This is a genomic window from Hahella sp. NS-SX17, assembly GCF_057367735.1.
Genome location: NZ_CM170632.1, coordinates 1,891,466 through 1,949,136, shown reverse-complemented (window position 1 = coordinate 1,949,136; position 57,671 = coordinate 1,891,466). Strand labels below are relative to the sequence as shown.

At 54.1% G+C, this 57,671-nt stretch carries 47 protein-coding genes (1 of these 47 cut by a window edge); 24 read left to right on the top strand and 23 right to left on the bottom strand.

The features are described 5' to 3' along the window. Positions 1 to 345: 345 nt before the first annotated feature. Positions 346 to 1,908, bottom strand: a complete 1,563-nt coding sequence (locus AC2IBB_RS08830) for a vWA domain-containing protein (protein ID WP_486332514.1) — start codon at positions 1,906 to 1,908, stop codon at positions 346 to 348. Between the two features lie 710 nt (positions 1,909 to 2,618). Here AC2IBB_RS08830 and AC2IBB_RS08825 point away from each other — a divergent pair. After that, a complete protein-coding gene (locus AC2IBB_RS08825; RefSeq protein ID WP_486332513.1) occupies positions 2,619 to 5,483 on the top strand; it encodes a di-heme oxidoreductase family protein in 2,865 nt (954 codons plus the stop codon). A 92-nt stretch (positions 5,484 to 5,575) separates the two neighbouring features. On the opposite strand, the gene AC2IBB_RS08820 is transcribed toward AC2IBB_RS08825, so the two are convergent. From AC2IBB_RS08820 to AC2IBB_RS08810, 3 genes are all read right to left on the bottom strand, one after another. Continuing rightward, positions 5,576 to 6,640, bottom strand: a complete 1,065-nt coding sequence (locus AC2IBB_RS08820; RefSeq protein WP_486332512.1) for a hypothetical protein — start codon at positions 6,638 to 6,640, stop codon at positions 5,576 to 5,578. A 22-nt stretch (positions 6,641 to 6,662) separates the two neighbouring features. Further along, positions 6,663 to 7,637 (bottom strand): alpha/beta hydrolase fold domain-containing protein, encoded by a 975-nt coding sequence (locus AC2IBB_RS08815; protein ID WP_486332511.1) that lies wholly within the window; start codon positions 7,635 to 7,637, stop codon positions 6,663 to 6,665. Positions 7,638 to 7,889: 252 nt separating this feature from the next. Beyond that, entirely contained in the window at positions 7,890 to 8,399 is a 510-nt protein-coding gene (locus AC2IBB_RS08810) for a LysR substrate-binding domain-containing protein (RefSeq protein WP_486332510.1), read from the bottom strand. On the opposite strand from AC2IBB_RS08810, the gene AC2IBB_RS08805 reads away from it, so the two are divergent. The 5 genes from AC2IBB_RS08805 to AC2IBB_RS08785 all read left to right on the top strand — a co-directional run bounded on the left by AC2IBB_RS08805 (position 8,353) and on the right by AC2IBB_RS08785 (position 11,767). Next, on the top strand, positions 8,353 to 9,624 hold the full coding sequence (locus AC2IBB_RS08805; protein ID WP_486333936.1) for an amidase: 1,272 nt from the start codon (positions 8,353 to 8,355) through the stop codon (positions 9,622 to 9,624). The genes AC2IBB_RS08810 and AC2IBB_RS08805 overlap by 47 nt on opposite strands. A gap of 95 nt (positions 9,625 to 9,719) precedes the next feature. Continuing rightward, the gene (locus AC2IBB_RS08800; protein ID WP_486332509.1) at positions 9,720 to 10,079 is read left to right on the top strand and encodes a peptidoglycan-binding domain-containing protein; all 360 of its coding nucleotides are present in this window, start codon (positions 9,720 to 9,722) and stop codon (positions 10,077 to 10,079) included. Further along, on the top strand, positions 9,980 to 10,510 hold the full coding sequence (locus tag AC2IBB_RS08795; RefSeq protein WP_486333935.1) for a glycoside hydrolase family 19 protein: 531 nt from the start codon (positions 9,980 to 9,982) through the stop codon (positions 10,508 to 10,510). Before AC2IBB_RS08800 ends, AC2IBB_RS08795 begins: the two co-directional genes overlap by 100 nt. A gap of 9 nt (positions 10,511 to 10,519) precedes the next feature. Beyond that, positions 10,520 to 11,059 carry an XAC2610-related protein gene (locus AC2IBB_RS08790; RefSeq protein WP_486332508.1) on the top strand — a complete coding sequence of 180 codons (540 nt, stop codon included), beginning with the start codon at positions 10,520 to 10,522 and terminating at the stop codon, positions 11,057 to 11,059. Positions 11,060 to 11,230: 171 nt separating this feature from the next. Then, a complete protein-coding gene (locus AC2IBB_RS08785) occupies positions 11,231 to 11,767 on the top strand; it encodes an XAC2610-related protein (protein WP_486332507.1) in 537 nt (178 codons plus the stop codon). 9 nt (positions 11,768 to 11,776) lie between these two features. Here the strand turns inward: AC2IBB_RS08785 and AC2IBB_RS08780 are convergent, their stop codons facing one another. Together AC2IBB_RS08780 and AC2IBB_RS08775 are read right to left on the bottom strand one after the other, a co-directional pair. Then, positions 11,777 to 14,296 (bottom strand): DNA polymerase II, encoded by a 2,520-nt coding sequence (locus AC2IBB_RS08780; RefSeq protein WP_486332506.1) that lies wholly within the window; start codon positions 14,294 to 14,296, stop codon positions 11,777 to 11,779. 5 nt (positions 14,297 to 14,301) lie between these two features. Beyond that, on the bottom strand, positions 14,302 to 14,991 hold the full coding sequence (locus AC2IBB_RS08775; protein WP_486332505.1) for a class I SAM-dependent methyltransferase: 690 nt from the start codon (positions 14,989 to 14,991) through the stop codon (positions 14,302 to 14,304). Positions 14,992 to 15,260: 269 nt separating this feature from the next. Between AC2IBB_RS08775 and AC2IBB_RS08770 the strand changes: the two genes are divergently transcribed. Next, positions 15,261 to 15,971, top strand: a complete 711-nt coding sequence (locus tag AC2IBB_RS08770) for a cyclase family protein (RefSeq protein WP_486332504.1) — start codon at positions 15,261 to 15,263, stop codon at positions 15,969 to 15,971. Positions 15,972 to 15,983: 12 nt separating this feature from the next. On the opposite strand, the gene AC2IBB_RS08765 is transcribed toward AC2IBB_RS08770, so the two are convergent. After that, positions 15,984 to 16,523 carry a DUF2058 domain-containing protein gene (locus AC2IBB_RS08765; protein ID WP_486332503.1) on the bottom strand — a complete coding sequence of 180 codons (540 nt, stop codon included), beginning with the start codon at positions 16,521 to 16,523 and terminating at the stop codon, positions 15,984 to 15,986. 68 nt (positions 16,524 to 16,591) lie between these two features. Next, positions 16,592 to 17,575: a phosphatase domain-containing protein gene (locus tag AC2IBB_RS08760; protein ID WP_486332502.1), complete on the bottom strand. Its 984-nt coding sequence runs from the start codon at positions 17,573 to 17,575 to the stop codon at positions 16,592 to 16,594. A 176-nt stretch (positions 17,576 to 17,751) separates the two neighbouring features. On the opposite strand from AC2IBB_RS08760, the gene AC2IBB_RS08755 reads away from it, so the two are divergent. Both AC2IBB_RS08755 and AC2IBB_RS08750 read left to right on the top strand, forming a co-directional pair. Next, positions 17,752 to 19,815, top strand: coding sequence for a VIT and vWA domain-containing protein (locus AC2IBB_RS08755; protein WP_486332501.1), 2,064 nt, complete (start codon positions 17,752 to 17,754; stop codon positions 19,813 to 19,815). A gap of 155 nt (positions 19,816 to 19,970) precedes the next feature. Beyond that, a complete protein-coding gene (locus AC2IBB_RS08750; protein ID WP_486332500.1) occupies positions 19,971 to 20,657 on the top strand; it encodes a metal-dependent hydrolase in 687 nt (228 codons plus the stop codon). Between the two features lie 7 nt (positions 20,658 to 20,664). Here AC2IBB_RS08750 and AC2IBB_RS08745 read toward each other — a convergent pair whose 3' ends face one another. From AC2IBB_RS08745 to AC2IBB_RS08735, 3 genes are all read right to left on the bottom strand, one after another. Further along, on the bottom strand, positions 20,665 to 21,513 hold the full coding sequence (locus AC2IBB_RS08745) for a hypothetical protein (protein WP_486332499.1): 849 nt from the start codon (positions 21,511 to 21,513) through the stop codon (positions 20,665 to 20,667). A gap of 118 nt (positions 21,514 to 21,631) precedes the next feature. Then, positions 21,632 to 22,474, bottom strand: coding sequence for a metallophosphoesterase (locus AC2IBB_RS08740; RefSeq protein WP_486332498.1), 843 nt, complete (start codon positions 22,472 to 22,474; stop codon positions 21,632 to 21,634). Between the two features lie 31 nt (positions 22,475 to 22,505). After that, complete coding sequence (locus tag AC2IBB_RS08735; protein ID WP_486332497.1) at positions 22,506 to 22,943, bottom strand: DUF1801 domain-containing protein; 438 nt, start codon at positions 22,941 to 22,943, stop codon at positions 22,506 to 22,508. A gap of 206 nt (positions 22,944 to 23,149) precedes the next feature. Between AC2IBB_RS08735 and AC2IBB_RS08730 the strand changes: the two genes are divergently transcribed. Further along, positions 23,150 to 24,271: a DUF4124 domain-containing protein gene (locus AC2IBB_RS08730; RefSeq protein WP_486332496.1), complete on the top strand. Its 1,122-nt coding sequence runs from the start codon at positions 23,150 to 23,152 to the stop codon at positions 24,269 to 24,271. 14 nt (positions 24,272 to 24,285) lie between these two features. Here the strand turns inward: AC2IBB_RS08730 and AC2IBB_RS08725 are convergent, their stop codons facing one another. Further along, positions 24,286 to 25,329 carry a hypothetical protein gene (locus AC2IBB_RS08725; protein WP_486332495.1) on the bottom strand — a complete coding sequence of 348 codons (1,044 nt, stop codon included), beginning with the start codon at positions 25,327 to 25,329 and terminating at the stop codon, positions 24,286 to 24,288. A 190-nt stretch (positions 25,330 to 25,519) separates the two neighbouring features. Continuing rightward, positions 25,520 to 26,335: an SGNH/GDSL hydrolase family protein gene (locus AC2IBB_RS08720; RefSeq protein ID WP_486332494.1), complete on the bottom strand. Its 816-nt coding sequence runs from the start codon at positions 26,333 to 26,335 to the stop codon at positions 25,520 to 25,522. A gap of 225 nt (positions 26,336 to 26,560) precedes the next feature. Between AC2IBB_RS08720 and AC2IBB_RS08715 the strand changes: the two genes are divergently transcribed. The 3 genes from AC2IBB_RS08715 to AC2IBB_RS08705 all read left to right on the top strand — a co-directional run bounded on the left by AC2IBB_RS08715 (position 26,561) and on the right by AC2IBB_RS08705 (position 29,871). Continuing rightward, on the top strand, positions 26,561 to 27,043 hold the full coding sequence (locus AC2IBB_RS08715; protein ID WP_486332493.1) for a helix-turn-helix domain-containing protein: 483 nt from the start codon (positions 26,561 to 26,563) through the stop codon (positions 27,041 to 27,043). Between the two features lie 124 nt (positions 27,044 to 27,167). After that, positions 27,168 to 28,406: a right-handed parallel beta-helix repeat-containing protein gene (locus AC2IBB_RS08710; RefSeq protein ID WP_486332492.1), complete on the top strand. Its 1,239-nt coding sequence runs from the start codon at positions 27,168 to 27,170 to the stop codon at positions 28,404 to 28,406. Positions 28,407 to 28,590: 184 nt separating this feature from the next. Continuing rightward, positions 28,591 to 29,871: a right-handed parallel beta-helix repeat-containing protein gene (locus AC2IBB_RS08705; protein WP_486332491.1), complete on the top strand. Its 1,281-nt coding sequence runs from the start codon at positions 28,591 to 28,593 to the stop codon at positions 29,869 to 29,871. A 98-nt stretch (positions 29,872 to 29,969) separates the two neighbouring features. On the opposite strand, the gene AC2IBB_RS08700 is transcribed toward AC2IBB_RS08705, so the two are convergent. The 7 genes from AC2IBB_RS08700 to tkt form a co-directional block, all read right to left on the bottom strand. Then, positions 29,970 to 30,428 (bottom strand): response regulator, encoded by a 459-nt coding sequence (locus AC2IBB_RS08700; RefSeq protein WP_486332490.1) that lies wholly within the window; start codon positions 30,426 to 30,428, stop codon positions 29,970 to 29,972. A gap of 268 nt (positions 30,429 to 30,696) precedes the next feature. After that, a complete protein-coding gene (locus tag AC2IBB_RS08695; RefSeq protein ID WP_486332489.1) occupies positions 30,697 to 31,356 on the bottom strand; it encodes a YiaD family glycine zipper/OmpA-like lipoprotein in 660 nt (219 codons plus the stop codon). Beyond that, complete coding sequence (locus AC2IBB_RS08690) at positions 31,353 to 32,393, bottom strand: alpha/beta hydrolase (RefSeq protein ID WP_486332488.1); 1,041 nt, start codon at positions 32,391 to 32,393, stop codon at positions 31,353 to 31,355. The genes AC2IBB_RS08695 and AC2IBB_RS08690 overlap by 4 nt, the downstream gene beginning before the upstream one ends. A 255-nt stretch (positions 32,394 to 32,648) precedes the next feature. Further along, entirely contained in the window at positions 32,649 to 33,713 is a 1,065-nt protein-coding gene (fba, locus tag AC2IBB_RS08685) for a class II fructose-bisphosphate aldolase (RefSeq protein ID WP_486332487.1), read from the bottom strand. A 121-nt stretch (positions 33,714 to 33,834) separates the two neighbouring features. Then, complete coding sequence (locus AC2IBB_RS08680) at positions 33,835 to 35,001, bottom strand: phosphoglycerate kinase (protein WP_486332486.1); 1,167 nt, start codon at positions 34,999 to 35,001, stop codon at positions 33,835 to 33,837. Between the two features lie 103 nt (positions 35,002 to 35,104). Next, positions 35,105 to 36,118 (bottom strand): type I glyceraldehyde-3-phosphate dehydrogenase, encoded by a 1,014-nt coding sequence (gene gap / locus AC2IBB_RS08675; RefSeq protein ID WP_486332485.1) that lies wholly within the window; start codon positions 36,116 to 36,118, stop codon positions 35,105 to 35,107. A gap of 33 nt (positions 36,119 to 36,151) precedes the next feature. After that, entirely contained in the window at positions 36,152 to 38,161 is a 2,010-nt protein-coding gene (tkt, locus tag AC2IBB_RS08670) for a transketolase (RefSeq protein ID WP_486332484.1), read from the bottom strand. Positions 38,162 to 38,455: 294 nt separating this feature from the next. Here tkt and AC2IBB_RS08665 point away from each other — a divergent pair, with 294 nt between their 5' ends. The 9 genes from AC2IBB_RS08665 (at position 38,456) to AC2IBB_RS08625 (ending at position 52,943) form a co-directional block, all read left to right on the top strand. Then, on the top strand, positions 38,456 to 39,535 hold the full coding sequence (locus AC2IBB_RS08665) for an ArsR/SmtB family transcription factor (RefSeq protein ID WP_486332483.1): 1,080 nt from the start codon (positions 38,456 to 38,458) through the stop codon (positions 39,533 to 39,535). A gap of 17 nt (positions 39,536 to 39,552) precedes the next feature. Next, positions 39,553 to 40,713, top strand: coding sequence for a methionine adenosyltransferase (metK, locus tag AC2IBB_RS08660; protein WP_486332482.1), 1,161 nt, complete (start codon positions 39,553 to 39,555; stop codon positions 40,711 to 40,713). Between the two features lie 106 nt (positions 40,714 to 40,819). Continuing rightward, entirely contained in the window at positions 40,820 to 42,211 is a 1,392-nt protein-coding gene (ahcY, locus tag AC2IBB_RS08655; RefSeq protein WP_486332481.1) for an adenosylhomocysteinase, read from the top strand. 77 nt (positions 42,212 to 42,288) lie between these two features. Beyond that, positions 42,289 to 43,152, top strand: coding sequence for a methylenetetrahydrofolate reductase [NAD(P)H] (gene metF, locus AC2IBB_RS08650; protein ID WP_486332480.1), 864 nt, complete (start codon positions 42,289 to 42,291; stop codon positions 43,150 to 43,152). Positions 43,153 to 43,411: 259 nt separating this feature from the next. Next, positions 43,412 to 46,198 carry a bifunctional diguanylate cyclase/phosphodiesterase gene (locus tag AC2IBB_RS08645; RefSeq protein ID WP_486332479.1) on the top strand — a complete coding sequence of 929 codons (2,787 nt, stop codon included), beginning with the start codon at positions 43,412 to 43,414 and terminating at the stop codon, positions 46,196 to 46,198. Positions 46,199 to 46,301: 103 nt separating this feature from the next. Next, positions 46,302 to 47,654 carry an adenosylmethionine--8-amino-7-oxononanoate transaminase gene (locus AC2IBB_RS08640; RefSeq protein WP_486332478.1) on the top strand — a complete coding sequence of 451 codons (1,353 nt, stop codon included), beginning with the start codon at positions 46,302 to 46,304 and terminating at the stop codon, positions 47,652 to 47,654. 2 nt (positions 47,655 to 47,656) lie between these two features. Continuing rightward, positions 47,657 to 48,400 carry a 16S rRNA (uracil(1498)-N(3))-methyltransferase gene (locus AC2IBB_RS08635; RefSeq protein ID WP_486332477.1) on the top strand — a complete coding sequence of 248 codons (744 nt, stop codon included), beginning with the start codon at positions 47,657 to 47,659 and terminating at the stop codon, positions 48,398 to 48,400. 359 nt (positions 48,401 to 48,759) lie between these two features. Beyond that, complete coding sequence (locus AC2IBB_RS08630) at positions 48,760 to 49,980, top strand: DUF445 domain-containing protein (RefSeq protein ID WP_486332476.1); 1,221 nt, start codon at positions 48,760 to 48,762, stop codon at positions 49,978 to 49,980. A 548-nt stretch (positions 49,981 to 50,528) separates the two neighbouring features. Then, positions 50,529 to 52,943 (top strand): DUF748 domain-containing protein, encoded by a 2,415-nt coding sequence (locus AC2IBB_RS08625; protein WP_486332475.1) that lies wholly within the window; start codon positions 50,529 to 50,531, stop codon positions 52,941 to 52,943. A 19-nt stretch (positions 52,944 to 52,962) separates the two neighbouring features. Here AC2IBB_RS08625 and AC2IBB_RS08620 read toward each other — a convergent pair whose 3' ends face one another. Together AC2IBB_RS08620 and AC2IBB_RS08615 are read right to left on the bottom strand one after the other, a co-directional pair. Then, positions 52,963 to 54,330: a YihY/virulence factor BrkB family protein gene (locus AC2IBB_RS08620; protein ID WP_486332474.1), complete on the bottom strand. Its 1,368-nt coding sequence runs from the start codon at positions 54,328 to 54,330 to the stop codon at positions 52,963 to 52,965. Positions 54,331 to 54,524: 194 nt separating this feature from the next. Beyond that, a complete protein-coding gene (locus AC2IBB_RS08615; protein ID WP_486332473.1) occupies positions 54,525 to 54,944 on the bottom strand; it encodes a secondary thiamine-phosphate synthase enzyme YjbQ in 420 nt (139 codons plus the stop codon). 669 nt (positions 54,945 to 55,613) lie between these two features. Here AC2IBB_RS08615 and AC2IBB_RS08610 point away from each other — a divergent pair. Continuing rightward, positions 55,614 to 55,964: a histone-like nucleoid-structuring protein, MvaT/MvaU family gene (locus AC2IBB_RS08610; RefSeq protein ID WP_486332472.1), complete on the top strand. Its 351-nt coding sequence runs from the start codon at positions 55,614 to 55,616 to the stop codon at positions 55,962 to 55,964. A gap of 179 nt (positions 55,965 to 56,143) precedes the next feature. On the opposite strand, the gene AC2IBB_RS08605 is transcribed toward AC2IBB_RS08610, so the two are convergent. Further along, complete coding sequence (locus tag AC2IBB_RS08605) at positions 56,144 to 57,106, bottom strand: D-2-hydroxyacid dehydrogenase (RefSeq protein ID WP_486332471.1); 963 nt, start codon at positions 57,104 to 57,106, stop codon at positions 56,144 to 56,146. A gap of 113 nt (positions 57,107 to 57,219) precedes the next feature. Here AC2IBB_RS08605 and AC2IBB_RS08600 point away from each other — a divergent pair, with 113 nt between their 5' ends. Continuing rightward, positions 57,220 to 57,671: the beginning of a sensor domain-containing diguanylate cyclase gene (locus tag AC2IBB_RS08600; protein ID WP_486332470.1), read on the top strand. The gene runs 1,492 nt beyond the window's last position; the window shows 452 of its 1,944 coding nt (coding positions 1-452); it begins with the start codon at positions 57,220 to 57,222; its stop codon lies off the right edge, out of view.

Sequence of the window (57,671 nt, the reverse complement as noted above, 5' to 3'; positions counted from 1 at the left end):
TCTACCAACTGAGCTACGGTCAGAGACCGCCGGGACTCGAACCCGGGACCAAATGGTTAATGTAGTCATACAGGCATTCGCCATTTAAACCTGAAAACTCTTACTTATATCTCCATAAAGCGCTCTTCCATTACGCTCGCGCGATGGGGAGACGCACTCAGAATCCTTTCCCTTCGACGACAACAGTTTGGTATGACGCGCGCTCTGCCAACTGAGCTATAGCCGCGCCCGGCCACCGGGACTCGAACCCGGGTATGGAGTCATACAAGCATTCGCCGATATCAAAAATTAAGCCTTCGAATCAGGCCGCCCGCAGACGGCCTTTTTCTCCACCAAGATCCCTGGCTACAGTTCGATTTCCTTGATGGTGCGCACCCAGGTCTGTGGGTTATCGCTCAAAAAGGACTTCATCACTGTGAACACCTGATCGGAGAATCCTCCCACGTTCAGGATGTCATCACGCTCCATCGCCTGGGTGTACGTATTGGGCACAACATCGATACACACCATTTTTGCTTTGGGGTTACGCTGCTTCAGCTTCAGCCACTCCTGCATTACCGCCGTCCCTGAGTTGTACCCCGCATAACGGCTGTTCGTATCAATCCATGACTCGTTATCGCTAACGAAGATCACCGTATCCACTTCCGCTTTGCGCCGGTTCAGCTCCACCAGAGGCGCGGAGCAGTTCGTTCCGCCGCCGCCCAGTTGCGCCAGCTTGGTCGCGTTGGTCATCACCGAATCCCGAGGATTCAAACGCACTTGATGCACTGAGGTCGCGAACGGGAGAATCTCCGCATCCTTGTTTTTCGCCAGGATAGCCGCAGCCACCAGAGCGGCGACATCAATACACCGCACCTTACTGGAAGCGCCGGGACGATAACCTGATACCGACTGAGTCATAGACCCGCTGGTATCCGGCAGCACGACAACCCGACCTTCCAGCGTCGGCACATTCTGCAGCGCGATTTCCATCGCATCCTGCAAAGCCTCCGTCACCATTTTAGGCACACCTTCGCCCGCCATGGTGTAAGCGGCCATCAACTGGTACGGGAACGCTTTGGCCTTGCGAATGGCGTTCTCATCACGCAGACGATCAGCGATCACACGGTCCATGCCTTTTTCATTGAACACACCCTGCCGCGCAAAGGTATTCAAGTTCATCCGCGTCATCTGCCATCCCGCATTGCGGGCGATGCCAGCCCAATGCGCTTGCGTCAGGTTCAGCGCCGTCAGCAACCGAAACTCCACTTTCGGCAGCGGCTGGGACTGATCCGCCTTAAAGGCCTCATAATCCCGCACAACCTGCGGCAGCTTCTCCGCATCGTATTCTCTATCGATCAGATAACCGTACAGAGCCTGCCGCATCAGGTTTTCCGGCTTTGGCCGCACCATCTTGATGACATCCTTCATCGAAGGCGACGCGCCGACAGAATCCATGAACAAAGAAGACTCGCCCCGAGCGTTGATCCACTCTTTCACCAGCCGCTTGGGCATGGTTCCCAGGGATTTACGCCCAACAACGCCGGAACGCATGATCTGCACAAAGTTTCTCACCATACGGCCGTTATCAATGACCCGCTTGAACACGGCGGGAACCATATCCGGCGCCCGCACTGTCAGAATGGCGGTCAACAACGCCGGCATATCTTTCATGAAGCCTCGCTCCCGAGCGAACACCGCCAATTTTGCGATAAACTCAGGCTCTACTTGAGCGGCGAACTGCATGACTTTTTCCAACTGATCTTCAGCGGAAGCATAGAATGTGCTGGTGAAACATCCGGTCACCGCGTACTGCGCCAGCGCATGCTCTGCGGAGTATTTATAAGCCAGGCCGCCGGCCTGATTAGTGGTGTCCGCTGCAGGCGCCATATTTCCGCGCTGGGTGTTGAATAGTGTTTTACTCGCCATTTCTTTACTCCCGCCGACAATACATTCGGCTTTACTGAATTTCACTGCTATCTAATCTGGTAATCAGACTCTGTCTCAGTGTTCCAAGACATTGTTTGTTTACTTGCCAGATGTATTGCAGCCCACATGCCAACTTTCCAAAATAATCCGGAAATATTTTTTAACTTATTGATATTAAATAATTTAATTTTTATTTCTTGATTTATTATGGAGCAATGAGGGGGGCTCAAAAAACGGGTTTTATATCTATAAAAATAAAAAATTATCCAAATAAATAACCGCGATTATCCTAATCCACTTTTAATTAGTCTCGTGTCTCGTGTCTCGTGTCTCGTGTCTCGTGTCTCGTGTCTCGTGTCTCGTGTCTCGTGTCTCGTGTCTCGTAATAACGACTATACTTAACGTCACAATGAAAACGCTTTCACAAAATTCATAAAAATCAGATCGCTTGAACAGAGAGTTAATAACGGATTAACAAGGAGGCAAGATGGAGATAACTATTTGAAAATAAATATCAAAAAAGAAAAACACCGCCAGTTCCGTCAACGCTTCCATTTGGCATGAAGGGAAATGCTAGTCCGGATTACCGATTCATCTCACCGCCTGAGCGTTGTATAAGCCTGAACTGGCCAATACCAAACAGGGATAGCTTTAGATGTACGCGCTTTCCTTAAGACAAAAATGGTAACGCTTTCATAAAGAGACCGCCTATGAAAACTAAAGACTCCATCATGGACAAGCTGCTGACGACTCTACTGCTGCTTTCAGGAACCGCCTACGCCGCTGATCCCGGCGACCCTCGCGAGTTCACGCAAACACTACAGATGAATGGCGGCTCAGCCATGCTGCGCTTCCACTCCCCCCAAGCTCTCAATCTGCGCTCCCCCACGGAACGGGTATATATCAACTACCGCATCAATGGCTCGCAAATACAGGTTGAAGAGTTGACGGAAACCGCTGCGCAGACCGATTTTGAGGCTCAGATTTCCGGATTAAACGACGGCGACCGCATTGAGTATTACTACACCCAGGTGCTGGACGCCCAGTTCGCAGAGCTGCCGGTAGATAGCGGCTGGTTCAAATACAAAGTCGGCGAAGGTTTCTCAAAACCCGCCTATCCTCTTACCTTTACCTTCGGCGGCCGTTTTCGCGACCGACATGAAGGCGAAGGCCGCTTTGATCACTATGTCGCCGGCTACACCAGCGGCACCAGTTACATCGCCACCTTCAAAGACTGGGGCGACCGCCTGGAAATGACTGTCGTGACCGACGATCCTACCGATAACGGCGATATTCGTTGGAGCGACCACATCGGCGCGCCCGACCCGCTGAATAAGCAGGATGTCTGCTATCGCGCGGAATTCGATAAAGGCGGCGACATGGAGCAGGTCAACGCCAACACCTGGCGCTATGTCATTAATGACGTCACAGAGGGCCAGCTGATTGATCTGGAGTGGACGTTCAAGCGCGCCAGCACGGATCAACAATACTACAACGATATTTTCCGCATCCGCATTGGCGAGGGACATCTGTCTCAGGAGCGTCAGCACCCCTATTTCTCACCCGGCGGCGACACCACACCCAATATTATTCAGGATAAGCAGTTCCTGTTCGCACAGCACCTGGTCAATATCGGCGGTCAGGAAATGAAAGACTTCCTGGCGGGGAAAACCTTATTCGACACCGACTTCGCTGAGAGTAACCCGGATATCGCCCTGCATGCGCCCCAAACAAAATACGATTGTATCGGCGATCAGCCTTCCCCCAAGCAATTCATCGACTTTCCCCAGCGTGCGCGCACGCCGGTTACGCTGGCGAATCAGCTTGGGCCCCAATTCAACAACAGCTCCTGTTTCGCCTGCCATACCAATGACGGCCGTGGAACCCCGCCAGAGCCCGGCCAGCCGATGCAGTCCATGCTATTAGCGCTCAGCATTGAAGGAACCGACGCTCACGGCGGACCCGTTCCGCATCCTACTTACGGCGGGCAGCTACAGGATAAAAGCGTGAATGGCGGCGCAGTCGAAGGCCAGGCGACCGTGACGTACCAAAACATTGTCCGCAACCATATTGGCGGCGGCGCTTATACCCTGCACAAGCCAGTTTACGACTGGACGCTGGACTCCCCTATCAATAGCGGCGACATTCTGTTTTCACCGCGTATTGCGCCGCAACTGACTGGCATGGGCCTGATCGACGCCATCTCCGACGCCACGATTTTAGGCTTCGCCGATCCCGATGACGCCAATGGCGACGGCATTTCCGGCAAAGCCAACTATGTGTGGGACAGGCAGTCGCAAAGCATGCGCCTGGGCAAATATGGCTGGAAGGCCGGGCAACCCAGCGTCTTACAACAGACCGCCAAGGCGGCTCATGAAGACATGGGCGTCACCAACCCTATCTTCGGAAACGGCGCCGAGTTTTCCATGGAGGATTTGCACAAGATCGAGTCCTACGTACGCCATCTCGCCGTGCCGCCCAACCTGGAGTTTTTCGCCGATGAGGCGTCACAAGCCAGCAAGCTAAGGGGCAAAGAGCTGTTCAAGGAAGCCAATTGCGGCGGCTGCCATATTCCCACTATGACTACCTCGCCGGACTTTGAAGTGGCTTCTCTCCGCAATCAGGTTATCCAACCCTTCTCCGATTTCCTGTTGCACGATATGGGACCAGAACTCGCGGACAAGCGCCCCGAATACGCAGCAACCGGTTACGAGTGGAGAACGCCGCCGCTATGGGCCATCGGGCACTTCGCGGAAGTTAACGGCAATGCCCGTTATCTTCACGATGGCCGCGCCACCTCTATCGAAGAGGCGATTATGTGGCACGGAGGCGAAGCCGCCGCCTCACGGGACGCCTTCTCAGCCATGTCGCCCTCCGAGCGCGAAGACCTGATCGCATATACCCGATTCCCGTTTGTTGACCCTGTCGCAGATAGCGAACCTGCCGTGAAAACGCCATCGGCATCAATCGTTTCGCCGACGCAAGGCAGCCAAGTGGAGCGCGACTTCGATCTGACTTTCACCCTGCGCAACTGGGAAATGAACGTTGATGGCCGTCATTTGCATTGGTTCGTAGATGGCGTCGACCAAGGCGAGCGCTATGACGCGTCTGCAATCGCCATCTCCGGGCTGTCCGATGGCGAGCACACCATCGCCGTGAAACTGGCGAACGCCGACCATCAGTTTGTGGGCGGAGCGCAGGTCAACGTGAAAGTGGGCGGCGACGCGCCCGGACCAGATCCGCAGCCGCAAGGCATTACAAAGAATGCGGATGGCAGCGTCACCTATTCCATTACGCTAACCAGCAGGATGGAGCGCGTGCAGCTGTTTGTGGAGAAAAACGGCGGCCCCGGTTATTTCTGGGCGCCCTTGCTGAAAGCGGATGGCGGCTTACAAAACGGCGCACAGGAGACCGCCAACAGCGATGGCTCGTACCGATACAGCATCACTCACCCGGCATCGCATTATGCGCAAATACAAACGTTGCGCCATCGCTTCTACGCCTACAGTCCGGCGACGGGACAGCAGTTTCAGCCAGGCCCCGGCGACGCGCTGGGCGAAGTGTTCAACTACTGAAGCCGAGCTTAAACGCGCAGCATAAAACTGTCGCAAACAATTAAGGGGCGCTTGCGCCCCTTGGTCCGTTTTATGTTTTCTTATAATAGCCCTCAAGCCAATAAGGCGAGGATCTCCGTGACAGCCTCGTCAATTCCCGTCAAAGCTGGAGGCTTCATGGGCGGCGCGGCGCAGATCTGATTCAACTCATCGACGATCGCGCCACTGAACAGGCGCCTCTCATCAATTTCCTGACATGGGACATGCTGCTGCAGCCACTCAATCTGTGAAGGCTCTTCCGGCCAGTCCCTTCTGGGCAGGTACAACACGGGCGTTTGGTTCACCGCCGCCTCCGCCAGTGTACCGTAACCGGGTTTGGTGACTACCGCATCGCAACTGGCGAGCAAATCGATATGCGCTACAGGGAAGTCTTTGTAACAAATAAAGTCATTCCGGCCAGAAACCGGTTCTCCCGTCAACCAAACCAACCCAGGAGTCGATGGCCAATTAAGATAGGGAACCGTATAAGGCATGCCGCCCATAGACACCAAAACAAATCTTTTGGCCTCCGGGCGCTGAAACGCCGCGCGCAAATCGACACGACGCCCTTCCCGAGAGATAGGGCCAATTGACGTTACCCGCGTCATACCCGTCATAGGCATCCCCGGAATCACCCTCAAAAACGCCACCGCCTGATTGTAGGATTCGCATAGCCACTCATAGATCTCGCGGCTCTTCGGTTTATCCCCGCAGTATGACAGAAAGATATCCGCCCAGTTCAAAGAACAAAAATGCAGTGAGGGCATCTGCAATCTGCTCGCAGCGGCGGACAAACGATAACTGATATTGGTCAGCACCAAGTCCGGTCGCTGCTCACTCAAGTGCGCCGTTTCCGCAGTCAGTATCCTCGCCCGATTTTCATACTCTCTCAGGTAAGCCTCATAGGTCGCCTGGGTGTTCACTTTTAACGCATTGAACATGGGGATACCCAGGTCCGTTTGTCGTGACACATGGCGAAACGGACACTGCAGCCAGGTTTGCAGAATCGACAGCGGCGCTTCGCTTTGAATGACCAGCTCGATATCCGAACGCGCACTCATCAGCCGATTCAGCACAGGCGCTACTTGCGCCAGATGCCCGAAGCCATGAAAGGAAATCGCGCAGTAAACGGTTTTCATCGCGCCGATGCTCCGCCCGTTATCACTTCAGCGCCCAATAGCCAACCGGTTTCAGGTGCTTGGTGAAGAACGCCTTGGTTAATTCCACCACTTTCACATCATTGAAGCGTCCATGTTGCCCGCCTTTCACCGTATAAAAGGACACAGGCACTTCCGCCTCTTTCAACGCGGTCTCCAACAGCTGGCTTTGATGATGAGGGACAATGGGGTCTGCGTCGCCATGCACAATCAGGAAAGGCGCGTCGCCCTCGTTAACGTATGTGATCGGGTTGGCCCGCTCGACTTTATCCTTGTTGTCCTGGATCGCGCCGCCGATTAAACGGGATTCGGGTGAGCCGGCTTTGTCGTGGGACTGGCTGGCGGGAAGGCGGTTCTCATCCATCTGCAGGAAATCCGTGGGGCCAAAGTAGTCCACCACCGCCTGCACCTTGCTGGAAACATTCAGGTTTTCGCCTACATCAAAGTCTTCCACATCCCCCGTCGTTCCCAGTAAAGCGGCGAGATGACCGCCTGCAGAAGCTCCCCACGCGCCAATGCGCTCGGGATCAATGTCATATTGTTTGGCGTTGGCGCGCAACCAGCGCACCGCCGCCTTGACGTCTTCCAATTGCGCGGGAAACTTCGCCACATTGCTAAGGCGATAGTTAACGCTGGCGACGGCATAGCCTTCATCCACGTAGTCGATGGGAACGCCCTGGGTTTTATCGCCATTCATCCAACCTCCGCCATGAATCCAGATAATCAGCGGGATATTTTTACCGGCGGAAGGAAGGTGCAGGTCCAACTTCTGTTGCGCATGGCCGTTACTCACATACGCAATGTCTCGGTGCGAAATAACGCCCTGTTCCGCAGGAGGGATAAATCCGGAGTCAGGGGTCGGCGCCGACTTTTCCTGCGCGGGCTTTTGCGCAGGCGAGGACGTCACATCAGGAGAATTCTCAGTCGCCGCCGAAACACTTACCATAAATAAGGAAGCAATGAATGCTTGAAGCCGCATCTGACTCTCTCCTTTCGATGCACTGACCACGCGTCGGTTATTAAGCAAAACCTTTTCCGTGCGCGCTAATAGCATAGGCCCGCTCAGAAAAAGCGCCAGAAAATCCGGCAACCCCAAATGGCGCTGAACATAACATGCAGGAGAACGCAGTGACAACCGAGCCTGTTTGTCGCTGAACGTGAAGCCATCTTCTTCCGGCACTTAGGTAGAGGCGGTAATGGAAAACTTCCTTTTATACTGTCTTCGTACGCCTCATCCCAGACTACTCGTTGCAATGTATAGCTCATGAGCGGCTTCGCCAAGAGCGCGAGAGAACAAGCTGAATACGGAGGAGCGAGGCTCTGAGCGTTCAATCACGCCAATACGCCGATAAAAAACATCACCCTTTAATTCAACAACACGCACTTGGCTGACATCCAATCCCGGCGACATCGGCAACAAGGCGACGCCCAATCCTTCCTCCACCATTTTGACGATCCCCGTGAGTTCATCCATCTCTGCGCAATCACTCACATACAGACGATGCCGACGCAGAAAGCGCTCTACCAGACGACCGCCGGATGCGCCGCGGTCATAGCGGATAAAACGATGCGCCGCCAGGTGCGCGCGCCAGTCGCTTTCCTGCGCGTCATGAGGCGCAATCAACGCGTAACGCTCATTCGCCAGGGGCGACCAGTTCAACTCACGAGGCAATGCAAAAGGCGGCTCCACTAATATTGCAGCGTCGATTTCGCCGCTATCGACCAGCGCCAATAGCTGCAACGATGAGCCGGGGATAATTCGCTATGAGCCGGACATCCGCGCCTTTGCTGCGTTTGATCCGCTCAAGGTTTTACAGCAGGCTCAAGCAGTGGACTCCCGCCCCAAGAAAGGAAAGCTGAGCGGATTGCCCATCGGCGTAAAAGACATCTTCGACACGGTCGACTTTGCCACGGAATATTTCTCTCCTGTCTATCGAGAGCACCGCCCCTCACGAGACTGCTCCGTGGTGGCGCGACTTCGGCGAGAAGGCGCTATCGTCATGGGTAAAACGGAAACCACTGAGTTCGCCTTCATGCATACCGGACCAACCCGTAACCCACATGCGCTGGATCACACGCCAGGGAGCTCCAGCGCCGGCTCCGCCGCGGGACTGGCGGCGGGGTTCTTCCCTGTGGCGTTGGGCTCGCAAACGGCGGGTTCATTGCTCAAACCCGCGTCCTATTGCGGCCTGTTCGCGCTCAAGCCGACACGCGGAATTGTCTCTCTGGAAGGCGTCAAACCCCTGGCGCCCAGCTTCGACACCGTCGGCTGGTATGGACGCAGCATGGATGATTTGCAGTTACTCGCGGAGGTGCTGCTGGAGCCTTATTTATCGCTGCAGACGCCTCCCATCAACCGGCCTCTCCGACTGGCCTGCGTCATTGACGAGTTTTGGTCTACAGTGGAAACGCCGGTCAAGGAGGCATTGCTCACTAGCCTGTTAACGCTACGCTCCCAAGGGCATCACATTGAGAACACTTGCACGCCATTTAGTCTGATACAGTTGGCTGAAAGCCATAAGGTTGTGAACGACAGGGAGGGCAGCCGCGCGCTGGCTTACGAATACGCCAGCCGCCGCAACCAGCTCAGCGCCTCCACGCTGGAAATGATCGAGAACGGCATAAGCCTGACATTTGCAGAAGAACTCGCAGCTAAAACCACGATCACCGCCGCCGCGAACGCCTATCCTCAATTCATGGCCGACTACGACGCCATCATTACTCTCAGCACGCCCCACTACGCCCCGGAAGGCCTTCTCAACACTGGCGCATCCGATCTGATCAAAGTCTGGAACGCCCTGGGCGTCCCCCAACTCAACATCCCCCTCACCCTCCCCGGACGCCTGCCGGTGGGACTGCAAATCGTCGGGATACAAGGCGGTGATGGATGGTTGTTGGAGGTAGGCAGAGTGATCGCTGGGGCGCTGGGGGTGAGCACTTCAATGGAGACCTTAAAGCCTTACTGACAATGTAGATTAGACCTTATACCCGAGTGACCCGTTCTAGCTATTCCTTTTAGAATTCGATTTCTATTTGCTTACACATACAAGGAAGTTATTCAATGTGCATAAAGAGCAGTGTGGGCCTGCGCGGGACCAATTCAAAAACAGACGTAAAAGTCATTCAAGCAGCATTAAATCTTTATACATCTGACTCTTTTCTCTTAGAGTCGAAATTAACTATAGATGGACAGATAGGCCAAAAAACCATACAGGCCATAACGTTATTTCAAAAATCCTCGGTCCAAATATCCAAACCTGACGGAAAAGTCGATCCAAAGGGAAAAACACTTAAAACTCTAAAACAGGGCGTCACGAAAGGATTAAGCGAAGACGCTTTGACGGCAATCATGGGCACGGGAAATCATCGACAATTAACAAGTATTTTCCCTTACTCCAAAATAACCTTTCCCGATACCTGATAAATTCACCGCTTCGCACTGCGCACTTTCTCGCCCAAGTCGGCCATGAAAGTCTGTCTTTTAGATACACAGAAGAACTGGCCAGTGGAGCCAATTACGAGGGCAATCTAGCGCTCGGAAATACACAATCCGGCGATGGTGTTCGATTCAAAGGACGAGGATTAATTCAGCTAACTGGTCGCAGTAATTACTCTGAGTATGCAGAGTATTCCAGAATAGACCTCATGAAAAAGGGGAATGAGGTATTAGTGGCATTAACTCCCGCCTACGCATTGGATGTAAGCCTGTGGTTTTGGAATAAGCGACGCTTAAACATCAAAGCTGATAAAGATGATCTCCGTGGAGTTACTTATCGTGTAAACGGTGGTTACACTGGTTTACAGGACAGGCGAGACTATCTTGATCGCGCCAAATTCTTTCTCATGCCTTAGAGTCAACTTATGCGCCAAGTGTACATACTATTATCCATCTTTCTAGCCGCCTGCTCGCAGGCTCAAAGTCAGCCGCAGAAGAAGGCCTCGCCAGTGATTTGCGCATTTGAGTCTGAGCAGATAGATACCTGTCACTTTGAAGACGGCGGCGATGAAATATCCGCAACGCTGACCACCCATCTCAGTGATGACGACGAGCTTCATATCTCTGCGATCAACATCTCCCGTGGCAAGCGCCGGCAAACTCTGACCGTGTCGCCGGATGCATTACTATTGCCAGGAGACAGAGGGTATATATCGTTCGAAGATATTAACTTTGATAACAATGCAGATATCGCCGTCACTACCAGCTTAGGGGCCGCCAATCTTTATCTGGATTACTGGGTCTACTCGGAGGAGCAGAAGCGTTATGTGAAGGTTGGAAACTACCCTGTATTCAAACTCCATCCCGATACGCAAACGCTCGCCACAGAAGTCCGCCTCAACGCCACGCAATACGATAGAAAAGCTTACCAATGGCGCGGATTAGAACTTGTGGTAGTTGAATAGTTGATTAAACGCCAAACGCCTTAGCCCTTACAGACGAATTGCCGTTGCGGCGTCTCGCGCTTAGCATAAATGCGCCCGGGAAACGGGGAGTCATGAATATGAGTACGACTCCTCTATGTGAAATCAGACGTTCATGGCGTCTGAATCTTGTCTCGACGAGAAGGACTTTTTATGCGATGCACTGCGCTTCTTCTATTTCCCATCATTGCTTCATGCGGCGTGTCGCCGCTCCAATCCATGTCGAAAAGCGGCGACAAGTGCCTGTTCGGCGTTGGACGCGCCCCGACCTGTGAGTTCGCGACCGACTCCCTGCACGTAAAGGCCGCACCAGTTCTTTCGCCTGTGGCGGATGATCAGGTTATGCTGCAAGCGGTGATCACCTCCGTCAACGATAAGGAGCAACGTCTGGATATCGCGCCGGACCCGGTTTTCTTCGCTGGCGATGTCGGTCATATCGCCTTTGACGATATTAATTTCGACGGATACCCCGATCTGGCCATCACCACATCCGCAGGGGGAAAGAATGTTTTTCTGGATTATTGGCTGTATTCACAAAGCGATAAGCAGTTTTTGAGGCTGGGCGCCTTGCCGGAGTTATCTCTTGATCCCGCAACGCAAACCCTCAGCGCGCAAGTCAGGGTCAGCGACACTGAGTACGAACAAAAACGATTGAAGTGGCGCGGAACCGACCTGATCCCTATTGACTGATATGACGGATCAAAAAAGGCCAATCTGACCGCCGGCGATGTCCTGAAAGGAGGCATTCATGAATCGCAGGATACCGTCGGCGATCGGCTCAATCTGCCTCTCCACATACAGATCATAATCCAACGCAGAGCGTCGGTATTCCAATGGCTCCGGTCCATTCACCGTAATCACATACTCAATCCAGCCGCCGCGCTGATATCGGGGCGCCAGGCCCTGCTCTTCCCGTATATGATCAGCCATACGCGCCGCTTGCACATGTGGAGGCACGTTACGCTGATATTCATCAAGCCGACGACGCAGACGCTTTCGATAATAGAGTTGGGCGTCCCGCTCACCCGCGCGGATATCGCGGACCAGGTCACGTACGTAGTCTTCGTAGGGCTCATTATGAAAAACACGGCGATAGAGTTCTTTCTGAAAAGTTCGCGCCAAAGGTGTCCAGTCGGTACGCACGGTTTCCAACCCTTTGAACACCATCTCAGGCTCACTCTCTCCTCTGGCCGCCAACCCAGCGTATCGCTTCTTGCTGCCTTTCTCAGAGCCGCGAATAGTCGGCATGACAAAGCGTAAAAAGTGCGTCTCAAACTGTATTTCGAGAAAACTCTCTATACCGTACTCCTGCGCCAGATGCTCCCGCCACCACTGATTCAAGGTCGCCGCCAAGTGCTTACCGACGCGATCTATTTCCTCGGCGGCGCTGCGCTTGTGCTCTTTCAACCAGACGAATACCGAGTCGGTATCGCCATAGATCACCTGATGGCCCTGCTGTTCAATAAGCTCCTTGGTGCGGTACAGAATCCGGTGTCCGCGTAATGTGATGGAGCTGGGCAAACGATGATCGAAGAAGCGGCATCCCGGCGTGCCCAGCACGCCATAGAATGAGTTCATCAGAATTTTTATCGCCTGCGACATCGCCGCATTTTTGTGGCGTTTCGCCTCATCCCGCGCCGCCCACAGCTCACCGATTATATCCGGCAGGATATTATGTTCTTTGGAAAATACCGCGCCGTTAAAGCCAGGAACCAGTTGCTTGCGGTCTGCTTTTACCGTTTCCTGCTGATCCCACAGATCCTCACGCAGCACATCCTGCCCGCGTTCAATTTCAATGCCCTTGATACGCGCCAGCGGATCAATTTTGAAAGTGCGGATGATACTGGGATACAGGCTTTTAAAATCCAGCACCAACACGTTGCGGTAAAGCCCCGGGATAGAATCCATCACATAACCGCCGGGACTGCCCACGCCTACCGGGTTCTGCGGCAACATCGGCGCCACGTACCCTGCCCGATGTAAACGCGGCAAATAGCGGTTATCAAAAGAGGCGACCGAGCCGCCAAAACGGTCCAACGCCAACCCGGTCAATTGCGCCCGCTCTACGGCGAATTCGATCAGCAGGGCGTGTTGAAACACCTCCCACACCAATTGGCAATCTTCCAGGTTGTATGCGGCCAGCTTGGGCTTATCGTGAAGAAACAAATGCGTGATCTCATCGCCCCGGTTATCCGGATCATGAATCAGCTTGCCTCTCCCTAATAAATGCTGGGCGACATACTCCAGAGAAAAGCTTTCAAAGTTGTAGGTGGCGGATTTGAGCGTATCAATGCCATCCAGCACCACACGGCCGGGAATGCATAAAGTGAAATGCTGGTCGTCGTTGCGCGACTGGCGCCAGTCCATGGGCGTCCCGCCTCGTCCCGGATGAAAGGACAGGTTCAGGTCATCGGCTTTCTTTTGCAAGAAACGCAGATCGAAATTGATGACATTCCAGCCAATCAGAATGTCTGGATCAAAATCGTCAAACCAAGCGATAAAGTGCTGAAACATCTGCGTTTCATTTGCGCAGTATATGAGATAATCCGGACCATCCGCCGCCAGCTCTCCCACCATAAACACGCGCCGCTGCACGGCGCCTGCGCCGACATCCGCGCCATAAGAAGTCGCCACCAAACCGATGGAGTATAACTGCGCCCCATCCATGGACGTCTCAATATCCAGTGACAATACCTTGAAATAAGGCGCATAGGGCGCCGGCTTGATACGTGGATTGTGGAACTCCAGTACCCCGTCCTTTTCCACCGCCTCGCCATGAACCGCCAACGAGCCGGTCACAAAGCGCTCCATCAGGAAACGGTCTGTAGGATGAATATCCGCCTCCATTGGCGAGAGGCCCGCCTGCGTCAGCAAGTCACGCACGCGATAAAGATTGCGCTGCTCGCGCAGATACAGCCCATGCACCGGCTGGCCGCCAAAATCCTTCAGCTCAAGCTCTTTTTCATACCAGGGAGGGCGCTCGCTGCTGCTGTCGCCGAGCAAGTTGGTCAGAATGCGGCGCGCCACGGGCATCGCCGAACTCTCAAGAAAGCACACCGCATATTGGTCACTGACGATCAGTCGCACCGGACCGCGATCCGTCAGTATCCAGAATTGCAATGCCAATGATTTAGTGAGTCCGCCTCGCGCCTTGTCCTGCTCAGGGACGAGATCATCCCATTGTCGGGTCAGCAGAAACCCTCTCAGCGGCGCGGACATCGATATTATTCAGCCTCAGTTTTGCGATCGCGACAGGCGAACAACGCCACACAACCGACTATTTCCATTTCGACGCGATTAAAATACCGTCGTAAAACGTCATGAAGCGCCGTTGCGCAATCCTCTACGTTGCAGAAAACGCCAGCTTTGTTAAGGCTGCTCATACAGAGTCGGGTGAACATATCTTTCTCTACCCCAACACTCAGCACCGTGGAACCGAACAGGACGCCGCCGTCATTCAACAATTGACTCAAATGCCCGAACGCCTCGCCTTTGCGTTCGAAGTGCCCGGGCACACAGTGCATGACATAGTTCACTGCGATGGAATCAAAACCCGGCGCGTCAATCTCGATAGGTTGCAAAATATTGCGGCGATAGCATTGTGGGTGATAACGGGTGAGTCGGCGTGAGGTTTTCTGGAGACAGCTTTCACTCAGATCCATCAACGCCAGCCTTGGTTCCTTAGAAGGGAAAGTCGAATGATCCAGCAAGTAACCCGAGCCAACGCCGACTTCCAGATGATTGGCGCTGAGATGATCGCGATAATGGCGCAATACCCGCTCAGTTGGACAGCCCCAGGCGTACTTATCGATGAAACCAAACAGCGCCAAGTCATAGACCGCCAATGTCAGCGGGTTAAAGTAGCGTTGCGACAGCTTTACTCTGCTGTCTACAGGTCGGGAAACTGTTTCCATCTATAACATCTCCTGGAGGCCGACCGTCGTTTCATCCCTTTCCCTGCGCGGGCATCCACAAAACCCGGGCGCGCCCGGCAAGACAAAACAACATGTCTGAATTGAGTTTTAGGGCATCCTAACACCGAAACTCTGTTTTCGCCGCTACTATTTGTTTTATATAAGACTGATTGATTTATAACTAACAGCTTGATTTATAAATGACAGGCTGATTTATGACTGACAGATTGACTTATAACTAGCGGATCAAATATTTGACGAGAATCTCTATGCCCCTTCGAACGCTGCAGTTTTCCAATATCATCGATTTAAGCCACCCCATTGACGTCAATATCCCCCTGTGGCCGGGAGACCCTAAGGTTCATTTCACCGACGAGGCCAGCATCGCAAAAGACGGTTACTTCCTGCGCAGTTTCCAGATCGGCGAGCACAGCGGCACTCACATGAATGCCCCCGCCAGTTTTTTTGAGAATGGGATGACTATCGACGAATACTCCCCTCAGCAACTAACGCCGGAGGCGGTGGTGATTGATGTCAGCGCCCAGGCGCAGGAGCAACCGGACTACGCCGTCACCATGCAGGATTTACATCACTGGGAGCAATACCATGGCGTCATACCCGCCGGATGCGTAGTTCTGTTCTATACCGGCTACCAGCATTACTGGAAAACGCCAGAGCGCTTGTTCAATATGGACGCGCAGGGCGTCATGCGCTTTCCCGGTCTGGCGGCGGAGACAGCCAAGTATTTGCTGGAAGAAAGACAGGTCGGCGGATTCGGGATAGACACCCACGGCGTCGATCCCGGGGCCAGTGTGGAGCACCAGGTCAATCGCCTGACGCTGGCGCAATCCGGCATTGTGCTGGAGTGTCTGAACAACCTGGACCGCCTGCCGCCCAAAGGCGTCACATTGGTGATCGGCCTGCTGCGACTACGGGGCGGCTCAGGATCGCCTGTTTCTGTTCTGGCGCTCATACCCTGAGCGCCGGGGGTGTTACCACATCAGATCGTCGGGAATCTGATAAGCGGCGTAAGGATCATCTTCGTCGGGCTCAGCGTTTTTGTTATCGTTGAGCACCACAACAAACTCTGGAGCGCGCTCGCGGATTTTCTCCGCCACTTTCCTGCTGATCACTTCGTAAGCGTCCCCCATTCTGGCGATGGCGAAACGACCGGAAGCCAAACCATCCTGCAGCTCTTGCGTGACGTAGATTTTCTTGACCTTGCCCTCGTCGGCAAACTGATAGCCCACCTCGCCTTTTTTGCGGTTGATGCGATTCATCTCGATCAACTGCTTAACCTGCGCCTTCAGCGCCTTGCGGTCGGCCTCTTCCTGGCGCTGACGGTTCATCTCGCGATCCCGTTGCGCTTTTTCCTCTCGCGCCTGCTGCGCGCGCAGTTTGGTCTCGTCCTCGACCTGATGACCTTTCGGCGCCTGTTTCGCCTGCTTGCGCTTTTCCTGCTTTATCTGTTTCGCTTTTTTCTGATCAACCAGCCCCGCCTTGAGGAGCTGCTCTTGAAGAGACTTAGCCATTATTTGCGTTCCAAACCATTAGTTAACTGAAATGGATTTTAACAAATCCCACGCCAAGGTTTCAGCGCTCATTTTGCGCCCGCCTGTACGTCTTCTAAATTGGCGATCGCCGCCGCCAGATCCTGCTGTCCCTCGTATACCAGGCGTTCAGGATCAGGAGATACTTTGCGTATATACACTGCGCCGATCCTATCAGCAAAACGCGCTTGAATATCCCGATAAATCTCCGGATCACGTTCGCCGTCATCGCCAAGCAATACGAATTTCACCCACGGAAAGCGCTGAAGCAGACTTTCAATATGAGCGGTTTTATAGGCCGCCTGATCCAGCCAGGGCTCGCTGTCGGACTCATTCGACACTTTCTTGGCGACCACCACGCCGCGAGGAAAACCGTTATGCTCCAAAAACAATGAAATATTACCGTACAACTGCCGTGGCGAAGCGGACAAATAGAAGACCGGCGACGCCTCCAGCTGCGCATTGTCGGCGATAATACTGCCGATAAATCCAGAGACGCCTGGAACCGCTTCACGCTGAAGCGGATTCTTCAAAAAGGTGTTCTTCAGCAATGACGTCTTCGCCGTCACCTCACTGATCATGAGGGTGTCGTCCAAGTCGGAGATCACGCCCCAACGATTTTCAGAAGGAGCCATGTAGATCCCGCCTTCAACAGCTTCGGCGTTTTCCGTTTGCGCAGTCACCGTCAGCCAGCCCGATTGTTTTGCATCCGTCAGTTCGCCATCCAGCCGAAAGTAACCTTCCTCGTCCGTCTTCACTCGCCAATGCTGCACGTCAAGCTGAACGTGCACTTCCACATTTTCCTGCTCTGCATTAAAAAGTTGCGCCAGATTGCGGCGTAGATTGGTCGCGCCTCCGTCATCGGAAGATGCGCCCGCCGTATCTTCGTCCAGCTCAATGACGCGCCCCTCCAGAGTGAACTTACCTGCAGAGCCGTAGCCAGCGTAGAGGATCACCGCCAGCGAATCCTCTTCCTCCGCGCTGGCGAAGCCACAAAAACATAGCCATCCCAAAAAAACGACAGTCCAACGCATAAAAAGCTCCAAAGCCTCACATATCACACCGGAGGTATTGTCAAACAATACTCCCTGCAAAAAAGTTCAATACGTTTAACGCCTGAGTGAGCATGCCACCAGGCAGCCGCCAAAATCTAACAACTCATCATTTTTATCTTCGGCGGCGTTCTTCCCAATAGCAAAGGTGATTGCATATGTTAAATGGAAAGGCCGGACTAGCTTCTCTCTCCGCCTGCGTCTTAATGTTATCCCTAACCAATCCTCACGCAGCGCAAGCGGCGGGATTACTCAAACCCCAAGGCGGCAGTTTACCAGACCTGGATTTACGCTCCCAAGACGTCAATGTCACCATCGAAGGCGAATACGCCATCACCACCGTCGATCAGGTTTTCTATAATCCCAACGCCCAGCCTCTGGAAGCTATCTACTCATTTCCAGTACCGGAAAAGGCCGCGGTCTCCCAGTTCACTTATTGGATCAACGGCGCGCCGGTTCATGGCGAAGTCGTCGCCAAAAAACAGGCCCGGGAAATCTATGAGCAGGAAAAGTCAGAAGGCCGCAACGCAGGTCTGACCGAACAAGACGCCTATAAAACATTCGACATCTCCCTAAGCCAGGTCTTACCGCAACAGGAAACCAAAATACGCTTGGTGTATTTGCAGCCAGTGCATATGGACACCGGAATCGGCCGCTACGTTTATCCACTGGAAGAAGGCGGCGTGGATGAGGAAAAACTGGCTTTCTGGACCGCCAACGAGACAGTGAAAGAACGCTTCAGCTTCAAACTTGATTTACGCAGCGGCTACCCCGTGGAAGCCTTGCGTTTACCCGAGCATCCACAAGCGCAGATCGCGCGAATGGACGAGCAGCGCTGGACAGTTTCCCTGCAATCAGACGCTCAAAGCCAGGCAGCCGCTCAGGAAGGCGTCGCCAATGCGCCCGCTTCCGCTCCCAGCGCTTACAGGCTGGATAAGGACATCGTGGTCTACTGGCGGCAACAGCAAAACCTGCCAGGCTCCGTCGACTTGATCACCTATAAAGAACCCGGCAAAGACAAAGGGACCTTCATGCTCACCGTGACGCCCGGAGACGATCTGCCGGCCATCACCGAAGGGCGCGACTGGACGCTGGTGCTGGACCGCTCCGGCTCCATGTCAGGCAAGTTCTCTACCTTGCTGGAAGGACTGCGTAAAGGGTTCGCCAAGTTCAACAGCAATGATCGCGTTCGCGTCATCATGTTCAATGACAACGCGACTGACATCACCAACGGATGGGTGCAGGCGACACAGGGGAATCTGCAGCAGGTAGTCAGCGCCGTTGAGAATGCAGGTCCCAACGGCGGCACCAACCTCATGTCAGCCATTCAAGGCGCGCTCACCGGACTTGATGCGGACCGCACCAACGCCATCTGGCTGGTCACCGATGGCGAAGCCAATGTCGGCGAAACCAAACAAAAGGCGTTTATTGAATTATTGGAGAAAAAGGATATTCGTCTGTTCACGTTCATTATGGGCAATTCCGCCAACCGTCCTCTGCTGGAAGCGATCACCAAACATAGTAACGGCTTCGCCATCAGCGTCAGCAATAGCGACGACATTATCGGTCAGCTCATGCTGGCCGCCAGTAAAGTCGACCACGCCGCCCTGCATGGCGCCAACTTGAAGATTTCCGGCATCAAAACCGCAGATGTCTTCCCCAAACAAATCGGCAGCGTTTACCGCGGCCAGCAATTGGTGATGTTCGGTCATTACTACGGTTCCGGGCAGGCGAAAGTGGAGCTGACAGGCAAAGTCTCTGGATCGCCTATCCGCTATCAGACCCAGTTTGAAGTCAAAGACGGAACCCTGCACCCTGAACTGGAGCGTCTCTGGGCCTTCGCGCAGATCGAAGATCTGATGGATCAGCAGCAGGATTATGGCGAGGATGCAGACCGTAAACAGGCAGTCACGGATTTAGCCGTCGAGTACGGACTGGTGACCGACTACACCTCGATGCTGGTGCTGGATGAGGGACGCTTTGAACATTACGGGGTGGAACGCCGCATCGGAGATCGCATCCAACGCGAAGAGTCCGCCCGCGAAGTACGAGCGCAGCAGCCCGCACAATCTCATCAGGTGGACTCGCAACAGCCGATGTACACCAAGAGCCGTCCATCATTTGGCGGAGGCGGCGGTGGCGGGGCCATCGACGGATTCATGCTGGCGCTGCTGGGCGCACTGGCCATCGCCGGACGTTGCTTCCGACCTCGTAAGCGCTAACTTCGGGAAACAGCAAAGAGACGGAGCCTTCCGTCTCTTTTTCTTTTTAAGACAATGACATAAATGTCTACTGCCCAGCTTGATCGGCTCAACGGCGCTGGTATAGCATGGCCGGCCAATCGCGCCATATCCCATATAAGGAAAACCGACGCTAAATGGCTAATTTTAATACACATCTGCTCGGCGGAGCCGCCGCATCCGGCGTACTGACCTCTACCCTGCTGTTGACCGGTTTATTCACCCCCGGGCAAGGCATGGCGCTGTGGGTAGCGGGAACCCTGGCGGGCCTGGCGCCAGACCTGGACGCCGACACCACCGCCATATTAAAAGGGTTGTTCAGCGCTCTGGGCGTGATGGCTTCCTTTGTCGTACTGTTTACGTTCCCCGACCTGCCTCTGTTGCCGCTATGGGGCGCTATGCTTGTGGCGTTTATCACCGTTCGTATCGGCGTGCTGCAAGTATTCGCTCACCTCACTGAGCATCGCGGCTCTTTCCACTCACTGTTGGCCGCCGCCAGCTTTGGGCTGGGCTCCGCGTTTTTATGCTGGCGCTTCATCGATCAAGGCGTCGACTTCGCCTGGGCGCTGGGCGCCATGGTGTTCGCCGGCTATATCGTCCATCTTATTCTTGACGAGTGTTACGCGGTTAATCTGGCGGATATGGAGTTCAAGCGCTCATTTGGAACCGCGTTGAAGCCAGTGAGCATCGATAACTGGTGGGCCAGCGGACTCTTCCTCGCCATCGCCATCTATTGCGCCATACAACTGCCCCCGCCGCACAAGCTGCACCTTGAAGTGGTCAGGCTAGCCACCCTGGATCATATCTGGCTGTCACGCACTTGAAGCCCGTTTAAAATTTATGCCAGTACGAGTCTGCAATAGCTTTTACCTTATCGCTTAAATAGGGATTATCGACATAGAAGGTCTGCCGCTGTTCGGGATGGATAACGGCGATCATCTCTTTGATAGCCGGATGGGAGTTAAAATTCTTCATAAAAGCGCCGTTCTCATAGGCTCGCCGCAGCCCCAGAGTAAGGATGCGATAACGCTCGACATCGTCTTTACCCAAATAAAGGAAATAATCGAACTTGTACGCGACCATCAAGCGCGGCTCGATCATCAATCCTTCCCCCGCGTGCTCACCGAGTTCAATAACCGCCTCGTGAACGCCGCGATTAAAGCCGTCAAAACGCCCCCGTTTTAACATCAACCAGAGACTGGCGTAAGTGGACTCAGTCACCGTAAAGCCTGCGGAGCGCAATATGTCCGTATCCGGCCAGTTCACACCCGAGCCTATCGTCAGCGTCTGTAGATCCGCCAGTGAGCTGACTTGGGAGAACTTTTCCGCATGATCTTCACGGATCATGAACACCCGATGCCCCAACAGTCCTCTCGTCAGGGGCACATCGACCTGTAAGAAGCGCTCTTCCCGAGTGCGGCTATATCCGGTGAAGAACACATTGAGAATGTCCGAGCGCCGGTGCAGTAGATTTAAGATGCGTTCCTGAGTGGCGTCCCCCATAGACACCACTTCCAGGGTATGCTCGCCCGGCGCATAGTTAAGCGCCAACTGCATGACACTGATTTCGTAGCTGAAAATTTCAGCGTCGCCATGCAGCAAGCCCAGCTTGAAATCCGCCGCCTCTGATCGGCTGCATAGGGTGACAAATATAAAAAGCAAAAAGATACGAATCGCCATAACGCGGGTTGTCCCAGCATGGGGGCGGATATCTGCAACCTAATCACAAACGGCTTTATAAATAGTAGACCAGTTCGGACTTGATATAGCTTCAGTTCAAACTGCTCTATGCGGAGCCCTATTGCGACACGGATTTTAACGTGACCAGGGAAATTTCTGGAGGAACCCGAAAACGCACAGGAAGAATACTGGTCCCGACTCCCGGGGTTACAAACATCTGGCGACCGTCCTCATCTATATGCCCAATGGCGAAGCGCTCGCCGTATTGAGAAGGCACAATGGGACGCCCTATAAATGGCAGGTTGACCTGACCGCCATGGGTGTGCCCAGCGAAAGTCAGGGATACGCGACGGGGAATGTCATAAAACACATCAGGATTGTGTGTAAACGCCAGTACAGGCGCCTCCGCGGGAACCTCGGCAAGCGCTTTGCCGACATCATGCGCGCCTTCCCAGTAATCGCTGATTCCAGCTAACCAGAACTGGCAATCCCCCTGAGTCAGCTCTTTGGAAGCGTCTTCTAAAAACTCGATACGGGTTCCCGTAAAAGCGTCGAGAATCAATTGCGGACCATGCCACCAGTCATGGTTGCCCATAACGGCGTATACGCCCAAGTCAGCTTGCAGCCGATCCAGTTCAGCGGCGATATCATGCGGCTCCGCAAACTCGCCGCCAATCACGCCCTGGATAACGAAATCTCCCGCCAGCAGCACCAGGTCCGGCCTCAACGCATTGGTTTCGTCAACCAGCTCCCTTAACCGGGATAAGCCATTGTGCGGCGATCCCACATGCAGGTCGGCCATCACCGCAACCTGCAAGTCATCACAGGATTGCGGCCAGGGATGAATGACGATGCTAACTTCATTCTCAACCAAAGACGCGGGTTCGATCCAAAACGCCCAGACGCCGAGCACGATGCTCAACACACCCAGGCTTATCATAATACGACGCAATATTTTCACTGATTGGGGCCCCCGACCGCCTCTTGTTTATTCAACTTTCCACACTGGATTTTTTGCGCAAGTGGTAGGTCAGTGTCATAGCGATACAATGACGCAACTCTTCTACAGAAATATCATCCGCCGCATCAAACAGAATGCTGCGGTTTCCCTCAAAACGAAACTCATCCCCGTAGATGCGTCGGAATGTTTCCACCAGGTTGGTCTGACAGTGAAAGTACATCGCATATCCAGAGGACGGGGACTTTAAGCAATCGATTCGGAGAGTACTGCCGCTTTTCGTCTTTGCGGTCAGATAGCTGGGCTGTCCCCATTTCAATGTTTCCTGCAGCTCGCCCACGCCTTCAGTGCTTCTCGCCACGTCAAAAATCAGATCACGCAGGAACAGTAACTTTGCTCTCACTGCATCCGGGTAGGCAGCGAATGTCGCCTGTACGCGCGCATCGGCGAATTCAACATGGGCGTCGTTCATTTGGCTTCCTTCAATCAGAACCGGCGAGTGTAGAAAATTCGCCACGTTTAAGTTGGAATCAGCGTCTCAGCGCAGGGTGCGTGAAACGCCCTGACAACACATCGTTAACAATTTATTGCAACACAGCCTTTAAAGCGCGCTGCGCAGGCGGTTTATAATCAGCCTTTTGGCTCTCCAGCGCACTTTACGAGGACGTAATTTTTACGATGAAAAGATGGTTACTGCAATTATTGGTGGTTGTCGCGCTGGTTCCCGCAGTCTGGTTTATCTCTACGCCGGATCAACGCAGAACCTATCTGAACGCCCTGAATCTGCCGCAAGATCCCTCATGGCTGCACGAAGCTAATTTACTTGCCCTGCTGGGTAAAACACCGCAGCAACCGCCCGAGGCAGAATCTTTGACGGACAGGACACCCATGCCTGACGCGCCAGCATCATCGCCTACTTCATCAAAAGACGCCGCTCCCAATGTCATGAACGCTTTGCGGCAAATGGCGCACAGCGCTCTGCCTCAAACCATGTGCGGAAAAACCGCCACTCGCGACATCCGGGACGTGGAAACCCCACAGATTTACAAATGGACTGACGCCAATGGACGCGTCCATTTCTCTGATAGCGCCCAGAACAAAAGCGCGCGATTCGTGGGCGAAAGCTACGCCTCACAGAAGAAGTATTTCGATTTCAAGCTGACCAGCAAAGGCATGCCCCGCAACGGCTTAGTGGAAGACAAAATCAGGGCCGCCGCCCAACAGGTTTATACACAACTGGAAGCGTATCTCGCGCCTGAACGCCGCAGACAGATCATTCTTAACCTGGAGCTTTACGGCAATCGCGCAGAGTATGAAGCCCTGCGCAAAAAAGTATTTCCTGGTTTCAACGCCGCCGCGTTCTTCTCCCATGGGGCCAACACCATCTATATGGTTAACGAAGACCATCTGGAAACTACCGTCGCCATCGCCAAGCATGAAGTGGTTCACGCTGTTCTGGCGGGTCTGGTCGGCCCCATGCCTACATGGCTCAACGAAGGCATGGCGGAGTACCTGGAACATGGCGGGCTGCCCTACAAGACGCTTCCCATTGATTTGAGCGAAAACGCCATTAACCAGTTGCTCGCTACAAAGCATCAGGACTTTTATAACGCCAGTGCAGAAAGCAACTATATGGCGTCACATAAATTGGTGGCGTATCTGAACAGCTCCGGCGAAGGTCGTCGCGTGATTGCTGATATTTTTAATGGCCTCGCCGATGCGCCCTGCAGCCAGGTCGATAGTCTCGGAGCCGTCACCAGAGCAATGGGCGATGTGGGACATCTGGCCAAATTGCTCTGATCTCAGGCTCGTCGCTATTGTGCGCCGCCCCCGCCAAGCGACCATTGCCAAAACCGCTCCCTGGCGTTACCGGGGCGGCTATTAGTCATAAATAAGCCTACAGTCCGGTATCGCGACTCCACCTCAATATCCCCATGCAGACAGGCGGCGGAGCGAGGCGGATTGACCAATGCTGAGGTCGCCTGCATCCAAACAGGATTCTCCGCTCCGCCAGCCCTCTGACTGAAACGAAGCATGTTATAGGGCGTCGGGAAAGGAAGCGTCAGCCTGCCCGGCTCTTCGTCCAGCCTGTAGTCTCTGGACAGTGGAGCATCCGTGTCGATGCGAATGACGCTTTCATTGCTGCTGTAGGGGTCAGAACTCCAGATGTAACCGATGGGGACCTCCGAGTCCGCTGGAATGACTATATGCAGCTCGTCATCCAGCCAGCATGAATAGGTCACCGCCAAGTGTTCAATATCTTCGTAGCGCTTGCCATCCAACTCCAGGTTCAAGCGCAGCACCTCCGTTCCCGCGGGCTTTTGTAAAACAGCATGCCTGATCACCTCACCATCAGGCATGCGCCATACTTCATTGCCCACTAATTCAATAACGCCTTCAGCCGCCTTTGGCGAAGCGGTCAGACTACGCCTGGCATCCCATTTTCCCTGGATAAAAATACCGGATGTGCCCTCCGCCAACCACACGGGGACCGCGATCACAATCACTATACGAAATAACAGCAGAGCGATATGCGCTATCGAAACTCGGTATATGGCGGAAAGCCCCCAGACAAACATAGCCAGAATAGCCGGAGACAGGACCAGCACGCATAAATAGAAAACGCCCAGTCCTTCCATGCCGGAGACGCTACGAGGTATCAGAATGGAAGCGCCAACGGCGGATGCGACGCCAATGGCCAGAATCAGATGTACGGCGATGGAGCTGAACCAGTCCAACGGATAATCCGACCTGCGACGGAGCCCGTTACGACAGGCGAGAAACAATATGACGGCTAAAGCCAAAACAAGAAGGATTTTCAGGCAGGGCAGGATATATAAATGAAAGATCGCCGTCACGGTATGTCTCCAGGAAGGAAAAGGTATCTGAAAGCCTAACTTTGATAGCTACTCAGAGCCATATTCGGGAGATAAGTATCACTTACCGAGACGACCAGACTAATCGATATCCACCTCTTCCCGGGTGACTGGCGACGATGCATTTAAGGCTGCAAGACACTCCCGCAGCCTTAACTATAGACCGCCAGGATCAGCGCCGAGACACCTCATGCTCTTGAATTGCCCGCATAATTCTGCGCGCAGCTTTCATGACGGTGTCTTCGTTGGGATGAATGCCGTCGCCGCGATGCTCGAATGTACGCCAGGGGTTCACCAATAAAGCACCCTCAAGCTCATCATGAATTCTATGCGCGAACAGGCGCCCGAAATAGCTGAAATCATCATTACTCATCGCCCAAGTCAATCCTGACAGGCTTGCGAACAAAGACAGATCCAAGTCATCAGCGTTGGGGTACAGGGGATACACTGGAGTTAACCCAAGATCCAGCACCTGCCGGCCAATAGCGATCAGGCGATCCACCGCTGCATTCATTTGGGCGCCGCCGCACAAAACTGTTTGAGATTGATCAATACCGAATGAGTCGGAGTGCAGGCAATCATTGCTGATGCTGATGATCACGTAATCGGCGTTGTATCCGGTCAAGCCTGTCTGATCGTACTGCGCCACCCGCAATAACGCCTTTTGCAACTGAGTTGAGTAGCTATCCCACCGGGCGGAACCACAGACCGGGTTACAACTGATGCGACTAAAGGTCGTAGCGCCTGCTTGCGCCTCGCTTTTGACATTTATTCCAAACCGCGTCAACGCCGTCCCCAGGTCGACATAATCTCCTGAACCAACTGATATCCCCGACAATGGTCCCTGCAGGTCGGAGTTAAGAGGCGTATCGCCACTGGCGTAGGAAGCGCCTATCAGCAACACGGGCTTATCGATCGCTGCGACGGAAGTGGTCAGAAAAATTCCTGTGGCGAGCAGTAGTCTCACAATCAGTTGTAATGCGTTCACTATTCTTAATCTCCATGTGGTTTAACCAGTATCTACCCCTCTAGCCATCCGGGACACCTGCCGCCTGAACAAACTTGGCGACAGTTCGCTATCAGGATGTAACGCATTTATAACAACTCCAGGCGCATTGAAAAATGCTCGATTGTTACGTGGCGGAACGTTACAAAGCATATATGCTGAATAATGTTTGTTTTCAGAACATTTCAAAAGCCAAGCGGTCGTAACATGAATGCGGAATTTTTCCACCAACCCCGCCAATTTCGAAAAAGCGACTTTGCCCTGCGCCTGAAAGAGCTGCGCAGTCATTTCGGCTATACCCAGCAAAAGGTAGTGGACGGCGTCAATGAGCTTCTGCCCTTAATACAGCACCGCCCCCACCCGCTTTGCCGCAGCCGATACGCCAAGTGGGAATTGAACAATCGCACGGAGATGCCGGACTATCCGGAGCTGCTCGCCTTGTGTCACTACTTCGAGCAGGAACCTTACTACCTGCTCACTGGCGTTAACGGGCCTCGCAAGTCCCGTAATAGTCAACATGCGCTGGACACCCTTTATAGCCGCTGGGAAGAGGACATTCACTTCAAGTACGTGGTGAAGATGTTGCTGGAGCGCACTCCCGAAGCCACTCGAAAGTTGGCGGAATTAATCGACGTGCTGACGTTAGGCGACCGCAGCCTGATCAATAATCACAAAAACAGGGCGAACTGATATCCCGCAGAGCGAAGCAACTTTTTCCTAACTTTCATCCTTAGGGTAAACCCCATATTGCCCCTCTGCTGCGGAGCCTGCACACTGCTTACTACCCTAAGCATTAGAAACAAAAGGATATTTTATGAAGTCCGCACTAGGAGCCCTGTTTGGGTGCGCGCTCTCTGGAGCCTGTTTCGCCACCAATTTGAACATCGTCGACTACGGCGCTACGCCGGATGACTATAACGATGACGACGCCATCGCCATCAACGCCGCCATTAACGCCGCTCGTGATGGCGACGTCGTCATCATTCCTGAAGGGACGTTCCATATTCGCGAAACGATCAACCTGAAAAGTAACGTCAGCCTGAAAGGAGAAGGCTACGCCAAGTCAGGCATTGCAGCGTTATTTGAGGGGGATGATCCAGAAGATATCGTCCTTAAAGGTAAGAACGTCACTAAAGTAACCATTTCCGGCCTGCGGCTTAAAACCAACTTGAGCGGCGGCGTTAAAGCGTTGGTCTATATCAAGAACTCTTCCGACGTCACTATCGATGACGCCAGCTTTCACCGATTTAAACGTCATGGCGTTTACTTCAGCAACACCGTGAATGGAAAAGTGCTGAACTCCAAGTTTCAGGAAGCCACCGAAATTAATACTGGCGGTTATGGCTATGGCGTGGTTTACACCGATGGATGTGAAGGCGGCAGAGTAGAAAACAGCGACTTTAATGGCCCTGATATCCGTCATGGCGTCGTCGTGCAAGGCGGAGACGCCAACGGTCCCAGCCACGGCGTCGTGATCAGAGACAACCGCTTTGTGCATACCGCTCAAGACGCCATCGACCTGCATGGTTACGGCGAGTACGGCAACTATGTCATGTACAACACCATCCAGGGCGACCCGGACAGTGACACTATTGGACGCGGAATTGGCGTCGGCGAAGACGTTCACGGTCCCTCAGGAAGCGGCAACGTCATCAAATACAACGTTATCCGCGATACCCGTTACGGCATTCATGTACTGACCGGTTCCCCCAACGTCACCATCCGATACAACGAAATTTACGACTGCAAGCGCTACGGTATTTACATCCAGAATGGTCCCGATGCGGATATTCGCGACAATAAAGTCGAGGGCTGTGAAAAATGGGGCATTTACGTAGAAAAAGGCGACAACACCGTCATTCGTAAAGCGGAGACAGGCAACCAGATCCATAACAACGGACTGGGCGGCTCAAGCTTTGGGGGCGTGCGCGTTGATGCAGACAATTCAGGTCTGGATATTCAGGACAACGATTTCTGCAATAACGAAAGCAAAGGCGGCGTAAACCTTTCATTCGCAGGCCAGGGCACGGTTAAAAACAACCTTTGCCAATAACTTCGTTGGGTCCTTGAAATTGCGGGACTACAGCCTGCCGCCCCACCAAGGTCAGGCAGGCTGAACTCGCGTCAACTTGGACCGACATATGCTTGGCGTCAAACCCCAGGCTTCCAAATTGCGCTTCCGCTCTGCGGAGTCAGACGCACTAACCACCCTAAACATCAGAAACAAAGGATATTTTATGAAATCAGCACTAGGAGCCCTGTTTGGGTGCGCGCTCTCCAGCGCCTGTTTCGCCACCAATTTGAACATCGTCGACTACGGCGCCACACCAGACGATCACAGCGACGATGACTCCATCGCCATCAACGCCGCCATTAACGCCGCTCGTGATGGCGATACGGTCATCATCCCTGAAGGAACCTTTCACACCCGCGAGGAAATCATACTGAAGAGTCGTGTTAACTTGAAAGGCGCGGGGTACGCCAAATCGACGATTACTGCGGTATACACCAGTAAGGACAATGACGACGAACATAAAACCTTAATTAAAGGCAGGTACCTGTTTTCGGTCACCATATCCGGGCTGAGACTGAAAACCGTCCATCCAGAGGGAGTCAATAAGCTGATTTCCATCATAGATTCTGAAAACGTCAGCGTTAATGAAAGCAGTTTTCACCGATTTGAAGAGCATGCCGTTTATTTTTATAACACCGTCAACGGCAGAGTCGCCAACTCCCGGTTTCAGGATGCAACGAATACGATCGATGGAGGACATGGCTATGGCGTGGTCTATACAAGCGGGTGTAATCGAGGCAGAGTGGATAACAGCTACTTCTATGGCCCCGATATTCGTCACGGCGTAGTGATTCAAGGGGACAAAAAAATAAACCGCCCCAGCCACGGTATCACTGTAAACAACAATTACTTCAAAGACACAAAACAAGACGCCATTGATCTACATGGGTCAGGCGAGTACGACAACCTTGTCATAAATAATACAATCGTGGGCGACCCCAACGACAAGACGTTAGGTCGAGGAATTGGCGTTGGCGAATTCAGACACGGACCCTCTGGCAGCGGAAATATCATTCAAGACAACACTATCCGTAACACTCTTTACGGCATACATGTCCAGAAAGGTTCGCCTAACGTTAAGATTAAAGGGAATAAAATCTACGATTGCGATCGCATGGGTATATACATTGAGGAAGGACAAAATGTGGATATAGAGGCCAATAAAATCGAAGGGTGTAGATGGTGGGGCATTTATGTGGAGAATGGCGACAATACCACCATTTCTTCAGGAAGCAAGGCTACAAACGAAGTGCACGGCAACGGCTGGGGCTCCAGTGGAACCTGGGGTGAACCGAAAGTCTACGGCAACGGCGGCGTACGTGTAGAGAGTCAAAATACAGGGATGAATGTGCGAAATAATAACTTTTGCGACAACGAGAGCAATGGCGGCCCCAACTTCCAGTTTGAAGGGCAAGGTACAGTCCTGAATAATCAATGTCAGTGAGGCGAACTAATTCCTCTCACATGTGATTAATGCATCGCCAGGGCAGCTACAAACTGCCCTGGCCGCTTCTCTCTTCTTCAGTCCTGCCACAAACATCGCTAATACTCCGTCTTGGGAAACTCATTTTTCGATAACCAGTAATAGAAGATCGAGTAAATGGTGTCATAAAAGTCCTGTATTCCATATTCCATTCTTTTGCTGATCAAGCTGGATGCGCCCGATTTATAACACTCAATCGCTGTACGTTCATGGGTGGATTCCGTCAGAACGACAATGGGCGTAAAACGATTATGATCCGATTTACGGATCGCCTGCATGACTTCATAGCCGCTGGCGATTGGCAACCCCAGATCCACCAGAATCAGGTCGAAATGAGCATTCTGGACCTTGAACATCGCCTTGGCGCCATTGTCCACAAATTCGCATTGGCATCTCACTTCCCTACGCTCTAAAACCCGACGCATCAAATCCACCGTGTCCTGATCGTCTTCAATGACCAGAACCCTGCGGTTATGAGAAGTGCTGCTTTCCAGTACACGATAATCTCCGTAAGACACTCGCTTTTGCTCCTTCAGTACGTCCTGCTTTCTCCCGGCGAGAAATCAAGCGCCGAAAATAAGGAGTTGGGGCCAGGAGGGCCGCATCATAGCGAGCGGAGATGAGATTACGCACAAACGAAATTGATCAAAGCCCGCCAGACGAGCCACCATCCTGGCGATAAATCATATTAAGCATAGTTTAAATCAGAGTCTCTACACCGAGCCGACGCCAGAAATAAAAAAGCCAGCCTGTTCAGGCTGGCTTTTTCAACGAATGCGCGGTTTATCAGCCTTGCATTGGCACCAATTTCAGCTCAACGCGACGGTTGGCTGCACGGCCTTCGGTGGTGCTGTTGGTTGCGACAGGATAACGCGGACCATAACCGATTGTCTGAACGCGCGAACTCAGCACGCCTTGTGAAATCAGATAACGGCCAACGCTGCTGGCGCGCTGCTCGCTCAAACGCTGGTTCAGGTCCAGGCTACCAGTAGAGTCGGTGTGGCCACTGACCTGAATGATAGTTTTGTCGAACTCTTTCAACACCAGACCAACTGAATCCAGAGTGTCGTAAAAGTTGGCTTTGACATCCGAACGTCCCGTATCGAAGGTAATGTTGCCGGGCATAACCAGAGTGATTTCGTCGCCGTTACGCACGACGCGCACGCCAGTGCCTTCCAGACGGTGACGCAGCTCAGACTCTTGCTTGTCCATGTAATAGCCGATGCCCCCGCCTACAGCGCCACCCGCAGCTGCGCCGATCAGAGCGCCCTTGCCGCGATCTTTCTTGCTGGAAGTGGCCGCGCCGATCGCTGCGCCAGCAACCGCGCCGATGACAGCGCCAGTAGTTGCGTTAGCGGTTTTCTTCTCCCCGGTGTAGGGATCGTAGGTTTGGCATCCAGCGGCCAGGGAACCCGCTACTACAAGAGCACAAAGCTTAAATTTCATTCTCTATCTCCAGATTTATCAGAGTTGGCGGTAATTTTAGTTTCATTTTTCTTAACAGAAGCTGAACGCTGATCAGCGATAGCCCTGTCAAAAGCTTCACTGATCCAGCCAAAGACCCTTGTGCGGATCTCTGGCGATTCGTTTACCAGTTGATGACGTCCCGTATCCAAATATCGCACTTCCGCATTCGGCAACAGACGTTGTAGTTGCGGAATATTATGGCGCCAGTCCACGGTAGTGTCTTCCTTGCCTTGCACAATGGTGACAGGTTGCTCCAGCGGGTCTGTGCTTTCAATACGTTTTACCCACCGGCGCAACGCGCCAACCCAATCGATAGACACCGCTCGCGACTGTAAAGGGTCCTTATCCTTAAGAAACTTAATGAACTCGGGGTCGTTGGAATTGGCCATAAATACCCGACGCCAGGTACGAATAAAAGGTCCAAACAAGGTATGCAGCATCACCACGGAGCGCCACCCTTGCGGGCGCACCAGCGGCGCCAGAAACGCCCAGTGCAGAAACGGACTGCTTGCAGGAGTGAAGCGGTTGCTAAACAAATACTCTATCAGTACCGCCCCCCCTGTGCTCTGTCCAACGGACATCCATGGTCTCGGCATGTTGCCGTCGCACAACATCAGGCAGGCTTCCAGTATGGATTGATACTGGGCGAAGTTCTTGATCGACACAGTCTCCCCACTGGACAATCCGTGCCCCGGCAAATCATAAGCGACGACCGCATAGCCATCGCGTAACAAGTGCTCGATCAAATGGCCGAACAGGCCTACGTGATCAAAATAGCCATGAAATACGAATACCGTACCTCGCGGCCTGGGTGGCGTATACATATGACAGGCCAGACGGTAACCAATGGCCTCAAAGTACCCCAGACGATGCGCTACGCCGGTAATGCGGGTTTCTTTATCGATGCGGTAGTAACTGCAGTAGTGTTTTTCTATCTCAGTGATATGAGGCGCGTCTTTAAACGAAATCGGACGCAGTTGCTTACGCAGGAGTTCTCTGTCCCAGAATGGCGTCATGAAAAAATCAAACCTTAATTTCAGGTCGGGCCGGCCCGCCCCAGATTCCTTTTGGCGAGGCATTCATTGCCGCCGCTATCTTCGCGCCGGCTATCAAACCGACGTCTGTTCAGCATAGACCAAATCCCGGGCTCGCGGTCCGGGCTAATTTACCATGATCCGCCTCGAATCAAGATTAACAATAAAAAAGGGAACACCCTCCGCATTATCTGCGGCGGGACATTCCCTTCCTTAAGGTCTTATACGGTCAGCGGATCAGTTGATCTTCTGATCGAGTTCGCCACGAACATAACGCTGGAACATGGCTTCCAACGACATCGTCTTGATTTTGCTGGCCTGACCGGCGGCATTGAACGCTTCATAACGCGCCACGCAGATTTCCTTCATAGCCTTGGTGGCTACAGCCAGATATTTGCGCGGATCGAATTCAGACTTGTTCTGCCCCATGAAACGGCGGATTGCGCCAGTGCTGGCCAGACGCAAGTCGGTATCAATATTGACCTTACGCACGCCGTGCTTGATGCCTTCCTGAATTTCTTCCACCGGCACGCCATAGGTTTCCGCAATCTCACCACCGAATTCGTTAATGATCGCCAGCCAGTCCTGAGGAACGGAGGAGGAGCCGTGCATAACCAAATGTGTGGTGGGGATGCGCTCATGAATCGCTTTGATGCGATCAATCGCCAGGATGTCGCCTGTAGGCGGACGGCTGAATTTGTAGGCGCCGTGGCTGGTGCCGATAGCAATAGCCAATGCATCAACCTGGGTCTTCTTAACGAAGTCAGCCGCTTCATCCGGATCAGTCAGCATCTGATCGTGGCTGAGAACGCCCTCAGCGCCAATGCCGTCTTCTTCGCCCGCCGTGCCGGTCTCCAAAGAGCCCAGACAGCCCAACTCGCCTTCTACGGAAACGCCGCATGCATGGGCCATTTCCACAGTGCGACGGGTGACGTCGACGTTGTATTCATAGGTAGTCGGGGTCTTGCCGTCTTCCCCGAGGGAGCCGTCCATCATGACGGAGGAAAAGCCCAGCTGAATGGAACGCTGGCATACTGCCGGCGAAGTGCCGTGATCCTGGTGCATCACTACCGGAATATGAGGGAACTCCTCAATCGCCGCCAGAATCAAGTGACGCAGGAACGGCGCTCCTGCGTATTTGCGGGCGCCCGCAGACGCCTGCACGATCACAGGGCTGTCGGTTTGGTCCGCAGCTTCCATAATGGCCCGCATCTGCTCCAGGTTATTGACGTTAAATGCAGGAACGCCGTAACCGTGTTCAGCCGCATGGTCCAGAAGCTGGCGCATGGTAATCAGTGCCATTTCTCATCCCCTATAGTGTTCAATTTTTAGTTAATTAATCTCTCGCATCGACCATCGCGACGGATACTTGGTCCGTCGCGTTTTCTGAGCCGACAATCTGACTACAGTCTGTCCCCAAAACTTACTCGGCGGCCCGCTTTTGCAGCATGGCCACAGCCGGCAGGGTCTTGCCTTCCACAAATTCGAGGAACGCGCCGCCGCCGGTGGAAATGTACGAAATCTTATCAGATACGCCATATTTATCGATCGCCGCCAGGGTGTCCCCGCCGCCGGCGATGGAAAACGCATCCGATTCAGCAATGGCTTTGGCCAGGGTTTTGGTGCCTTCGCCGAACTGATCGAATTCAAACACGCCGACCGGACCATTCCACAGAATCGTCTTAGCTGACTTAAGCAGCTCCGCCAGGGCGGCCGCAGACTGAGGTCCGATATCCAGAATCATATCATCGTCCGCCACCTCGGCAATCGGCTTAACGGATGCTTCAGCGCTCTCGCTGAACGCTTTCGCCGTTACAACGTCCGTAGGCAACGGAATTTGCACCTTGGCCGCAATGCTGCGAGCAGTATCAAGCAGATCCATTTCGCACAGAGATTTGCCGACTTTGTGATCGGCCGCCGCCAGGAAGGTGTTGGCGATGCCGCCGCCAACGATCAATTGATCGCAGACTTCCGACAAAGAGTTCAACACGTCCAGCTTAGTCGATACTTTGGAGCCCGCCACGATAGCGACCATGGGTCTTTGTGGTTTATCCAAAGCCTGACCCAGCGCTTCCAGCTCCGCCGCCAGTAAAGGCCCGGCGCAGGCCACGGGCGCGAATTGAGCGACGCCATGGGTGGAAGCCTGCGCACGGTGCGCGGTGCCGAAAGCGTCCATAACAAAAATATCGCACAACGCCGCATACTTCTTGGACAGCTCTTCGTTGTCCTTGCCTTCGCCGACGTTGAAGCGCACGTTCTCAAACAGAACCAGACCGCCCTCTTCCACCTCAAAATCGCCGTCCAGATAATCACGCAATACGGGCGTTTCGCGTCCTAACAGGCTGGAAAGATGAGCGCCCACGGGCTGCATGGAGTTTTCTTCGGAGAACTGTCCTTCTTCCGGACGCCCCAGATGAGACATCACCATCACTTTGGCGCCCTGCTGCATCGCCAGTTTGATAGTGGGAAGCGCCGCCTGGATACGCGCGTCGGACGTCACTTTGCCGTTTTTGACGGGCACGTTCAGGTCTTCACGGATTAACACTCGCTTGCCGCGCAAATCCAGATCCGTCATTTTAATCACAGACATAACAGTTCCTCATTTCAACAAAACAGTGGTTATCGTTTAAAACCCTTCCCTATGGCGTCGGCAGGATAATCCCGGCGAGCGCCGCGGCGGCCGGGATCTGGCGCTAAAGACTCAGCCAATGCGCTGACGTATCCAGCATGCGATTGGCGAAGCCCCATTCGTTATCGAACCAGGCCATTATTTTTATCAGTCGTCCGCCGCTGACTTTGGTTTGATTGGCGTCCACCACCCCGCTGCGAGGATCGTGGTTGAAATCACAGGAAGCCAGCGGCTCTTCGGAAAAGCCAAGGATTCCAGCGAAAGCGTTCTGTGAGGCGGCCTTGAGCAAGCCGTTGACTTCCTCCATATCCGTCTCACGGGATACGCACACCGTGAGGTCCATCATGGATACGTTGATAATAGGCACCCGCACCGCGTTCGCTTCAAATTTACCGACCATGGACGGCAACAGCCTTTCTATGCCTTTCGCCAGACCGGTGTTCACCGGAATGATGGACGCCATCGCGCTGCGCGTGCGGCGCAGATCATGATGGTGGTAGGCGTCAATAACCGGCTGGTCGTTCATGGCGGAATGGATAGTGGTGATCACCCCGCGCTCCACGCCAAGATTGTCGTCCAGCACCTTGATGATGGGGACGATGCAATTGGTCGTGCAGGAAGCGTTGGAAACGATGCGATGACTTTGCCGCAGGCCGTCGTGATTGATGCCGTATACCACGGTGTAATCCACGTCGGCTTCGGCCGGTTGAGAAAACAGCACGCGACTGGAGCCGCTGCGCAGATGTTTTTCTGCGGTCATGCGGTCGGAAAAGGCCCCGGTGCATTCCAGCACCAGATCCACTCCGATATCCGCCCAGGGAGCCCTGGCCGGATCTTCTTCACGCAGGATGCGGATTCTGTCGCCATTGACCATCAGTTGCCCGTCCCGTAAAGACACCTCCCCACGGAAACGACCGTGGGTGGTGTCATAACGCGTCAGGTAAGCGATGGTTTCCGCGTCCGCCAGTTCATTGACGGCGACAATTTCCATGGATTGGCGATAGCCGGATTCGTACAACGCGCGCAACACGCTTTGCCCGATCCGGCCATACCCATTAATGGCAATACGATGGGTCATACCGCTAAGGCGTTCTTCTGTCAGTAAGTGGATTTATGCATCCAGCGAGTCTAACAGATCTTGCGCCTGGGCCACCACGTTATCCACGGTGAAGCCGAACTCTTCGAACAGCAGGTTGGCAGGCGCGGACTCGCCGAAAGTGCTCATGCCCACAATGCGTCCGTCCAGGCCAACGTACTTGTACCAGAAGTCCTGGTGCGCCGCTTCGATCGCGATGCGAGCGCTTACTTCCAACGGCAGCACTTGCTGGCGGTAATGGAAGTCCTGCTTGTCGAAAACGTCGGTAGACGGCATGGACACAACGCGTACTTTGTGACCCTGCGCAGTCAGCGCTTCAGCAGAAGCGACGGCGAGACCAACTTCAGAACCGGTTGCGATCAGTATCAGGTCAGGCTGGCCCGCGCAATCCTTCAGGATGTAGCCGCCCTTCTCGATATTCGCTACCTGCTCAGCGTCACGGGGCTGATGCGGTAAGTTTTGACGCGAGAAAATCAACGCGCTTGGACCGTCTTCACGCATGATCGCGCTTTTCCAGGCGACAGCGGATTCAACCGTGTCACAAGGACGCCACGTGCTCATATTTGGGGTAGTGCGAAGGTTGGCCAGCTGCTCGATCGGCTGGTGAGTTGGACCGTCTTCGCCCAGACCGATAGAGTCGTGGGTGTAAACCAGGATAGAGCGTTGCTTCATCAGCGCAGCCATACGCACCGCGTTGCGCGCATATTCCATGAACACCAGGAAAGTGGCGCCGTAAGGAATGAAGCCGCCGTGCAACGCCACGCCGTTCATGATCGCGGACATGCCGAATTCACGCACGCCGTAGTAAATGTAGTTACCATCCGCGTCTTCTTTGCTGACGCCTTTGCTGCCTTTCCAGATAGTCAGGTTGGAGCCCGCCAGGTCAGCGGAGCCGCCCAACAGTTCCGGCGCCAGCGGAGCGTATGCGTTGATGCTGTTCTGAGACGCCTTACGGCTGGCGATGGTCTCGCCTTTGGCCTGACACTCTGCGATGTAGGCGTCCGCTTTGGCGGCGAAATCTTCCGGCAGTTTGCCGGCGCTACGACGCAGCAACTCGCCAGCCAATTCAGGATGCGCCTGCTGGTATGCAGCGAATTTCTCGGACCAGGCTTGTTGCATAGCCGCGCCTTTCTCTTTCGCGCTCCAGGCGGCGTAAATATCTTCGGGAACCACGAAAGGCTCGTGGGTCCAGCCCAGCGCCTGACGCGCGCCGGCGATTTCGTCATCGCCCAGAGGCGCGCCGTGACACTCTTCTTTGCCCTGCTTGTTGGGCGCGCCGTAGCCAATGATAGTTTTGCAGCAGATCAGCGTCGGCTGTGAGGTATTGCCGCGCGCTTGCTCAATCGCCTGCTTGATGGCGTCGGCATTGTGTCCATCGACGCCCGGAATCACTTGCCAGCCGTAGGCTTCGAAGCGCTTGGGCGTGTCATCGGTAAACCAGCCTTCCACTTCGCCATCGATAGAGATGCCATTGTCGTCATAGAAGCAGATCAGTTTGCCCAGCCCCAAAGTGCCCGCCAAAGAACACACCTCGTGGGAAATGCCTTCCATCAGACAGCCATCGCCGAGGAACGTATAGGTGTAATGGTCGATGACGTCATGGCCGTCGCGGTTGAACTGGCCCGCCAGCGCTTTCTCAGCCAGCGCCATGCCCACGGCGTTGGCGATGCCCTGCCCCAAAGGACCCGTGGTGGTTTCGACGCCCGGCGCGTAGCCGTATTCAGGGTGACCTGGCGTTCTGGAGTGCAGCTGACGGAAATTTTTCAAGTCTTCGATGCCCAGATCGTATCCGGACAGGTGCAGAAGGGAGTACAGCAGCATGGACCCGTGACCGTTGGACAGAACAAAGCGGTCGCGGTTAATCCAGGAGGGATCGGTCGGGTTGTGGTTCAGGTAATCGCGCCACAGCACTTCCGCAATGTCCGCCATACCCATCGGGGCTCCGGGATGTCCTGACTTGGCTTTTTGCACAGCATCCATACTCAACGCGCGAATCGCGTTGGCGAGTTCTTTACGAGATGGCATTCAGCTCACTCCCTCTCAGATCGAGTTTTGGTTTGTGATTAGGGGGGTCAAAAACGAGTGCGTATTTTCATACATTAAAGAGGTAGGAGCAAATTTCATCGCCCCAATCCCCCAGTTTACCGCCCGTTCATCCCTCAAGCCCGTCTCCAAGGCGGCGACGCCGCCTTGTCCTACTGCCATTCACTGCAAAAAACAGCCCATTTTTTGCGCCAGAGAAACTATATCAAAATTTTTTGATATAGTTCTTGTACGCATTTTTTGATGTTGCTAAACTTTTGGCCTATGAATGATTCCATGCTCCCACACAGCGACAGCGCAGGTACCGAAGCCGCTGCAGACTACGCAGAACTGGCTGGCGTTTATAAGGCCTGCGGCGATGCGTTGCGTCTGGAAATATTGCGTGTCCTGGAACGGAACGCCTACGGGGTGCTGGAATTGTGTTCGATATTCGACGTCAAACAATCCGCCATGAGCCATCACCTGAAAGTGCTGGCCAAGGCCAGGATGGTGGAAGCCCAGCGGGAAGGTAACAGTATTTTCTACCGACGTCCTATTCTGGCCGGCGACGACAGCGCCGAGCTGGCGCGGCTGCAGTTGTTCAGTAATCTGGACCTGTTGCCGCTGACTGCGGACGCCCGTGACCGTATTGGCAATGTAGGAGAGCAACGCGCACAGCAAAGTCAGGCGTTTTTTTCCCGGTACGCTGAGCATTTCCAGGCGCACCAGGAGTTGATTGCGGAATATCCGTTATACGCCACGCCGGTGCGGGATATGTTGCAGCAGCAGTTGGCCGGCGAGAAGGTCAACACGCTTCTGGAAATCGGCCCCGGCGAAGGCGCCTTTCTGGAAGACCTGTCGACGATGGCGAATTCCGTCATCGCCTTGGATAACTCCGAGGAAATGTTGCAAAAAGCACGCGATTTTGCGGACGCCAGACAATTGTCGAACGTGCGCTTTATCGTAGGAGATACGCGTAGCGCCCTCGAACAGGGCGTCAGCGTTGATGTGATTGTGATGAACATGGTGTTGCACCATGTGGCGTCGCCAGCGGACATGATTCGCGATTGCGCGGCCTTGTTGCGCCCCGGCGGCATGTTGATTTTGAGCGACTTGAGCCGCCACGATCAGTCCTGGGCCAGAGAGTCCTGCGGCGATTTGTGGCTGGGCTTCGACAGCACTGAAATCTCCCGTTGGGGAGCGCAGTCGGGCCTGGCGGAAGGCGAAAGCATTTATATAGGCGTGCGCAATGGGTTTCAGATCCAGGTGCGCCAATTTTTATTGCCCAAAAACGGGAGCCAAACGCTGACTGGCGCAACCGCATGTCAGTCCGAAGGTTCCGCAACATCAACCCACCCCAGTCATTGTAATCTTTAACCATAAGGACGCATGCGATGAGCGAATATTCCATTTTTACTTCCGAGTCAGTATCTGAGGGCCATCCGGACAAGATGGCGGATCAGATTTCTGACGCTATCCTTGACGCCATCATTAAAGATGATCCAAACGCGCGAGTGGCGGTTGAAACTTTAGTGAAGACGGGCATGGCGGTTATCGCCGGCGAAGTGCGCACCAACACTTACGTGGACCTGGAAGACATCGTCCGCAGCGTCATTCTGGATATCGGTTACAACAGCTCAGACGTTGGCTTTGACGGCGCGTCCTGCGCGGTACTGAACGCCATCGGCAAGCAGTCTGGCGACATCGCCATGGGCGTGGACGAAGCCAGCGAAAAAGATTTGGGCGCCGGGGACCAAGGGTTGATGTTCGGTTACGCGACCAATGAAACTGACGTGCTGATGCCCGCTCCGATTTATTACTCCCACCGTCTGGTGGAAAGACAGGCTTACCTGCGCAAGAACAGCATCCTGCCCTGGTTGCGTCCAGACGCCAAGAGCCAGGTGACGCTGCGTTACGAAAACGGTAAGCCGGTAGCGGTTGAAGCAGTAGTGCTGTCCACTCAGCACACGCCAGACGTGAAGCAGTCCGACATCCGCGAAGCAGTGTTGGAGGAAATCATCAAGCACGTACTGCCTGAAGAGTGGCTGCACAGCGACACCCAATACCACATCAACCCAACCGGCCAGTTCATCATCGGCGGCCCAGTGGGCGACTGCGGCCTGACCGGTCGCAAGATCATCGTCGACACTTACGGCGGCATGGCTCGTCATGGCGGCGGCGCATTCTCCGGTAAAGATCCGTCCAAGGTGGACCGTTCCGCAGCCTACGCAGGCCGCTACGTCGCCAAAAACATTGTCGCTTCCGGTCTGGCGGCCAAGTGTGAAATTCAGGTCTCCTACGCAATCGGCGTATCGGAGCCCACCTCTATTTCCGTGAACACGTTCGGCACTGGCAAGATCAGCGACGACAAAATCGCCACTTTGGTGCGCGAGCACTTCGATCTGCGTCCACGCGGCCTGATCGAAATGCTGGACCTGAAACGCCCAATCTATCGTCCGACTGCGTCTTACGGACACTTCGGCCGCACCGGCGACGGCTTCAGCTGGGAAAGAACCGACAAGGCCGACGCTCTGCGCGCCGCAGCCGGCATCTGATTCCCATAGCAAAGAGCCTCACCCGAGGCTCTTTTTGCAACAGACCGAGACTTCCGGCGGGCCCGACCCGCCCTCCCTCATTAGGATCAGCAATAGGACACCAAACATGGCTCAGTTACAATCTGTAGATAACTTCAGCGACTACAAGGTCAAGGACATCAGCCTGGCGGCTTGGGGACGTAAAGAAATCGAAATCGCCGAGGGCGAGATGCCTGCACTGATGGCGCTGCGTGAAAAATATCGCGAGCAGCAGCCGCTGGCCGGCGCCCGCATCATGGGGTGCATCCACATGACCATCCAGACTGCGGTTTTGATCGAAACCCTGGTGGCCTTGGGCGCCGAAGTGCGCTGGTCCTCCTGTAACATTTTCTCCACTCAGGATCACGCAGCGGCGGCGATCGCGGCGGCGGGCGTTCCCGTATTCGCCTGGAAAGGCGAAACTGAAGAAGAGTACGTCTGGTGCATCAAGCAGACCATCACCAAAGACGGACAGCCCTGGAACGCCAACATGGTGCTGGACGACGGCGGCGACCTGACTGAAATTCTGCACAACGAATTCCCGCAAATGCTGGATCACATCCACGGCATTTCCGAAGAGACTACGACGGGCGTTCACCGTCTGCTCGACATGATGAAGAAAGGCGAACTGAAAGTGCCTGCGGTCAACGTCAACGACTCCGTCACCAAGAGCAAGAACGACAACAAATACGGTTGCCGTCACTCATTGAATGACGCCATCAAACGCGCCACCGACCATCTGTTGGCGGGTAAAAAAGCGCTGGTCATCGGCTACGGAGACGTGGGTAAAGGCTCCGCAGCGTCACTGCGTCAGGAAGGCATGATCGTCAAGATCAGCGAAATCGACCCTATCTGCGCCATGCAGGCCTGCATGGACGGCTATGAAGTCGTCTCTCCCTACATCGACGGCGTCAACACCGGCAGCGCTGACGGCGTTAACCGTGAGCTACTCGGGCATACCGACCTGCTGGTCACCACCACCGGCAACGTCAATGTGTGCGACAAGTACATGCTGCAGGCGCTCAAGTCCGGCGCAGTCGTCTGTAACATCGGTCACTTCGACAACGAAATCGACACCCGTTTTATGCGCGATAACTGGGAATGGGACGAAGTGAAACCGCAGGTGCATATCGTGCACCGCAACAAGGATCAGAACGATCACCTGTTGCTGCTGTCAGAGGGGCGCCTGGTGAATCTGGGCAACGCCACGGGCCACCCTTCCCGCATTATGGACGGTTCTTTCGCCAATCAGGTGCTGGCGCAGATGTATCTGTTCGAACGCAAGTTCGCTGACCTGTCTGCCGACGAAAAACCCAAAAACCTTTACGTTCGCGTGCTGCCCAAACAATTGGACGAAGAAGTGGCGCGCTACATGGTGCAGGGTTTCGGAGGCGTCATCACCAAGCTGACCAAACCTCAAGCCGACTATATCGGCGTGGAAGTGGAAGGCCCGTACAAACCTGCGGACTACAAGTACTGATCGACCGCCGGTCTGGCGCGGCCCCGCCGCGCCGCCGGTTGTCCCGAGAGATTCCCTAAACCGGAGGCAATACGCTAATGGAATCCCAAACTCAGTTTAAACGGCGTTTCAGTTTTGAATTCTTCCCTCCCAAAACCCCTGAGGGAATGGAAAAACTGCAGGTGGTGCGAGACAAGCTGGCCAAGCGCAAGCCGGATTTCTTTTCCGTGACCTACGGCGCAGGCGGCTCCACCCGCGAGCGCACCATCGACACCGTGCTGACGCTGCACAGACAGGGCATTTCCACCGCGCCCCATTTATCCTGCATCGGCGCCACCAAGGAATCCATCGGCGAATTGCTGGACCTGTATCGCTCCAACGGCATTCAACGCATCGTCGCGTTGCGCGGCGACCTGCCTTCCGGTATGGGCGCACCCGGCGAACTGCGTTACGCCAATGAGCTGGTCAGCTATATTCGCGAGCGCACCGGCGATCACTTCTCTATTGAAGTGGCGGCTTATCCTGAGTTTCACCCCCAGGCGCAAAGCGCGGAGGCGGACCTGAACAATTTCCGCCGCAAGGTGGAAGCCGGCGCCACCAGCGCCATCACTCAGTATTTCTTCAATGCCGACTCTTATTTTTATTTCGTTGAACGGTGCGAAAAAGCAGGCCTGAACCTGCCTATCGTGCCCGGCATCATGCCAATCACCAACTACAGCAGCCTGGCGCGGTTCAGCGACATGTGCGGCGCGGAGATTCCTCGCTGGGTGCGCAAACAGCTGGAAGCCTACGGCGACGACTCGGAAAGCATTCGCAAGTTCGGCGAGGAAGTGGTGACACGCCTGTGTGAACGTCTGCTCGCAGCCGGCGCTCCCGGCATCCACTTCTATACGTTGAATCAGGCGGAGCCAAGTCTGTCGGTCTGGGACAATCTGAATCTGGGCGACAAGATCTCTTTCTGACCCAGACTCAAACGTCGACTCAAAGACAGGGCCTGCATGGACTATCCGGCAGGCCCTTCGTTTATCCTGCCTCTCTCCCTGCTTTCGTCCTGTTTTCCAACATCTCTTCCCGCTCTCTGGCCTTTTCACGTCGATAATCCTCAATGTTTTTAGTTATTCTCTTATCTGCTTAGCAGGTGTTGCGCCGCAGCGCCTGGCGCTTCGCCAAATAACCGGCCATTACCTATACTGAATCCATAAACCAGGGGGCAGGCTGATAATGAAGTTGGGGGCTACCGCAGGCAGACTCGCAGCGTTGCTGATTATTTTCATAGCCTGCGTCGTACTGATCCTGCTTGATTACCGCGAACGCACGCGCAATTACTACCAGTCCATGCAGGTGGAGCTGCAGCAGACGCAGAAAAACGTCAACGCCTCCACACGACGCATCATGGAACATATTGGCATTATGCGCCGCGCAGCGGAAAGTTATTTGCTGAACCATCGCGAAGAGGGCCTTTACAGCGATCTGTCCGCCAATATCGTCTATGACCCGACACGCAATCTCTTCGCCATGGACAACCTTCGGCCACCGTATACGCCAAGCCAAGTGGGCAATTTGACTGGTCTGGGCGACATAAAAGATCGTCAGCCGAACTACTACCGCGAACTGGAAATGGCGCTGGCGCTAACGCCAATCTTTAGCGCCACGAAAGAAAACCTGCCGGAGTCCAACTGGGTTTACTACATCTCTCAGAGCCGCTTTCTCTATATCGCCCCCTGGATAGAGTCCAGTAAATTCGCTTACACCAACGAGTCACTGTCACTGGAGTTCTTTACCCTCGCCTTACCCTATCACAACCCTGAACGCGTCCCTTTTTGGACGCGCGTGTACGTGGATGAGTTTGGGGAAGGTCTTATGGTGACCGCCGCCGCGCCTATCTACGCCCAGGACGTCTTTCATGGCGCCGTGGCCATCGACATTACCCTCGACGTTCTCAGAGAGTTCGTACTCAGTCCTGACTTATCAGCGGGCAAGTTGTTTATCGTCAATCAGTCACACCAGTTATTAGCGCACCCGACACTCACTTCGTCTCACGCGAAAACCGCCGCCACTTTTCCAGAGGCGCTGCCCGCAGGGGTCGACAACTTAATATCCCATCCCAAAGATATTCCTACTGACAAATTTCTCGACATCAAAGGCTATGCTCTGATTCGCACCAACATAGATGAAACGCCCTGGCATTTGCTGCTGAGCGTAGAGCAATCCGTCATACGAAGCGCCATCATTGAACAAATGGCGCCGGAAATGGCGTTGGCGGCGTTGATCGTGCTATTCGCCGCACTTATACAACGTTATTTCCTCACCGCAGGACAATTAGAAAGCAGCCAGCGCCGCTACCGACAAATGTTTGAACACTGCGACGCCGTACAAATTATTCTTGATCCCTCGCGCAATAAGGTCATCGACGCCAACCCCGCCGCCTGCCAGTTTTTCGGCTTTTCCACTGACATGATGGGGAATATTTCCGCCTCCCGCTTATTTCTTTCTGAAAACAATGAGATGCTGGATGAAAACTGGCTCCCTTCATTGCAGTCCGGCAAAACGGTCATTGCCGCCCGTCGCGGCGACAACCGCTCCAGCCTGGTGGAAATGTACGTTTCAGAGATCAAGGACAAAGCCAGCTCCTGTCTCTATCTGATCGTGCACGACATCACCGACCGTAAACGCAGCGAGGAACAGATCCGCCTGCAAGCCTACTATGATCCGCTGACCCGGCTGCCGAACCGCAGCTACCTGTTTGAGCACCTCAACGCGTTGATCTCAAGCCACAAACGGGAACACGCGCGGCTGGCGGTGCTGTTTATTGATCTGGACCGGTTCAAGCAAGTCAACGACAACCTGGGGCATGGCGTCGGGGACAAGCTATTGCAGCAGGTTTCCAGTCGGCTCAAGTCGCGACTTCGGGAAAGCGACATGCTGGCTCGCCTGGGCGGCGACGAATTCACCGTTGTGCTGCCGCATTTGCGGGAAGAGACTGACGCCATTCATGTCGCCAAAATATTGCTGCAGCAACTGGCGGAATCCTTCAGCGTCGGCGACTACGAGCTGAACATCGGCGCCAGCATTGGCGTGACGCTGTTTCCCAAAGACGGCGAAGACGCCTCCACCCTGATCAAAAACGCCGATATCGCCATGTACAAGGCCAAAGACAATGGCCGCAACCAATACCGCTTTTTTGAAGAACGTATGAACGAAGCCGTCGCCAGCCGTCAGATGCTGGAGAGCGATATTAGAGAAGCCACACAGAACGAACAATTCCATCTGGAGTTTCAACCTATCATCGACCTGAAAACCATGCGTCTGGCTGGCGCAGAAGCGCTATTACGATGGCTGCATCCCCGTTTTGGCGAACTGCATCCCAGAGAGTTCATGTCCATCACGGAAGAAACCGGCAATATTGTCCAGATCAGCGAATGGTTGCTGCAAAACGCGCTCAATCTGGCGACGGAGTGGCGACGTTCTCGCCCTGCCGATCAGCAACCGTTTATCGCCGTTAATATGTCCCGGCGCCAACTGATCAACTCACAGCACATCAAGCGCTGGCGCGACATCATCCGGCAGAGTGAAGTGCCGCCGAACTCTCTGGTGCTGGAACTGACCGAGCACAACCTTCTCAACGAGTTCGAAGAAAGCCGCCGCAGTCTGATGGAGCTGCATCACATGGGGGTCAGACTATCACTGGACGATTACGGCCACGGCGCCTCTTCCCTCACCTTGCTGAAAGATCTCCCCATATCCATGCTTAAGCTGGACGGCCTGCTGATCCGTAACCTGGGCCGCAAATCCAAAGAAGAAGTATTAATGGACGCGCTGGTGAAGATGGGACGCGCCATGGATATGAAAATTGTCGCAGAGGGGGTGGAAACGCCCCAGCAACTCGCCGTTCTCAGGGAGTCAGGCTGCGACTACGGTCAAGGCTATTTGTTCAGCCCGCCAGCGCAACCCCGCGAGGTCTCAATGATGCTGGAGAAGGTCTTCAGCGTGCAGACTCAAGACGACTAAGCCCTTTGTCAATCTGCAGCCGGGCTCCACTCGGGCTCCACTGGGACTCCACCCTATGTCACAATAGGCCGCGAATTTACCGGACAAAATTAGGAGCCTGGATTTGACTACCAACGCAGAACTGCGGGAGCGCGATCTCAAGCGTGTGTGGCACCCCTGCACCCAGATGAAGGATCATGAGTTTCTCCCCCTGATTCCGATCAAAAGCGGCAAGGGCGTCTGGCTGGAGGATTTTGACGGCAATCGCTATATCGACGCCGTCAGCTCCTGGTGGGTGAACCTGTTCGGCCATAGTCACCCTTACATTAATGACGCCATCAAATCGCAAATAGAACAATTGGAGCACGTCATCCTGGCCGGCTTCACGCATGAACCTGTGGTGAAGTTGTCAGAGCGGCTGGCGGAAGTGACGCCTGCAGGCCTCAACAAATGTTTCTACGCAGACAATGGGTCCTCCGCCGTCGAAGTAGCGTTGAAAATGAGCTTCCATTATTGGCGCAACAGCGGCCAACCAAAAAAAACCCGCTTCATTAATCTCAGCAACAGCTACCACGGTGAAACCCTGGGCGCGCTCGCCGTAGGCGACGTCGCTTTGTACAAAGAAACCTACAACGAGCTTCTCAATCCTGTCATCAACGTTCCCGGTCCCGACTGCTTCCATCGCGAGGCCGGTGAATCCTGGGAGGCGTATTGCCGACGCCAGTTCGCGCACATGGAGGAGACGCTGCAGAAGCACGCCCATGAAACCGCAGCGGTGATCCTTGAGCCGCTGGTGCAGTGCGCCGGCTCCATGCGCATGCACCATCCGGTGTATCTGACGTTATTGCGGGAAGCCTGCGACCGCCATGGCGTGCACTTGATCGCGGATGAGATTGCGGTCGGCTTCGGTCGCACCGGCACATTGTTCGCCTGTGAGCAGGCGGATATCTCGCCCGACTTCCTGTGTCTGTCGAAAGGCCTGACCGCCGGTTATCTGCCCTTGTCCGTGGTCATGACTCACGACTTCATTTATGACGCCTTCTACGACGACTACGCCACTATGCGCGCTTTCCTGCATTCCCACAGTTACACCGGCAACCCTATTGGCTGCAGTGTGGCGCTGGCGACCCTGGACATCTTCCAGAATCAGCCTGTGATCGAGCAAAATAAACGGCTTGCTGCCTGCATGCGCGAGCATACCGCGCATTTCGAAGACCACCCCAATGTGGCGGAGGTTCGCCAGACTGGAATGGTCCTGGCGATTGAAATGGTGCAGGACAAGGCCTCACGCACGCCCTTCCCCTGGCAGGAGCGGCGCGGCATACGGGTCTATGAGCACGCGTTGAAGAATCAGGCGCTGCTGCGTCCTCTGGGCAATGTCATCTACTTCATGCCGCCTTATGTGATCAGCGAAGACGAGATCGCTCATCTGGCCAAAGTGGCCTGGGATGGGCTGCAACTGGCGGTTAAGGATTAAACTTGAGAAACAACCGAATATTTATCGACCAGCCTCTTGATGGTCTCAATCAGCTGACGCTGACCGGCGATCAGGCCAATTACGTGGGACGCGTGTTGCGCATGCGTCCCGGCGACGCTTTTCATTTATTCAGCGGAGACGGTCGCGATTTCCCCGCCAAAGTCCTGGCGGTGGGTCGCCGTGATGTGGAGATCACGCTGTCCGCGCCCCAGGAAGTCGACACAGAGTCCCCACTCAGGATTCATCTTGGGCAAGTACTGTCCCGGGGCGAACGCATGGACTACGCCGTTCAAAAAGCCACGGAAATGGGCGTTACGGCGCTCACGCCGCTGCTGAGCGAGCGATGCGAAGTACGCCTGGACGGAGAACGTCAGGACAAACGCTGGCGTCACTGGCGCCAGGTGTCGATCAGCGCCTGCGAGCAATGCGGACGCTCCCGCGTTCCTGACATCGGCGACGTAACCCCACTGGAGAGCTGGCTGCAAAGCGCAACGGCGGAACTGAAGCTGATTCTTCATCCTGGGGACCCGCGCGCCTGGAGTCCTGCGCATCGTCCCACCAGCGTATGTCTGCTGATCGGGCCGGAAGGAGGGTTTACAGACGAGGAAGTCGCCTTGGCGGAGCGTCACGGATTTGTGCACGCGCCGCTTGGCCCGCGCATCCTCCGCACTGAAACCGCCCCCGTAGCGGCGCTGGCGCTCATGCAGTGGCTGTGGGGAGACGTCGGCAATCCTACGTCAAGATAAAGCGGCCCGCCATGCAGGAGGCGGCAAAAAAGCGGGCGCTTACAAACCTTACTTCAAACGCTCCTGATCATGCCGACATTTCGTCCTGAAATAGCCTAATAAAACCGGACGACCTGTGGATAACTTTGTGGAAAAGCGGCTGCAAAAGGCCGCTTTTTTCGGCCAGTTCAATAAATGTGCGTCCGTCCGTATTTTGGGGCTTTCTTTTTCTTTTATTTTTCAGTCTATTATTGACTCCCTCCGAAAACGCAGGGCATGTTTCAAAACTTTGACGCTTCAACGCCATGCTCAATTAGTGTGCATAACCTATGACATTTTAATGACAATAGCGCGCCCACCTTTGCAGAGAGAGTGAAACGATGGATTGGCAGTGGTTACAAAACCCCGAGTTTTGGAAATATCTGAGCATTCCCCTGGTAGCCGCCCTGATTGGGTGGAGCACCAACTGGCTGGCGATCAAGCTGACCTTTTACCCCATTGAATTTATTGGCTTTCGTCCTTTCTTCGGATGGCAGGGAATCATTCCGTCGAAAGCCGGAAAAATGGCGGTCATCAGCGTGGACTCCACTATCTCCAAGCTGGGAGCGGTAGAGGAGCTATTCGAGCAAATCGATCCGCAGGTTCTGGCTGGGCACATCGTCGCCGGCATTTTGCCCCGAGTAGAAGAGTACGTTGACGAAATCATGTTGGCGGAGCACCGCACGCTTTGGGAAAACCTGCCCCAGGCGGTGAAAAACAAAGTCTACGAACGCGTACGCAAAAACGCGCCGCGTCTGATCGACAATCTGGTGAGCGACATCGGCCGCCAAATCGAAGACCTGCTGGACCTCAAACACATGGTGACGGAGCGACTGGTGGAAGATAAGGAGCTGTTGAATCGCATCTTTCTGGAATGCGGCGCCGCAGAGTTTCGTTTTCTGATCTACAGCGGACTCTGGCTGGGGTTTGGCTTTGGAGTCCTGCAGATGGCTCTCTGGTTCTTTTATTCCGTTGACTGGGTGTTGCCGGTGTGCGGGTTTCTGGTGGGATGGGCCACGAACTGGATCGCCCTCAATCTTATCTTCCGCCCTCTCAACCCCGCCAAGGTCGGCCCGGTCACCATCCAGGGCCTGTTCCTGAAAAGGCAGCCTCAAGTGGCGGCCACTTTCTGCCGTATCGTCACCCACGACATCCTGACCGTCGGCAACATCGTCAACGCCATGCTTAACGGCCCGAACGGCGCTCGCACCCGCGCTCTGGTGAAAAAGCACGTCAAGCCGCTGGTGGACGCAACCACCGGCGTCGCCAAACCCATCACTCAAATCGCCTTCGGGCCCACCGCCTTCGCGGAATTAAAAAAGAAAGTCGGCGAGAAGGCGCTGGAGATATCCAAAACCGCATTCAAAGACCCGCTTTTTAACGAAGAACGCGCCATCGTAGTGGAAAATATCATGCGCACCCGCATGGAGGCGTTATCTCCAGAGGAGTTTCAGGACTTGCTGCGCCCCTGCTTTCAGGAGGATGAGATCAAATTAATCGCTATTGGCGGCGTATTGGGAGCGTTAGCCGGGCTGGCGCAGGTAATTTTTGTGTTCGCCTGATCAAATTAACGCCAAAAACGAGAGGCGCGCCACAAATTATTAATACTTTTGGCCTATTACTTTTGACATGCAATGTAATTTATCTACAATTACGCAAAAAGTAACATAGTGTGACATTCATGGCGATCAATAACATTCCAACAAAGTTATCGCACCACGCCAGCTCAAAGGACCGACTGGAAAGACAGCTGTTCAGAGACGTACAGCGACTCATCCGGTACCTGGACAGCCGGAAGTCGTGCGGCTCCAGCAACCCCGCAATGGTCGAATCCTACGAACGGATGATCCTTGAGCGTTGTGATGTGCTAGGCCAAATCTCGCGAATGTAGTAAACGCATCGGGCTACTGCATGCGCGAGGAACAAACAAAGCCTAAGGATGGCGCATTTCCCCTTGGATCGCCGCACAGGACTGGCTAAACTTTCCGTAACCTTCTGACACGACTCAGCTTTCGGCATTCAAACGCCAACAAGTCGACGGCGGCGGGCGACGATTAAGAAAGACTCCGCTATTGCGCGGGAAGCCACGAAAAACACCAAGGGCGCCGATATGCAGCGAATCATCCGCAGAACGTTAATTGCTCTGTTGAGCATTCTTTGCCTGTTGATTCTGGGAATTTGGGGGCTCGGTCCCTACATCGCTAAGGATGCTCTCAGCAAATACTTCGCAGAGCACAACGCAGAGTTCTCGGCGGAGTCCCTTTCCATCAACCCGTTCACAACCGAAATCAACGGCCACGGCGTCAACGTCACCACGCCCCGGGGACTGGAGCTTAAATTCGAAACGCTGCAAGTGTCCGCGCAGCTGGCGCCCCTGTTTGAAAACACGGTGGTCGTGGACAAAATCGCCTTAGACGGCCTGCAACTGAATATCGCCCAGGAGCAGGATGGCTGGCGCATCGCTGGCGTGCTGTTCCCCACAGGAGGCGAAGAACCTCCCGCCCCCTCTCAGGAGTCTGCGGCGGAAGACTGGACAATCAGCCTGCCTTCCATTCAATTGCGCAACAGCGCCATCAACATCAGCCGACTGCCGCCTGCGGGCGCTGCAGATCAAGCCCCGTTGAAAGACGAAGTCCGTGTGTTCAGCCTCAACCTGAAAAACATCAAAGGCAAAGGCGCCGAGTGGAACGGATTCGCCGACGTGATGACGCAAGTCAACGGCGCAGACATCGTCCTCGCCACAGAATTCCGCGTCGGTCCGGACAAGTTTGTGCAATGGCTGGACATCAGTTCGCTCAAGGCGAAGATGCAGCAATTCGCACACTATCTGCCTGCCGATCTACGATCCAGCAACGCTGGCCTGGATCTGAACGCGGAAGTCGTAGTGGACTGGCGCGACGGCGCGTTGACGCTGACCGCCACGACAAAAAAGCTGGATGTCTCCCAAGTCGATCTGAAGCTTAAAGACCTGTCCATCGTGAGCGACATCACCAGCATTAACCTGAACCCTCTCCAGATCAGTATGGCGCAGGAAGGCGCCCCAGACATCGCGTTGAATGGCAAGATTCACAGCGGAAAAACCAGCATCAATGACAGCGCCGGGCGCTATATCCTGGCAGGCTGGGACAAACTGGACCTGACCCCAGTCACGTTCAGCATGGACGAGGCCCTGAGCGTCAAGGTGGACCAGATCAGCTCACAAAATCTGGTGTTATCCCGCTCCGCACTCGCTAATGAAGAGCTGCCGCCCTTGCTGCAGGCGGGAACCCTGTTTGTCTCCAATGTGGAAGCCAGCGACAAGAGGGCGTTTATCGAAATGGTGGAGCTAAGCGACATGCGTTCCCATGTGCATCTGGACAAAGAGCGCAATTTGATCACCTTGACGCCCCTGTCTCAGCATTCCCCCGCAGAGGCGGATCAGGACTCGCAGGCCGACTCCCCATCCGACGTCGAAACAACTCAGGAAAACACTGCATCAACGCCGGAAAGCGCCCCCTTCAACCTGGTGATCAACCAGATTTCCGTGAAGGGAGACTCTCTGCTCAGCTTTACTGACGAGGGCGTGAAGCCCCCTTTCCAGCAGGATATCCGCATCAATTCACTGGTCGCTGAAAGCCTGACCACCGAAAACCCGGCGCAGGCTTTCCATATCACCATGGAGGCGCAGACGGACCAATACTCCAAGATCCAGTCTGATACGCGCATCTGGCCGTTCGCTCCCAAATTATCCCTCGACACCCGCACCAATATTGCGGAAATAAACCTGCCGCCGGTGTCGCCCTATTTAAGCGACGCTTTGGGGTATGACATCAGTAATGGCCAGTTCGACATGACTCTCGCCATGATCATTGATGAGGGCCGCATCAGCGGCGACACCAAAATCATGCTGCGAGGAATGGACCTTGGCGCGGACAAAAGCGGAGACGCCGCCACTATTCAGCAAGGCGGGGCCATACCGTTAAACGTGGCGCTGGGGATGCTGAAGGATGGCGACGGTAATGTGGAGCTCGCCATGCCGCTGTCGGGAGATGTCGACAACCCCAGTTTCGGCTGGAGCGGATTTGTCGCGTTAATTGCGCAAAAAGCCATCTTCGAAGCCGCCAGCGGCTATCTTGTGAAAACCTTCGTGCCTTACGCCAATGTGGTGACGGTTGTGAAGTTCGCCGGCGAACAGGCGCTGAAAGTCCGTATCGAGCCCTTACCCTACCAGGCCGGCCAGTCTGATGTCGGCCCAGAACAGCAAGCCTTCGTCAATGAGTTCCGCCAACTGCTGCTGGACAAGGAAGACATGCAAGTGAAGACCTGCCCTGTCGCCACTCCATCAGAGTTGAACTATCCGGCCGACACCCAGGCGCTGACGGTGGAGCAACTGAAAACACTGAAACAATTAGCGGAGGATCGCGGACAGAAGTTCAAAGCGAAAGTGCTGGAAGGCGGGAAGATCGCGTCTTCCCGCATCCTGCTGTGTAGTCCTGAAGTGGAAAAAGGCAGCGGCGGCAAAGGCCGCATCGAGTTTGAAATATAAGGGCGCTGCGCGCCCTGGATCAGCTTGCCGCCCTCTCTGGCTCAGCGGCTTCTCTAACGCTGATATCTTCACCGCGCACCCAGGACGCCAGGGTCATTTGTCCCAGAGACGCTTCCATGGCCGCCGTCACCCCTTTAGCAATGGCGTCCACGGACTTGTCCGAATACAGCGAAGCCGGAAGACTATATTCTGGGGAACGCAGCACATGCAGCAGCTCCGCCAGGGTAATGCGATCAAGAGGGCGCGCAGGAATCAAGGAGTCCGCTTCATCGCCCGTGATGGCCAGCACTCCCTTTTTTAATAGTTTGTCGATAATGCGCTGTATAGTTTCCGGCCCCACCGACAGGGTGTCTTCCAGGCCGGAGATACTCTCCCCTCCCCCTTGCTGATCGAACTTTTTCGCTACCTTGTACACTAGGGCAAGCCCCGTGCGCTCATCAATCACCGCGCAGGGACGCACGCGCCGCTGTCGGGTAATTTGATGGGAATGCTGTGCGTAAAACGCCACTGAAGCCCCCATCAGCAGAATCAGCCAAGAAATGTAAAGCCAGATCAGGACCAGAATCCCCACCGCAAAACCAGAGTAGATCGCCTCATAGTTGGACGTACCTACCACAAACTTGGCGAACACATAGCCCGTGGTTTGCCAGGCGATCCCCGCGCCTAACCCGCCAATGAACGCATACCGGGTGCGCACTTTGGTATTGGGAATAAAACGATACATGAAAGTGAACAGCGCCACGATGATGACATAAGGCGCCATACGGGTAGCGAGTGAGAACAGACGCCCAAAAGGCTCAATGCTTAGTACAGTTTTCGCTACATCCGTGCCTACCAGCGTGGCCGTGGCGCCCATGGCGGAAAACGCCAGCAACGGGCCAATGACGATCACACTGAGGTAAGAGCTGAAACGTTGCGCCAAAGAACGAATCTGCGACACCCGCCAGATTTCGTTAAAGGAGCGCTCCACCTTCTGCACCAGAGAAATGACCGTATAGATCAATAACCCCAAGCCCACCGACCCCAGTACGCCGACTTTGACATTGTCGACAAAGGCGAGCACGTTCTGCACCAGTTCAGGACCTTTCTCTCCAAACGCCTGAAAGACATTCTCCAGCAGCGGCTCCAGCTGATTATGAACGCCAAAGCCTTTCAGTACGGAGAAACTCAGCGCCAATAAAGGCACGATGGAAAGCAGCGTTGTATACACCAGCCCCATGGCGTGCAGCGTGACGTGGCCGAATAACACATCGCGCACCACTGCAAACAAGACGCGAGCGCTGTGCCATAACACCCGCATCATGCCGCCTGCCGCGCCCCCGGTTTCGTTCTCCCAAAGCCAGCGATCCAGTCGCGACACCCAGGTTTCTATCGTCGCTTTACTCATAGTTGCTCTCATTATGCGTCGAATTCAGGCTTATTAGATTGTTCAAATGCAGCCATTCCTTGTATATCTCCCCAAAATTGTAGCTACTCTCCCACTTACGCCGCCATGATCACCGCACGCCAGTATCTTATTATTAACATGGCGATGATATTGGCATGTTAATAACCCGCCTCGGGAGACTGGACCTGACGCTTCTACTCCCCCCAAACGGTGACTACCACTTTTCTCACGCCGCCATGATTGCGGTGTTCGCAGAGGTATACCCCCTGCCAGGTTCCAAGATTAAAACGTCCGTCAGTGATCGGCAGGCTGACGCTGGAGCCCAACAAACTGGATTTAAGATGGGCGGGCATATCATCGGGGCCCTCATCGAGATGACGATAATAGGGTTCATTCTCTGGAACGGCGTGATTGAAATAACTTTCAAAATCCTGGCGAACGGTTGGGTCCGCATTTTCATTTACTGTCAGAGAAGCGGAAGTATGCTTTATAAAGAGCTGCATCACACCGACTTTAAATGATTTCAGTTCCGGAACTTCACGCATTATTTCATCAGTAATCAAATGAAACCCACGTTGTTTGGGCTTCAAGCGTATCTCTTTCTGCAGCCACATATATCCGCCATCTTGAACTTGTATTGACTAAGTGCGACTTTACCACAGGCTGACTACTCGCGCCTGAGGTTCAGGGAAAGCTCCGCCGCCATTCTTTCTGATCCAAAGACCTTAGCATATACTGCCGTTTACAACCCAGTCGCGAACGGGAAGACGGACTTCATAGCGCGAAGATGAGAAACAAGCCTCCCGGTTTTCGACTCGTAGAGATTAATCCAATTCGCCATTGCTCGCATAAACTGACGCTAGATCTAAATGGCGCCTTAAAAAATAATGTAGGCGAAATTGAAATCTCGCTGACATCGACGCCCTAAACTGCTCACAATACAAGTTAACGCCTTTACCTTCACGGAACCGGTTTACATACAGAAGCATTCACCATTCTGCACTTAGTCGCTAACCTGCTGCGGCCCTTGAACTTTTTCTTTGTATTAGCGCCAGCCTTATTTTTCCCATGCACAGCCGAAATATCAAAATCGCTGTTGGAACGCCCGCATTTCATGACGCAAAAATGAGAAGGTCGTCATGTACATTTAATATTTTCCATGGAAGTTTTTAAGCGCCTATTAACATTCGATAATAATATTTCTTATAATTTTCTGGAAATTTAAACTGTTAACGACTATAAAAACCAGAACGCCGTTGTTGCATTAACCAGAGGAGATAAGAATGAAAAAGATAAACGCATACAATTCCGCCCTGGCTGAGCTTGAAGCACTGCAGAAAAGAATTGAAAGCCTGGAAAAAGACGAAGGCCTGAAAAAAGAGCTGGAGTTTAAAAAGAAGCTTGAAGATTTGATGGGCAAGTACGACGTCACCCTGGACGATGTATTGAAAATGTACGGCAAAGAAAAGACATCGCCGAAGCAAGACAAACGTCGCGGTAGCCGCCCATTAAAAGTGTATAAGAACCCCAAAACCGGTGAAGTTGTTGAAACCAGAGGCGGCAATCACAAGTTGCTGAACGAGTGGAAACAAAAATTCGGTAAAGAGAAAGTTGAAAGCTGGCTGGTGGCGTAATTAACGCAGGTTATATTGCCGACGTTTACATGTCGCGCAACAGCGAAATAACAATAAGGACGTAATATTTACCGCTAATCAGAATGATTGAAGTCGCCAGCCCGGAATGCGCTGGCGACTTCTGACGCCGCAACTTATTAAAGATACAGCGCCCACTTCCAAAACAGTTTCTCTACTTGCTATAAACGCACTCGCCGTTCTTCACGATGGGCGAATGCCGCAATATTGTCTCCTGTTTTATCCACCAGTCTTTGTCTTGCTTCCCGACTGGCCCAGGCGCAATGGGGAGTAATAATCAGGTTGGGAATATCCTGCGCCAGCAGCAAATTGCCATTCACCGGCGGTTCTTCCGTCAACACATCGAATCCCGCGCCGCCAAGGCGGCCGTTACGCAGCGCATCCGCCAACGCCGCTTCATCAACCAGCCCCCCGCGCGCCGTATTGATCAACAGGGCGTCAGACTTCATCAACGCCAACTCTGAAGCGCCAATCATATTACGCGTATCCTCTGACAGCAGGCAGTGCAGACTCAGCACGTCCGCCTGGAACAGCAACTCATGCATAGGCAGATAGTCCACACCATCCCGAACGCCTGGCTCGGTTCCCGGGCGGGCGCCGACTTTAACGTCCATACCAAACGCCTGCGCCACCGCTCCAGCGGCGCGTCCCAGGTCGCCGTATCCGACGACGCCAAACACCTTACCGCTAAGCTCGCGAATCGGATAATCCATCAGACAAAACTGACGCGCTCTTCCCCAATCTCCCCTTTCCACCGCTGCGGTGTAACGGAGCAGATTATTCGACAGCGCCAACACCATGGAAAATACATGCTGCACGATAGTGGCGGTTCCGTAGTGTGCGACGTTCCTGACTTCCACGCCATGCTTCTTCGCCGCCGCCATATCTATATTGTTGACCCCGGTGGCGGTGACGGCGATCAGCTTTAGTTCCGGACTGCCAATCATATGCGACTCGCTCAGCACCACTTTATTAACAATAACGATGTCCTTGCCGGCGATGCGCTCCATCACCTGTTCCGGGGCCGTCGCCGCGTAACTGTCAAAGGCGGCCACAGTTTTTTTTAAAGAGTCCAGACGGATGTCCGCCCCCAGACTTTCGGCGTCCAAAATCACAGCTTTCATGAAGATAAGTCTCCCATTTCCGTAATCCGGCTCTACAGGATTCGATAACATCGGCTATAAATTGTAAGAACCATGACAACAATACCCATCGAGCGCGGGAACTATTCAAAATCGTGAACGTTATACGCTCTTTTCGGGGCCTTATTCAATGCGCCCACCAGCGCCGCCAGCATAGCGCGGCGCCACGCTTTCTTCGCAGCGCCGCCATGTGCGGCTTATTTCTGCTCTGCGCGCAGGCTTTCGCCTCTACTTACAACTCCATTCAACTCACCTCCCGTCAAGAGCGCCTGGAGGTCGCCCCTTACCTCTGGTGGGTGGCGGAGCCCCACGGAGAAATCAAAATCCAGGATATTCTGGAACGCAAAACCGCCCCGATGGGATGGCGGCAAAACAGCCGTTTCGCCCCTAACTTCGGTCTCGACGTATCGCCGCACTGGTTCCGCTTCAGCGTCACCAACGCAGGCGCCGAGTCTGTAGAGCGCTGGCTGGAAATCAGTTATCCGGTATTGGACGACATCAGGGTCTACCTGACGGAAGAGGAGAAAGTCGTAAAGGCCTATCACAG

Coding starts and splice junctions, on each gene's coding strand:
- metF (WP_486332480.1), top strand. CDS start 42,289: ATGGAATCCCAAACTCAGTTTAAACGGCGTTTCAGTTTTGAATTCTTC.
- AC2IBB_RS08775 (WP_486332505.1), bottom strand. CDS start 14,991: ATGGAAACAGTTTCCCGACCTGTAGACAGCAGAGTAAAGCTGTCGCAA.
- AC2IBB_RS08745 (WP_486332499.1), bottom strand. CDS start 21,513: ATGGCGATTCGTATCTTTTTGCTTTTTATATTTGTCACCCTATGCAGC.
- AC2IBB_RS08825 (WP_486332513.1), top strand. CDS start 2,619: ATGAAAACTAAAGACTCCATCATGGACAAGCTGCTGACGACTCTACTG.
- AC2IBB_RS08735 (WP_486332497.1), bottom strand. CDS start 22,943: ATGAACGACGCCCATGTTGAATTCGCCGATGCGCGCGTACAGGCGACA.
- AC2IBB_RS08750 (WP_486332500.1), top strand. CDS start 19,971: ATGGCTAATTTTAATACACATCTGCTCGGCGGAGCCGCCGCATCCGGC.
- gap (WP_486332485.1), bottom strand. CDS start 36,118: ATGACCCATCGTATTGCCATTAATGGGTATGGCCGGATCGGGCAAAGC.
- metK (WP_486332482.1), top strand. CDS start 39,553: ATGAGCGAATATTCCATTTTTACTTCCGAGTCAGTATCTGAGGGCCAT.
- AC2IBB_RS08830 (WP_486332514.1), bottom strand. CDS start 1,908: ATGGCGAGTAAAACACTATTCAACACCCAGCGCGGAAATATGGCGCCT.
- AC2IBB_RS08620 (WP_486332474.1), bottom strand. CDS start 54,330: ATGAGTAAAGCGACGATAGAAACCTGGGTGTCGCGACTGGATCGCTGG.
- AC2IBB_RS08760 (WP_486332502.1), bottom strand. CDS start 17,575: ATGCGTTGGACTGTCGTTTTTTTGGGATGGCTATGTTTTTGTGGCTTC.
- AC2IBB_RS08705 (WP_486332491.1), top strand. CDS start 28,591: ATGAAATCAGCACTAGGAGCCCTGTTTGGGTGCGCGCTCTCCAGCGCC.
- AC2IBB_RS08715 (WP_486332493.1), top strand. CDS start 26,561: ATGAATGCGGAATTTTTCCACCAACCCCGCCAATTTCGAAAAAGCGAC.
- AC2IBB_RS08610 (WP_486332472.1), top strand. CDS start 55,614: ATGAAAAAGATAAACGCATACAATTCCGCCCTGGCTGAGCTTGAAGCA.
- AC2IBB_RS08690 (WP_486332488.1), bottom strand. CDS start 32,393: ATGACGCCATTCTGGGACAGAGAACTCCTGCGTAAGCAACTGCGTCCG.
- AC2IBB_RS08625 (WP_486332475.1), top strand. CDS start 50,529: ATGCAGCGAATCATCCGCAGAACGTTAATTGCTCTGTTGAGCATTCTT.
- AC2IBB_RS08645 (WP_486332479.1), top strand. CDS start 43,412: ATGAAGTTGGGGGCTACCGCAGGCAGACTCGCAGCGTTGCTGATTATT.
- AC2IBB_RS08770 (WP_486332504.1), top strand. CDS start 15,261: ATGCCCCTTCGAACGCTGCAGTTTTCCAATATCATCGATTTAAGCCAC.
- AC2IBB_RS08755 (WP_486332501.1), top strand. CDS start 17,752: ATGTTAAATGGAAAGGCCGGACTAGCTTCTCTCTCCGCCTGCGTCTTA.
- AC2IBB_RS08605 (WP_486332471.1), bottom strand. CDS start 57,106: ATGAAAGCTGTGATTTTGGACGCCGAAAGTCTGGGGGCGGACATCCGT.
- AC2IBB_RS08780 (WP_486332506.1), bottom strand. CDS start 14,296: ATGTCCGCGCCGCTGAGAGGGTTTCTGCTGACCCGACAATGGGATGAT.
- AC2IBB_RS08820 (WP_486332512.1), bottom strand. CDS start 6,640: ATGAAAACCGTTTACTGCGCGATTTCCTTTCATGGCTTCGGGCATCTG.
- AC2IBB_RS08615 (WP_486332473.1), bottom strand. CDS start 54,944: ATGTGGCTGCAGAAAGAGATACGCTTGAAGCCCAAACAACGTGGGTTT.
- AC2IBB_RS08665 (WP_486332483.1), top strand. CDS start 38,456: ATGCTCCCACACAGCGACAGCGCAGGTACCGAAGCCGCTGCAGACTAC.
- AC2IBB_RS08730 (WP_486332496.1), top strand. CDS start 23,150: ATGAAAAGATGGTTACTGCAATTATTGGTGGTTGTCGCGCTGGTTCCC.
- fba (WP_486332487.1), bottom strand. CDS start 33,713: ATGGCACTGATTACCATGCGCCAGCTTCTGGACCATGCGGCTGAACAC.
- AC2IBB_RS08695 (WP_486332489.1), bottom strand. CDS start 31,356: ATGAAATTTAAGCTTTGTGCTCTTGTAGTAGCGGGTTCCCTGGCCGCT.
- AC2IBB_RS08785 (WP_486332507.1), top strand. CDS start 11,231: ATGCGATGCACTGCGCTTCTTCTATTTCCCATCATTGCTTCATGCGGC.
- AC2IBB_RS08815 (WP_486332511.1), bottom strand. CDS start 7,637: ATGCGGCTTCAAGCATTCATTGCTTCCTTATTTATGGTAAGTGTTTCG.
- AC2IBB_RS08710 (WP_486332492.1), top strand. CDS start 27,168: ATGAAGTCCGCACTAGGAGCCCTGTTTGGGTGCGCGCTCTCTGGAGCC.
- tkt (WP_486332484.1), bottom strand. CDS start 38,161: ATGCCATCTCGTAAAGAACTCGCCAACGCGATTCGCGCGTTGAGTATG.
- AC2IBB_RS08790 (WP_486332508.1), top strand. CDS start 10,520: ATGCGCCAAGTGTACATACTATTATCCATCTTTCTAGCCGCCTGCTCG.
- AC2IBB_RS08680 (WP_486332486.1), bottom strand. CDS start 35,001: ATGTCTGTGATTAAAATGACGGATCTGGATTTGCGCGGCAAGCGAGTG.
- AC2IBB_RS08800 (WP_486332509.1), top strand. CDS start 9,720: ATGTGCATAAAGAGCAGTGTGGGCCTGCGCGGGACCAATTCAAAAACA.
- AC2IBB_RS08630 (WP_486332476.1), top strand. CDS start 48,760: ATGGATTGGCAGTGGTTACAAAACCCCGAGTTTTGGAAATATCTGAGC.
- ahcY (WP_486332481.1), top strand. CDS start 40,820: ATGGCTCAGTTACAATCTGTAGATAACTTCAGCGACTACAAGGTCAAG.
- AC2IBB_RS08765 (WP_486332503.1), bottom strand. CDS start 16,523: ATGGCTAAGTCTCTTCAAGAGCAGCTCCTCAAGGCGGGGCTGGTTGAT.